This window comes from Halegenticoccus soli (assembly GCF_002844195.1).
Classification (GTDB): domain Archaea; phylum Halobacteriota; class Halobacteria; order Halobacteriales; family Haloferacaceae; genus Halegenticoccus; species Halegenticoccus soli.
This window is the reverse complement of record NZ_PEND01000001.1, coordinates 110,726-165,711: the sequence shown is the minus strand read 5'-3', so window position 1 is coordinate 165,711 and position 54,986 is coordinate 110,726. Positions and strand designations below refer to the sequence as shown.

The 54,986-nt window shown below is 66.7% G+C and carries 58 protein-coding genes (2 of these 58 running past the window's edge); 24 read left to right on the top strand and 34 right to left on the bottom strand.

Annotated features, from left to right (window positions below; all coding sequences use genetic code 11):
• From CNO20_RS00860 to CNO20_RS24010, 4 genes are all read right to left on the bottom strand, one after another.
• On the bottom strand, positions 1-920 hold the 5' portion of the coding sequence (locus CNO20_RS00860; protein ID WP_101294152.1) for a hypothetical protein. 79 nt of this gene lie to the left of the window's left edge; 920 of the gene's 999 nt are visible here — the first part of the coding sequence; its start codon is at positions 918-920; its stop codon lies off the left edge, out of view.
• A gap of 78 nt (positions 921-998) precedes the next feature.
• Complete coding sequence (locus tag CNO20_RS00855; protein WP_101294151.1) at positions 999-1,793, bottom strand: hypothetical protein; 795 nt, start codon at positions 1,791-1,793, stop codon at positions 999-1,001.
• Positions 1,794-2,672, bottom strand: coding sequence for a hypothetical protein (locus CNO20_RS00850; protein ID WP_101294150.1), 879 nt, complete (start codon positions 2,670-2,672; stop codon positions 1,794-1,796).
• A gap of 99 nt (positions 2,673-2,771) precedes the next feature.
• The gene (locus CNO20_RS24010; protein WP_269844110.1) at positions 2,772-2,897 is read right to left on the bottom strand and encodes a hypothetical protein; all 126 of its coding nucleotides are present in this window, start codon (positions 2,895-2,897) and stop codon (positions 2,772-2,774) included.
• A gap of 464 nt (positions 2,898-3,361) precedes the next feature.
• Between CNO20_RS24010 and CNO20_RS24240 the strand changes: the two genes are divergently transcribed.
• The 3 genes from CNO20_RS24240 to CNO20_RS00835 all read left to right on the top strand — a co-directional run bounded on the left by CNO20_RS24240 (position 3,362) and on the right by CNO20_RS00835 (position 4,822).
• Positions 3,362-3,607 (top strand): HalOD1 output domain-containing protein, encoded by a 246-nt coding sequence (locus CNO20_RS24240; protein WP_158237346.1) that lies wholly within the window; start codon positions 3,362-3,364, stop codon positions 3,605-3,607.
• Entirely contained in the window at positions 3,594-3,917 is a 324-nt protein-coding gene (locus tag CNO20_RS22475) for a hypothetical protein (protein ID WP_143423120.1), read from the top strand. The genes CNO20_RS24240 and CNO20_RS22475 overlap by 14 nt, the downstream gene beginning before the upstream one ends.
• 698 nt (positions 3,918-4,615) lie before the next feature.
• Positions 4,616-4,822: a hypothetical protein gene (locus CNO20_RS00835; protein WP_101294147.1), complete on the top strand. Its 207-nt coding sequence runs from the start codon at positions 4,616-4,618 to the stop codon at positions 4,820-4,822.
• Positions 4,823-4,857: 35 nt separating this feature from the next.
• Here the strand turns inward: CNO20_RS00835 and CNO20_RS00830 are convergent, their stop codons facing one another.
• Positions 4,858-6,099 (bottom strand): tyrosine-type recombinase/integrase, encoded by a 1,242-nt coding sequence (locus CNO20_RS00830; protein ID WP_101294146.1) that lies wholly within the window; start codon positions 6,097-6,099, stop codon positions 4,858-4,860.
• A 143-nt stretch (positions 6,100-6,242) separates the two neighbouring features.
• Between CNO20_RS00830 and CNO20_RS00825 the strand changes: the two genes are divergently transcribed.
• From CNO20_RS00825 to CNO20_RS00805, 5 genes are all read left to right on the top strand, one after another.
• Positions 6,243-9,467 carry a hypothetical protein gene (locus tag CNO20_RS00825; RefSeq protein WP_101294145.1) on the top strand — a complete coding sequence of 1,075 codons (3,225 nt, stop codon included), beginning with the start codon at positions 6,243-6,245 and terminating at the stop codon, positions 9,465-9,467.
• 775 nt (positions 9,468-10,242) lie between these two features.
• Complete coding sequence (locus tag CNO20_RS00820) at positions 10,243-11,574, top strand: hemolysin family protein (RefSeq protein ID WP_101294144.1); 1,332 nt, start codon at positions 10,243-10,245, stop codon at positions 11,572-11,574.
• Positions 11,575-11,806: 232 nt separating this feature from the next.
• Positions 11,807-12,526, top strand: coding sequence for a DUF2270 domain-containing protein (locus CNO20_RS00815; RefSeq protein ID WP_101294143.1), 720 nt, complete (start codon positions 11,807-11,809; stop codon positions 12,524-12,526).
• Positions 12,527-12,599: 73 nt separating this feature from the next.
• Entirely contained in the window at positions 12,600-12,806 is a 207-nt protein-coding gene (locus tag CNO20_RS00810; RefSeq protein ID WP_101294142.1) for a Sp36 family protein, read from the top strand.
• Positions 12,803-13,819 (top strand): DUF7972 family membrane protein, encoded by a 1,017-nt coding sequence (locus tag CNO20_RS00805; RefSeq protein WP_101294141.1) that lies wholly within the window; start codon positions 12,803-12,805, stop codon positions 13,817-13,819. Before CNO20_RS00810 ends, CNO20_RS00805 begins: the two co-directional genes overlap by 4 nt.
• Before the next feature lie 262 nt (positions 13,820-14,081).
• On the opposite strand, the gene CNO20_RS00800 is transcribed toward CNO20_RS00805, so the two are convergent.
• The 6 genes from CNO20_RS00800 to CNO20_RS00775 all read right to left on the bottom strand — a co-directional run bounded on the left by CNO20_RS00800 (position 14,082) and on the right by CNO20_RS00775 (position 19,784).
• Complete coding sequence (locus CNO20_RS00800) at positions 14,082-15,380, bottom strand: tyrosine-type recombinase/integrase (RefSeq protein ID WP_101294140.1); 1,299 nt, start codon at positions 15,378-15,380, stop codon at positions 14,082-14,084.
• Between the two features lie 175 nt (positions 15,381-15,555).
• Positions 15,556-15,936, bottom strand: coding sequence for a DUF8154 family protein (locus CNO20_RS00795; RefSeq protein WP_101294139.1), 381 nt, complete (start codon positions 15,934-15,936; stop codon positions 15,556-15,558).
• Positions 15,926-16,693: a nucleotidyltransferase domain-containing protein gene (locus CNO20_RS00790; protein WP_233203851.1), complete on the bottom strand. Its 768-nt coding sequence runs from the start codon at positions 16,691-16,693 to the stop codon at positions 15,926-15,928. Before CNO20_RS00790 ends, CNO20_RS00795 begins: the two co-directional genes overlap by 11 nt.
• Positions 16,694-16,733: 40 nt before the next feature.
• Positions 16,734-17,717 (bottom strand): DUF7551 domain-containing protein, encoded by a 984-nt coding sequence (locus tag CNO20_RS00785; RefSeq protein WP_101294138.1) that lies wholly within the window; start codon positions 17,715-17,717, stop codon positions 16,734-16,736.
• 12 nt (positions 17,718-17,729) lie between these two features.
• The gene (locus tag CNO20_RS00780) at positions 17,730-18,533 is read right to left on the bottom strand and encodes a class I SAM-dependent methyltransferase (RefSeq protein ID WP_199174693.1); all 804 of its coding nucleotides are present in this window, start codon (positions 18,531-18,533) and stop codon (positions 17,730-17,732) included.
• Between the two features lie 72 nt (positions 18,534-18,605).
• Positions 18,606-19,784 (bottom strand): ABC transporter substrate-binding protein, encoded by a 1,179-nt coding sequence (locus tag CNO20_RS00775; protein WP_101294137.1) that lies wholly within the window; start codon positions 19,782-19,784, stop codon positions 18,606-18,608.
• A 236-nt stretch (positions 19,785-20,020) separates the two neighbouring features.
• Between CNO20_RS00775 and dpsA (CNO20_RS00770) the strand changes: the two genes are divergently transcribed.
• The 4 genes from dpsA (CNO20_RS00770) (at position 20,021) to CNO20_RS00755 (ending at position 22,875) form a co-directional block, all read left to right on the top strand.
• Positions 20,021-20,596: a DNA starvation/stationary phase protection protein DpsA gene (gene dpsA, locus CNO20_RS00770; RefSeq protein WP_101294136.1), complete on the top strand. Its 576-nt coding sequence runs from the start codon at positions 20,021-20,023 to the stop codon at positions 20,594-20,596.
• A 2-nt stretch (positions 20,597-20,598) separates the two neighbouring features.
• Positions 20,599-21,168, top strand: coding sequence for a DNA starvation/stationary phase protection protein DpsA (gene dpsA / locus CNO20_RS00765; protein WP_101294135.1), 570 nt, complete (start codon positions 20,599-20,601; stop codon positions 21,166-21,168).
• A 900-nt stretch (positions 21,169-22,068) separates the two neighbouring features.
• A complete protein-coding gene (locus tag CNO20_RS00760; RefSeq protein WP_143423119.1) occupies positions 22,069-22,419 on the top strand; it encodes a hypothetical protein in 351 nt (116 codons plus the stop codon).
• Positions 22,420-22,578: 159 nt separating this feature from the next.
• Positions 22,579-22,875: a hypothetical protein gene (locus CNO20_RS00755; protein ID WP_143423118.1), complete on the top strand. Its 297-nt coding sequence runs from the start codon at positions 22,579-22,581 to the stop codon at positions 22,873-22,875.
• A 33-nt stretch (positions 22,876-22,908) separates the two neighbouring features.
• Here the strand turns inward: CNO20_RS00755 and CNO20_RS00750 are convergent, their stop codons facing one another.
• The 4 genes from CNO20_RS00750 to CNO20_RS00735 form a co-directional block, all read right to left on the bottom strand.
• Complete coding sequence (locus tag CNO20_RS00750; protein WP_101294132.1) at positions 22,909-23,151, bottom strand: MarR family transcriptional regulator; 243 nt, start codon at positions 23,149-23,151, stop codon at positions 22,909-22,911.
• Positions 23,141-23,617, bottom strand: a complete 477-nt coding sequence (locus tag CNO20_RS00745; protein ID WP_101294131.1) for an arsenate-mycothiol transferase ArsC — start codon at positions 23,615-23,617, stop codon at positions 23,141-23,143. Before CNO20_RS00745 ends, CNO20_RS00750 begins: the two co-directional genes overlap by 11 nt.
• A 1-nt stretch (position 23,618) precedes the next feature.
• The gene (locus CNO20_RS00740) at positions 23,619-24,011 is read right to left on the bottom strand and encodes an ArsR/SmtB family transcription factor (RefSeq protein ID WP_101294130.1); all 393 of its coding nucleotides are present in this window, start codon (positions 24,009-24,011) and stop codon (positions 23,619-23,621) included.
• 288 nt (positions 24,012-24,299) lie between these two features.
• Positions 24,300-24,911 (bottom strand): metal-dependent hydrolase, encoded by a 612-nt coding sequence (locus CNO20_RS00735; RefSeq protein ID WP_199174692.1) that lies wholly within the window; start codon positions 24,909-24,911, stop codon positions 24,300-24,302.
• 126 nt (positions 24,912-25,037) lie between these two features.
• On the opposite strand from CNO20_RS00735, the gene CNO20_RS00730 reads away from it, so the two are divergent.
• Both CNO20_RS00730 and CNO20_RS00725 read left to right on the top strand, forming a co-directional pair.
• The gene (locus tag CNO20_RS00730) at positions 25,038-25,700 is read left to right on the top strand and encodes a DUF2238 domain-containing protein (protein ID WP_233203848.1); all 663 of its coding nucleotides are present in this window, start codon (positions 25,038-25,040) and stop codon (positions 25,698-25,700) included.
• A 3-nt stretch (positions 25,701-25,703) separates the two neighbouring features.
• A complete protein-coding gene (locus tag CNO20_RS00725; RefSeq protein ID WP_332888995.1) occupies positions 25,704-26,489 on the top strand; it encodes a potassium channel family protein in 786 nt (261 codons plus the stop codon).
• A gap of 270 nt (positions 26,490-26,759) precedes the next feature.
• Here the strand turns inward: CNO20_RS00725 and CNO20_RS00720 are convergent, their stop codons facing one another.
• From CNO20_RS00720 to CNO20_RS00705, 4 genes are read right to left on the bottom strand one after another with little or no spacing between them, the layout of a single operon-like run.
• On the bottom strand, positions 26,760-27,473 hold the full coding sequence (locus tag CNO20_RS00720) for a TOBE domain-containing protein (RefSeq protein WP_101294128.1): 714 nt from the start codon (positions 27,471-27,473) through the stop codon (positions 26,760-26,762).
• Between the two features lie 38 nt (positions 27,474-27,511).
• Positions 27,512-28,279 (bottom strand): ABC transporter ATP-binding protein, encoded by a 768-nt coding sequence (locus tag CNO20_RS00715; RefSeq protein ID WP_101294127.1) that lies wholly within the window; start codon positions 28,277-28,279, stop codon positions 27,512-27,514.
• Entirely contained in the window at positions 28,276-28,968 is a 693-nt protein-coding gene (locus CNO20_RS00710; protein ID WP_101294971.1) for an ABC transporter permease, read from the bottom strand. The genes CNO20_RS00715 and CNO20_RS00710 overlap by 4 nt, the downstream gene beginning before the upstream one ends.
• A gap of 35 nt (positions 28,969-29,003) precedes the next feature.
• Entirely contained in the window at positions 29,004-30,038 is a 1,035-nt protein-coding gene (locus CNO20_RS00705; protein WP_101294126.1) for an ABC transporter substrate-binding protein, read from the bottom strand.
• A gap of 136 nt (positions 30,039-30,174) precedes the next feature.
• Here CNO20_RS00705 and CNO20_RS00700 point away from each other — a divergent pair, with 136 nt between their 5' ends.
• Positions 30,175-31,269 (top strand): putative sulfate/molybdate transporter, encoded by a 1,095-nt coding sequence (locus CNO20_RS00700; RefSeq protein WP_101294125.1) that lies wholly within the window; start codon positions 30,175-30,177, stop codon positions 31,267-31,269.
• Between the two features lie 112 nt (positions 31,270-31,381).
• Positions 31,382-31,858 (top strand): PIN domain-containing protein, encoded by a 477-nt coding sequence (locus tag CNO20_RS00695; RefSeq protein WP_101294124.1) that lies wholly within the window; start codon positions 31,382-31,384, stop codon positions 31,856-31,858.
• A 20-nt stretch (positions 31,859-31,878) separates the two neighbouring features.
• Here CNO20_RS00695 and CNO20_RS00690 read toward each other — a convergent pair whose 3' ends face one another.
• From CNO20_RS00690 to CNO20_RS00645, 10 genes are all read right to left on the bottom strand, one after another.
• Positions 31,879-32,511, bottom strand: coding sequence for a non-canonical purine NTP pyrophosphatase (locus tag CNO20_RS00690; protein WP_101294123.1), 633 nt, complete (start codon positions 32,509-32,511; stop codon positions 31,879-31,881).
• Between the two features lie 397 nt (positions 32,512-32,908).
• Complete coding sequence (locus CNO20_RS00685; protein ID WP_101294970.1) at positions 32,909-33,184, bottom strand: DUF5808 domain-containing protein; 276 nt, start codon at positions 33,182-33,184, stop codon at positions 32,909-32,911.
• Between the two features lie 131 nt (positions 33,185-33,315).
• Positions 33,316-34,974: a bifunctional N(6)-L-threonylcarbamoyladenine synthase/serine/threonine protein kinase gene (locus CNO20_RS00680; protein ID WP_101294122.1), complete on the bottom strand. Its 1,659-nt coding sequence runs from the start codon at positions 34,972-34,974 to the stop codon at positions 33,316-33,318.
• 8 nt (positions 34,975-34,982) lie between these two features.
• Positions 34,983-35,300 carry a 30S ribosomal protein S24e gene (locus tag CNO20_RS00675; protein ID WP_101294121.1) on the bottom strand — a complete coding sequence of 106 codons (318 nt, stop codon included), beginning with the start codon at positions 35,298-35,300 and terminating at the stop codon, positions 34,983-34,985.
• Between the two features lie 171 nt (positions 35,301-35,471).
• Positions 35,472-36,029, bottom strand: a complete 558-nt coding sequence (locus CNO20_RS00670) for a GTP-dependent dephospho-CoA kinase family protein (RefSeq protein ID WP_101294120.1) — start codon at positions 36,027-36,029, stop codon at positions 35,472-35,474.
• Between the two features lie 3 nt (positions 36,030-36,032).
• Positions 36,033-36,230, bottom strand: coding sequence for a transcription elongation factor subunit Spt4 (gene spt4 / locus CNO20_RS00665; RefSeq protein ID WP_101294119.1), 198 nt, complete (start codon positions 36,228-36,230; stop codon positions 36,033-36,035).
• Complete coding sequence (locus CNO20_RS00660; protein ID WP_101294118.1) at positions 36,230-36,802, bottom strand: DNA-directed RNA polymerase; 573 nt, start codon at positions 36,800-36,802, stop codon at positions 36,230-36,232. Before CNO20_RS00660 ends, spt4 begins: the two co-directional genes overlap by 1 nt.
• Position 36,803: 1 nt before the next feature.
• Positions 36,804-37,187: a PIN domain-containing protein gene (locus CNO20_RS00655; protein ID WP_101294969.1), complete on the bottom strand. Its 384-nt coding sequence runs from the start codon at positions 37,185-37,187 to the stop codon at positions 36,804-36,806.
• A 19-nt stretch (positions 37,188-37,206) separates the two neighbouring features.
• Positions 37,207-38,436 (bottom strand): translation initiation factor IF-2 subunit gamma, encoded by a 1,230-nt coding sequence (locus CNO20_RS00650; protein ID WP_101294968.1) that lies wholly within the window; start codon positions 38,434-38,436, stop codon positions 37,207-37,209.
• Positions 38,437-38,739: 303 nt separating this feature from the next.
• Positions 38,740-38,976, bottom strand: coding sequence for a hypothetical protein (locus tag CNO20_RS00645; protein ID WP_101294117.1), 237 nt, complete (start codon positions 38,974-38,976; stop codon positions 38,740-38,742).
• A 172-nt stretch (positions 38,977-39,148) separates the two neighbouring features.
• Here CNO20_RS00645 and CNO20_RS00640 point away from each other — a divergent pair, with 172 nt between their 5' ends.
• Positions 39,149-40,105: a DUF5787 family protein gene (locus CNO20_RS00640; protein ID WP_101294116.1), complete on the top strand. Its 957-nt coding sequence runs from the start codon at positions 39,149-39,151 to the stop codon at positions 40,103-40,105.
• A gap of 55 nt (positions 40,106-40,160) precedes the next feature.
• Here CNO20_RS00640 and CNO20_RS00635 read toward each other — a convergent pair whose 3' ends face one another.
• Together CNO20_RS00635 and CNO20_RS00630 are read right to left on the bottom strand one after the other, a co-directional pair.
• Positions 40,161-40,985 (bottom strand): MBL fold metallo-hydrolase, encoded by an 825-nt coding sequence (locus tag CNO20_RS00635; protein ID WP_101294115.1) that lies wholly within the window; start codon positions 40,983-40,985, stop codon positions 40,161-40,163.
• A gap of 4 nt (positions 40,986-40,989) precedes the next feature.
• Positions 40,990-42,381: an ATP-binding protein gene (locus CNO20_RS00630; protein ID WP_101294114.1), complete on the bottom strand. Its 1,392-nt coding sequence runs from the start codon at positions 42,379-42,381 to the stop codon at positions 40,990-40,992.
• A 388-nt stretch (positions 42,382-42,769) separates the two neighbouring features.
• Between CNO20_RS00630 and nasA the strand changes: the two genes are divergently transcribed.
• From nasA to CNO20_RS00595, 7 genes are all read left to right on the top strand, one after another.
• Positions 42,770-44,974, top strand: coding sequence for an assimilatory nitrate reductase NasA (nasA, locus tag CNO20_RS00620; protein WP_269844109.1), 2,205 nt, complete (start codon positions 42,770-42,772; stop codon positions 44,972-44,974).
• A complete protein-coding gene (locus CNO20_RS00615; RefSeq protein WP_101294112.1) occupies positions 44,971-46,275 on the top strand; it encodes an MFS transporter in 1,305 nt (434 codons plus the stop codon). The genes nasA and CNO20_RS00615 overlap by 4 nt, the downstream gene beginning before the upstream one ends.
• Positions 46,268-46,978, top strand: a complete 711-nt coding sequence (mobA, locus tag CNO20_RS00610; RefSeq protein WP_101294111.1) for a molybdenum cofactor guanylyltransferase — start codon at positions 46,268-46,270, stop codon at positions 46,976-46,978. The genes CNO20_RS00615 and mobA overlap by 8 nt, the downstream gene beginning before the upstream one ends.
• Positions 46,979-47,211: 233 nt before the next feature.
• Positions 47,212-48,981: a nitrite/sulfite reductase gene (locus CNO20_RS00605; RefSeq protein WP_101294110.1), complete on the top strand. Its 1,770-nt coding sequence runs from the start codon at positions 47,212-47,214 to the stop codon at positions 48,979-48,981.
• Positions 48,974-49,117 (top strand): hypothetical protein, encoded by a 144-nt coding sequence (locus CNO20_RS22840; RefSeq protein WP_158237345.1) that lies wholly within the window; start codon positions 48,974-48,976, stop codon positions 49,115-49,117. The genes CNO20_RS00605 and CNO20_RS22840 overlap by 8 nt, the downstream gene beginning before the upstream one ends.
• A gap of 62 nt (positions 49,118-49,179) precedes the next feature.
• The gene (locus CNO20_RS00600; RefSeq protein WP_101294109.1) at positions 49,180-50,313 is read left to right on the top strand and encodes a thiolase family protein; all 1,134 of its coding nucleotides are present in this window, start codon (positions 49,180-49,182) and stop codon (positions 50,311-50,313) included.
• Positions 50,314-50,367: 54 nt separating this feature from the next.
• Positions 50,368-51,087, top strand: coding sequence for a PGF-CTERM sorting domain-containing protein (locus tag CNO20_RS00595; RefSeq protein WP_101294108.1), 720 nt, complete (start codon positions 50,368-50,370; stop codon positions 51,085-51,087).
• An 89-nt stretch (positions 51,088-51,176) separates the two neighbouring features.
• Here the strand turns inward: CNO20_RS00595 and CNO20_RS00590 are convergent, their stop codons facing one another.
• The 3 genes from CNO20_RS00590 to CNO20_RS00580 all read right to left on the bottom strand — a co-directional run.
• Complete coding sequence (locus tag CNO20_RS00590) at positions 51,177-52,856, bottom strand: aldehyde ferredoxin oxidoreductase family protein (protein ID WP_101294107.1); 1,680 nt, start codon at positions 52,854-52,856, stop codon at positions 51,177-51,179.
• A 165-nt stretch (positions 52,857-53,021) separates the two neighbouring features.
• The gene (locus CNO20_RS00585) at positions 53,022-53,633 is read right to left on the bottom strand and encodes a cyclase family protein (protein WP_101294106.1); all 612 of its coding nucleotides are present in this window, start codon (positions 53,631-53,633) and stop codon (positions 53,022-53,024) included.
• Between the two features lie 188 nt (positions 53,634-53,821).
• A protein-coding gene (locus CNO20_RS00580; RefSeq protein ID WP_101294105.1) for a cation:proton antiporter domain-containing protein crosses the window boundary here: on the bottom strand, positions 53,822-54,986 show its 3' portion. 734 nt of this gene lie beyond the right edge of the window; 1,165 of the gene's 1,899 nt are visible here — the last part of the coding sequence; its start codon lies off the right edge, out of view; it ends in the stop codon at positions 53,822-53,824.

Sequence of the window (54,986 nt, the reverse complement as noted above, 5' to 3'; positions counted from 1 at the left end):
TCCATCAGGTCGTTCAGCTGGCCGAGTTCGTACTTCGCCTCCCGCTCCGAGGCCTTTTTCTCGCTCAACCGATCGGGGATGCCGAGGCGGTTTCGGCCGATGTCCTCGATGATGCCGGATTGACGGCTCCCATACTTGTCCGTGGCCCACTGCCGGATGTTCGCGTAGCTGGCTTCGATCGCGACACGTTCGACGGGCGGGTTGCTGTCGATGCCATCGACGGCCGGCGAAACCGACGCGTACTGGCCGGATCCGTCCGCAGCATACTGGCATAACTCGCCGGTTTCGGTGAAGCCGTCGAACTCACCGATCAGGCCGGCGTGTCCGTGGAACGTGCAGTCTTCGTGTGGGCAGTCGGCTGGGCAGTTCATCTTCAGCCAGTAGTCCTGGTTGTGGACGCCGTCAAGCACGTCGTCGAGTGGTTCGGTGAAGATGTTCGTGGTCGTGTACGCGAAGTTGATGCCGACGAACGGCCCTTGATCCGGAAGGTTCCAGAACCGGGAGCGGACCTTAAGTCCCTGACGGATCTCGAGACCGTCCACCGGTTCGGCCACGGGGTCCGTCCGGTAGACCTGGTTCACCCGGTGGATCTTGGCCTCGGCTTGGTCGACTTGTAGCGGGGTGAACTCGTGGTTCTTGATGAGGTGACGGATGACGCTGTATTGAACCAGGTTCGAGTAGATCCAGAGGTAGTCCTTCCAAGGGACGGTGTTTGGCTCGTATCCGGTCTCCTCCTCAAGCACTCGTCGGCCCTCCTCGTTGGTCGGAACGGCGACCGCGGGAGAGGCCTTGGTGTCGGTCGTGATGGAGTCGTACCGTTCGTCGATGGATTGGGGGATGTCCTTGTTTTTGGAGGGATGTCGCCAGATCCGGAGGTCCTCGTTCGGGAGCTGGCATTCGTACACGTTCAGATGTGCCATTCGTCCGAACGTTCCGATACGAGGTGCTTATAATTTGCCGAACGCTCGGCTTACCGATGATACTGCAGGCGTTGGTCCCTACGCGAACTCGTCTTTCAGGTACAGGACGCGGAGCCCGGTGACGTTGTTTATGACCTCACGGCTGTTGTAGATCCCGACCTTCCCAGACACGGGTCTTCCGTTCTCGTACCGGACGACTTTCCCATCACCGTCGCGGAGGGCGTTCCCCTTGTCACCGGTGACCATCCGCTCCAGGAGACCGGTGTCGCACATATACGAGGCGTCGCACACGACCTCGATGTCCATATCATCGGACAGAGTGCGCTCAAGGGTTGACACTCGCGCGTCCGGGATTTCCCCGCGTTCCGGTCCGAGGTTCACCCGCCTCCGCAGTTCATCCTTCCGCTCCCATGCATAGTCCTGCAAGTCTTCGACCAGCAGCTTCTGGATCTTCCGAACGTTCTCAACGGTCACGTCGAGGTCCAGCTGATCCAATTTCTCCTCAAAGTACCGGCGAATCGCCGGTTCCGATGAGGGCTTGATGTGGTACGCGTCAACGAACAGCTCCACGGCAGTGTTGAGATCAAGGTCGTCCCGGTCGAAGATCGCGTCCTCGAACAGGAACCGGCTGTCTCGGAGTTCCGCCATCTTCGATTTGAAGTTACCCTTGTCCTCGTTCCAGGATAGCTCGGATCGGTCCCACTTGTATTCGACGTAGTCGTCGGTGACCGGCCGATTGCAGTACTCGAAGAGAACGGTGTCCCCGATGTAGAGCTCGTTGTCCGATTCGAACAGACGCTTGGCGTCGCTATGCCACCAGTCTTGGAAGAAGGTGTAGCCGGTCAGGCAATTCGTGTCCAGATAGTACCGCATCTATTGGCTGGGCGCAAATCCGACAAGTGCCTCGGCAACAGCGTCCTGTGCATCACGTACGACATCATCCCGTTCGAGCTGCGCCCCGAACTTGGTTTGCTCACGCTCCTTGTTCTCAAGACGGGCTCGCATCTGTTTCTGGTAGCTGTCCACGTCGTCCGAGATCGCGTCCCGGACCTCTTCGACGGAGAGGTCACTGTGTTCCTGCTGGGCGACCTCGATCATAAACACCGTCCAGAAGGCATTGCAGAGGCTAAGCATCTCATTGACGCTGTAGAACTGGTCGATCTGGTCGAGTTCGGTGCTCATCACCGTGTACCAGAGATAGAGGTCGGACTCCAGGTGTGGGAACTCGTCAGTGGGGAAGCTCTTGACGACGCGCGAGAGAGAACGGCGGATGTCATCCTTTTCGTAGCCGTCATCGAGCAGGTCTGGGTGGTTGTCGGCGGCTGTCCGGAGTTGTTTGTCCAGCTGCCGAAACTCGCGCTGGACTTCGTACGGCGCATCCTCGTACATGCGGTCGGTAAGCGGTTGCAGCCCGCCGATCTGATAGTACCGGAGAAGCACCTCCTTCACGACGCTCCTGGTCTCCTCGACTTGGTCTACTGGGGCGTCAATCGAATCTGGCTCGACAGGGCAGACAACTTCTGAACCGCCATCGTCGGCTTTTCCGATGGACACCAAGGAGCCGGATAGCGGTGTTACCGTCCCGTACCGGTACCAGTAGTACGGGATATTGGCGTTGATACCTTGCTCGTCCAGCTCCTGCTTGATGAAGTACAGAAGCTTGTGAAGCTCTTTCTCCCGGAGAGGGCTGTCGTATTTCCGCTCATCAAGGAGGAGCGTAGTTATTTCGTCAACCCCGAGATCGGGAGTCATAGGTGTATTATCTTCGACCACCGTTCTTAAAGTTGACCACGTTGTTACATCATCTGATACTAAGAAACGAGACGGAGAAGCTCGTCACTCATTAATTGGTCAGCGGCCAGCGCCATCCTGGGCGAGCTTATCAAACAGTCTACGGTGCTTTTCGATGAACCGTTCGGCGAATTCGCGAGCGTCGGATTTTCCCGAGACATCGGGTTTCGCTTGGTCCTTGGTCATACTCATCGAATATTCTTTCAACGTAATGGCTGTTGTGGGCCCACATAAGCCTGCGTCGGCTACTTAATCAGACGGTTGTGTTGCGTCAGATTGGACGGTCCGTGAACATGGCCGCCAGTAAACTCGTGCGCCGCCGCCGACTCTTTTGGTTCTGAGCTCCCCCATCGCAACCAGGTCCTGCAGGTAGTTTCGTGCCGTGTTCCGATGGCACTGATACTTCACCCGTTCGGCGATCTCGGGGGCATTGAAAGGCTCACAAGCGTCGTCGTTTTGCTCGAAAATCTCCCGGACGGCGTCGATAGTAACCTTCGGATGCGGTCCAGCCATACATTGTGTGCGGCGACAAACCAAAATCCGCGTTGGCGAGGCAGTAATTCGATTGTGTGCGCCGAAAGAGTCCTTTGAATAGGACATATACGAGGCTTGTGAAGGCTATTTAGGGATTCAGATCCACGAGGAGGATAATGACGTGCCACGTGCCAAATCATCGGAATTTGAGTGAGACGATCATCAGGATGCTGGCTGAGGGGAATTCGCCTCCGGAAGCACTTCCGCCGCTATACGAGTCCATCGACCCGGACGCGTTAGACTCCTTATTCAGTCGCCGAGGCGTCGACGGGACGATAGAGTTTGAGCATGCGGGATGCCGAATTGTCGTTCACGGCAACAGAGAGATACAAATCGAGGAGTCGCCAGATGAGTCAGTGTGATCGACGTCTCCCGGGAGATGATCCCGAGGATCCTGACTCACCGAAGGACCCGAAGCTGAAGTTCCCTACGGGGCGTTTCGAAGAACCCATCATAAACCTCATTTTTGCCGCACAGATTTCCCTCGGAGCGATGGCCATTTTCACGTTCCTGTTCTGGGCCTGGCTCGTCCTCGGTTCCTGGTATCACCCGTGGATGCTCAAGCCAGGGATGTTCTGGGAGTACTTCGACATCGACTGGTACCCCGATGTCCTCGGGCTCGCATTGCTTATGGTGATCCCGGTGATTTTTCTCCATTACCTGTATGAATGACGGCGACTGTCGGGTCCAGTCCATTGACGGTGCTGCTGCGTGGGTCTCAGGACGGTTAATCACGACTACCTTTAGGAGACTGTAGCCGCGTAACAGTAGGACTGCAGCAGTCAACTGACTGAGAAGAGGCTGACAAACCACCCTCACTCTTATCCATTTTCTATTATATTGCTTGCATCGGTTACCTCTCGTGTTTAACCGATACAGGTGCTTAAAACCAAATTTCGGTTAAACACGTAACAGAACCCTCGCTTATTAGATAGGATTGCATAGTAAATACCGGACAGAAGATATGCCCGCTGAAACCGCAATCCCGTGCTCGAGAGATGTTCGGGATCTCGTAAAGGCACAGAAACGAGGCGGAGAGTCATACGACCGTCTTCTGAAGAAGATGGTCTCTCAGTACGACCCCGCTGCGTCGACGGACAAGTGAGGAGCGGAGCATCCGGCCGGGGCCGGTCTAACTCCACGTGTCAGTTCGTCACGTGGGTAGTTAGGCTTTGTGAGACTTGTGGGCCTCGTGGATGGCTCCGGGGACGGCTGGACCCGAACCCAGCACCCCAGTGAAATGCAATCGACAGGATCGGAAGACAACACGAGTACAGTACGGCGAACGAGAGATGAAATTGACACAGATGCCTTTGAGACGAGTCCCAGTACGGGATACCGCGAACTCTATTCGATAATGGGGGTCGACAATGTCTAAGGCCGAACTCACTGATGCTCCAGAGACCTACGTCAGGGAGCATCGTGAGACGCTAATCGAGATAATAAAACATAGTGACGATGACTTCGTCCGGGCGCTCTGTCTCGCAGCCCTCGTGAAGTACGGGGCAGACCCGGACGTCGAGCAGCTCCAAGAGGAGATCGCCCGCCTGGACGAGTTGCAGGAAAAGGTAAGATGACCGCGATTAGTTCCTTCTCGATCAGCGAACCCGTCTCATTCCCCCACCGCTTCGGTGAATTGCTGCGCAGCCTGGATGAGGTCGGCGTCTCCCCCGAAGGCCTCGATCACCGGTTCGATGTCCTCGAGTTTGTCGAGAAGATCCGGGTTTCGCTTCGCAATCCGGAGGAGGGCGCGTCGCTGCTCATCCTGGTCTTTCCGGAGGTCCTCGACGGCACGGTGGTCAAGAGCCTGATTGCACCACATACAGACTGGCTCCTCACGGGGAGTGTCGCGTCCGCAGCGGGGGCATTCGACTGGACCGGTCGGCCCATCGTCCTCTTCTTCGACCTCAAGGCCGTGGAGCTTGGCATACTGCGAGTCCGATTCGCCCCCAAACCGGGCTACGTAGTGAGCTGTCGCTTTGCTCCCGCGAGCCCGCCCCTGACGGTCCTCGATGAAAGCCTGCGGCATCCCCTGGCGGGCCAGCCAGGTGGCATTCGATTTTCTGAAGTTCGTCGGGGTGACGGGCTTCGTGACGCCCGCTCGCTTGCCGGCATCTTTGAAGGCGTTGTTGAACATACGGTACGAGATTTCTTCGGGCTTCGAGAGTTTCGACCACAGAGGGGCGTCTGGGTCATCTGGGGCCGGATGTTCAGAGAGCCAGCGGTTCAGATACGGGACAGAGGGAATGAGCGTGACCGAGCGCTGGCCCTTCTTCCCATCAACCATAATCTGAAGGCCGTATTCGTGGTCATTGACGTCGTTGACCGTGAGCTCTTGGAGTTCACCGCTCCGGGCTCCAGAGTCAAACGCGACCGCGATGAGAGCCTTGTCACGGGGATTCCGGGCGGCGTCGATCATAGACTTGACGTCGGCCTCCCACTCAAGCATATCCGCGGGGTTCGGGACTGGATCGTGACTGTTGCTCGTCCCGGAAGGGACCCATTCGACGCTCGCGGGGACACCCTCTTCGTCGGTCACACGTTTGGCGAACACCCGGAGCGCCGTCCGGTAGTCGTGGTTCGTGTATTCGTTGTCGTACTTGCGATTAATCCAGCGGACGATCTCCTTCGACGCCTCTCTGTCCTCGAGGGCGTCGGCCAGCCGACCGACGTTCTCCGCGATGCGAGTGACGTGACGAAGCAGTTTGATGTGGCGGTGATCGGTGTACTTGGACTTCAGAAGGTCCATCTCATCGCTGAATTGGAGAAGGAGCTCAGCATCCTCATCGTCGATTTCGTCCGACTCCTGAATTCGGTCGCGCAGGTTCCTGATTTGGGTTCGCTGGCCGGTCATTCCACAATCACTATATCATACTCTATTATACGTGGGATTATGAAGTCTCGGTTCAAATCCCGGCCTAGGCTTACTGTACTTTGGTTAAATCCTGCTTGTAAAAAGCCCTACAGTGGCGATACCGTCGGTTTGGGGGTGGTCGCGTGAGGCGCACCGTCCCCGCGGACCAGCAGTGCTCGATGCCGTCGTGCGAGCAGGAAGCCACGACCACCGTCGGCGCTGGTTCGCTCTGCGACCACCACGTCAAGCGACTGGGCGTGGACACCGGAGGCTCGGACTCCGACGAGACGGAAACCGCTGAGGACCCGTCGTCCGCGGCGTCTTCGACGTCGCAAGCGAAGGAACTCACGCGCCCAGACCGGACCACCGACGGCCGGCAAGACGATGCGAAGGTCGACCTCCATGGCGTCGAGCCCAACACCTTCCCCACCGATCTCGCCGAACATGGCGCCCGCTGGTTGCTCTGGCAGTACAGCGACGACCGAAAGGTGCCCCGAAACCCCAGCTGGGGCTACTCCAACCAAGACGTCGGCTACGCGTTCGTCGGCGCGAAGGACCCCAACGCCTGGTTCGATTTCGAGACTGCCAGCAATTGGGTCGATCACGACGACGACCTCGGATTCGCGTACTACCTCACCGGTCCCGACCGTGACGACTGGGACGACGACGAGAAGTACGCCTGGGTTGATCCCGGGGAAGACGTGCCCAGTGAACCGCACGTTGGCCTCCTCGACTTCGACGACATCCGCGATCCAAAGACCGGCGACGTCGCCCCGGGCGCTGTCAATCTCCTAGAGCAGCTGGCCGGGACGTTCTGCGAGTGGTCTCCGTCGGGAACAGGCGCGCACGCACTCGGTGGCTTCCGCCTCCCGGAGGGCGTGACGACGCTCACGATCGACCTTTCGTCCCCGGAATGGCCGGATGCCGAGCTCGAGATGTACCCCGGTCATCGGTACACCACAGTCACTGGTGACCACATCCCCGGTACCGAAATGTCCACGAGAGACGTCCAAGGGATCGTCGACGACATCGTCGCCACCCATCCAGGTGCCCTCGACGCAGCGCGTGCCACCACCCCCAGTGGTCGGCCGGACGAACTCGACCGCACGCCCGACCTGTCGAAGGCCGAACTCGCCGACATCGAGACTACGTCCGATATCCAGGACGTGTTCGACGCTATCCAGCACACCGGACCGGCCGACATCCACCTCCGGTCGACCGTCACCCGCGAGCGGAGCGACGGGAGCCTCGATCTCGACCCGAGTTGGGCGCAGTCGAAGAGCGGTACGCGCCTCGCGCAGGTTGACAGTGGTTGGGTCTACCGCAAGGGAATGCACGGCCTCGATGCGCTCCAGGTCGTCGCGCTCGAGGAGAGGATCATCTCCTCGGAAACCGAGTATCCGAGCGACGAGGACTTCTGGGCCGCCGTCGACGCACTCCGCGATCGCGGTGCTCACATCCCGGAGTACGAACCCGACGGTGCCGACCCAGTGAGTGCGCTCCCACTCGCGAAACTGGACGCCCTCGATGATGACGAACGGCAGCGTGCTGCTGCGGCTCAAGATATCGAGTGGCCGTCGACCGACGAGGCCCGCGAGCGCCTCTGGAACCGTCTGCTCGATGCTGTTCGCCAGCAGGAGGAGGTCGTCATCGACGCCCCGACGGGACTCGGCAAGAGCTACACCGTCGCGACCGAACCCTGGCTTCGCCATGCGGACTGTACCGGCGAACAGCCGGTCGTTCACTTCAGTCCGACGCGAGATGCTCGTGATGCTGCCATCGAACACAGTCGAGAAGCCAGCGGTGTGACGCACGCAGTCCTTCGCGGACGAAAGGAAGCGTGCCCCGTGGCCCACGGGATCCACGATCCGTCGGATGAGGACGAGGAGGATGAGACCGTCGAGATCACGATGAATCGGACGCCCGCCTCCCAGTGGTTCGACGCCGTCTGTGACGGTCGCGGTGTCCCCTTCTCGACGGCCCACGCCTATCTCGCCGAGCACAACGACCAAGGCATCGAACTGCCGTGCTCGCGTGGAGACGATCCGTGTCCCGCGATCGGACAGTGGGACGGCCTACCGCGAACGGAGGAGGGTGATCCCGCCGTCGACGTCATCCACGCCACGCACCAGTTCGCGTACGTCCCCGGGCTCACGCAGTCGTGTAACGTCATCTTCGACGAGCGGCCGGACTTCGCCGTCGACGGCGAACACCTCACGAACGACCGCATCCAGCGCGCCGTTACGGCGTTCCTCGAAGCGGCGGGTGCACCGGTGACTACGTGGGAGTCGTTCGTCCAATTAGCACGGACTGCGTACGGACAGGGCGTCCACGGGGACGTCCTTCGAGAAGCGAACGCGACGGCGGCCGTGTTCAATTACGAACCGGACCGGGAGTGGTATCTCGAACATCCCGACGCCCACACGCTTGCACCCGCGTTGGCGGATGCTATCTGGTCCGCGTTGGCGCAGGGCTTCGATGAGAACGGGCGCAGCGTGGGTACCGTCACACACGACCCGCCCCGACTCGATGCTAACGCTCGCGACGACGACGGCTGGTCGCGGACGTGGGTCTCTGTCGTCGTCGACGACAACAACCGCGTGCGTACCGTTCGGAACGTTCCTGACCTCTCGACGGCGCGGTGCGTAGTCGGCCTTGACGCACACCCCAGCGTCCCGCTGTGGCAACGCAACACCACCACCGACATCGTCCCCGATCGCGTGCTGGACGTCGACGAGCGCCGACTCTGGCGGCGATACGAGCGCGGCCTCAAGGTCGTCCAAGTTGGCGACGCCGTCCGACCGCTCGCTAGTGGTGAGTACTTCAACCCCGATGCGACGCGCGTGCTCTTGGATCATCTCAACCACCACTTTGACGATGCGTTCGACACCTGCATCACCGCTGCGAGCGTCGAGCGCGAGGTCGAACAGCTGATGCGAGAGGTCGGTGTCGACGACCCCGAAACGATGCACTTCGGGGAGGAGCGATCCCGCGACGAGTTCGGCGATCATGACGTGGGACTCGTCCACGGATCGATCGACCCGGGCGACGACTACGTGCTGAACCTCCTCGCCGAGTGCGACCTCCACGCTGAGCCAGAAACCGTGGAATCAGCAGATGGGGAACAGCAACGCGCGCACATGGACGTGGCTTCGTCGGTCCCGATGCCGACACGGCCAGCGAGATCCTCGCTTCCGTTCGCGAGAATCACGTCGCACAATCCGCTGGTCGATACGCACGAGACGCCGACGACCCCGACAACACAGCCACCGTCTTCGTCCATACCAGTGCCGTGCCGGCTGGGTTCGCGGACTGCCGAGTGCCTGGCGTCGAATGGGTTGCGACCGACGTGCAGCAGACCATCATAGAAGCTCTCCGGTCGCGGCAGTCTGCCACTGCCCGCAAGCTTGCCGAGGCGACGGACGTGTCGAAGCGGCACGTCGCTAAGACGCTCTCTCGGCTCCTCGATGACGACCTTGTCAGCTGCCGTGAGGGCGAAGGAGTACACGGCGCGGACGTGTTCCGCGCTGAAGACGCTCCGACGAGTGGTGTAGTTGACCTGGGTGCGGAGGAGATCGCTAACAGTGCCGTATGGGGCTCCAATACGTGGTCGTTCGTGATCGAAGCCGTTGAGGCACCACGAGAAGAGCCCACTAGACCGAGCGACACTCCAACCACGACCCGGGCCGTGTCATTAGCAGCGTTCCAAGACGGCCCACCGCCGAAGTAGGCGGCTGCTCTCCGGCCTGTTCGCCCCTTTTGTGAGCGACAGCACTACGATTCCCTGCTCGTCGTCCTCAGTCAGGCGAAGCCAACAAAGCAGAAAGTCAGGACTCGTCGGCCGGTATTTCAGAAAGCTGGGCTTTGTTGAAACCCTAAGATGATGACAGGAATCACGTGCTGTATATAGAGCTTCTCTTCAGCAGAACCCGATGCTGATGCGCCTACTAAATGTCGGAGCCCATGTTCGCAGGCAGTCGGCAGAACGAGGAGGACAGTCGATGGCCTCTAGATCCACAGAACCAGTTCACTACTGACAGCAGTCAGTCACCCGCGAATTCATTAGATGGTTTTAGTCGATGGAACGAGATGCATGAATATGGACACGCTACAATCGAACGGCAGTACGTTCCGGGGGTACCGATGGTAAACGTCGCGCTCTCAGCTGCACAAATCGTCTTAGCGCTGTTTCTCGTGGTGCTCAACGGCTTTTTTGTCGCAGCAGAGTTCGCCTTCGTTCGGATTCGGGGAACGTCGGTTGATCAACTCGTCGAGGAGGGGCGGCCCGGCTCCGGAACGCTCCAAGAAGTGATGACGAACCTCGACAACTACCTCGCCACAACGCAACTCGGTATCACCATCGCATCCCTCGGGTTGGGATGGGTCGGCGAACCAGCCGTGGCAGCGCTCATCGAACCCGTACTGGAACCGGTTCTCCCCGCGAATCTCATCCATCTCGTCGCGTTCGCAATCGGCTTTAGTATCATCACGTTTCTCCACGTCGTCTTCGGTGAACTCGCGCCGAAGACGCTCGCAATCGCCCAGACCGAGCGACTCTCGCTGTTCCTCGCCCCGCCAATGAAGTTCTTCTATTACGTACTTTATCCGGGAATTGTCGTCTTCAACGGAGCAGCCAATGCGTTCACGCGGTCGCTTGGTGTGCCGCCCGCGTCCGAAACGGATGAGACACTCGGCGAGCGGGAGCTCCTTCGGGTACTAACACGATCGGGCGAGGGCGGGGACATCGACATGGCAGAAGTGACGATGATCGAGCGCGTCTTCGATCTTGACGACACCGTGGTGCGGGAGGTCATGGTCCCACGACCGGACGTGGTGAGCGTTCCGGCGGATGCCACGCTCTCCGAACTACATTCGATCGTCTTCGAGTCCGGTCACACGCGCTATCCGGCTCTTGACGCCAACGACGGTGACCAAGTGGTTGGATTCGTCGACGTCAAGGACGTATTGCGAGCAGAGGTGGACGATGGGGATGCCGAGGTAGTCGGTGACATCGCCCGCGGAATTCTCATCGTCCCGGAGACCATGTCAATTAGCGATCTCCTGATACAATTCAGGGAGGATCGCCAGCAGATGGCCGCAGTCATCGACGAGTGGGGGGCGTTCGAGGGGATTGCGACGGTCGAAGACATCGTTGAGGCCCTCGTCGGAGACCTTCGAGACGGGTTCGACCTCGATGAGCGCGAACATTCGATACGCCCGCGTGACGATGAAGGGTACGACATCGACGGCGGAGTCCCATTGTCGAAAGTTTCCGACGCCCTCGGTGGCGACTTCGATAGCGAAGCGGTCGAAACGATCGGTGGGCTGGTGCTGGGACGACTCAATCGCGTGCCAGAACCTGGTGACCGCGTCGAGATCGACGGTCACGTCGTTGAGGTAACGAGCGTCGAGGGGACCCGAATTTCGACGGTATGGGTCCACGAAAGAGATATCGACGATCCAGCAGTGGACTGACAGGGATTTGCGTGGATCCTCATACTTTCCAGTGTAGCAGATCACAAATCTGTTGAAATCGGCGTGCAGGACTTAGAGGATAAGTTCAGCACAACGACTCCGTTTGTTTCACGCCGAAACTAGTGAACTACTCGCTCACTACACCTGCGTACTGTTCGATGTTCTCCAGTACTAACACTCAGATTACGCCGTCACCAACACTGCTTATGGAGCGAGGAGGTGTCTCTCCTTTATGACCGATTCGGGTAGCGACGAGTTCGACCCAACAGCACCAGATCAACGGGAGATCGGCCGCGAAATGGTTGACGACAGTACGGGACTCGGTTCGGTGATGGCCCACGCCTATCGCGGAGAGGTAGACCGAGTGGGAACGTGGCGGCAGCGCCTCGACGAGACGACGACGTGGGCGGTGACGCTGATGGCAGCAATTCTGACGTGGGCGTTTTCGAGTGCTGATAACCCACACTATATTTTGCTGATCGGGATCGTTGTCGTCACCATCTTTCTGGGCATCGAAGCACGGCGGTACCGGGACTACGACGTCTTTCGCTCTCGTGTTCGAGTCATCCAAGAGAACTTATTCGCAAACGCCCTCGATCCATCGCAAGGTACTGAAAGTCACGACTGGCGAGCTGAACTGAGCGGGGACTATCGCAGGCCGACGCTGAAAGTCTCGTTCTACGAAGCACTCGCAAACCGGCTCCGGCGTGTCTACCTCGCGCTGCTCAGTGTCCTCTTGGTCGCGTGGGTCTTTAGGATTACAGCGTTCGCGCCGCGCCAAGACTGGCTGACAACCGCTGGAATCGCCCGTCTCCCCGGGATTGTTGTGGTTGCCGTTGTGGGTGTGTTCTACGTCGTACTGCTGGGCGTCACTTTTTGGCCCCGCGAGCGCCATGCCAAGGGTGAATTCCGTGAGGGTGATCCGGACGACTGGAAAGAGACGGACCGATAAATCCGTTCTCCGTATAATGTACCATCTCGGTAGTGGAACGGGATATAGAGGGCTGCAGTACCTACTAGGAGTGATGTCTGAATCAGAAGTGACCCGCTGGGAGTACGAGACGCTTCGCCCACCGCGCGATGAGACCCAAAAAGAAGCAGAGGATCCGAAAGCAGAGTTGAATCAACTCGGTGCAGAGGGTTGGGAGTTTGTGGAGACGATTGACTACGAAGGAGGCGGCACCAAGTACCTCGTTTTCAAGCGACCTACCCAATCGGATGAGCCAGTATGACTGACGAGACCGACATCAGCACGGCCAACACGATGCGTGAGCGCTCGGGCGAGAGTCGGATTAAAATCTGGTTGCTGCTGCGCGCGAACCGCCTTCTCGTCTCCAGCGTCCTGACCAGTACCGTGTTCGTCGCATTCGTCATCGCCGTCGCTGTCCTCGATCCACCGTTTTCACGGCAAATCGAGTCCGGCGACATGATCGACACGATGTTCTCGACGATGATCACGGTCATCGTGACTGGGACGACACTCGTCGTCACGATCGGTCAGCTCGTCCTCTCCCAAGAGAACGGCCCGCTCGGCGATCAACGCGAGCGTATGTCCAGTTCGATGGATTTCCGGGATTATACTGAAGAATTAATCGGATCTCCGAGTCCTGCCGATCCATCCGAATTCCTCCGGCAGATCATCGGAATCACGGCACAACGGACGATAGCTCTTCGAGAGTCTATTGACAAGAATGATGACGAGAACCTCCGAGAAGAGGTCGATGAATTCACTGAAAGCGTCACTGGGAACGCTGACATGGTCCGTGACCAACTTGAGGGTGCGCAGTTCGGCTCGTTCGATGTGCTATTCGCTGCACTAAACTTCAACTATAGTTGGAAAATATTCCAAGTTGAACGTATTACGAACGAATACGAAGAGAGCCTCACTGAGGAAGAACGCGGCTTGCTTGACGATCTCAAATCAGCCCTGTCTCTGTTTGGTCCGGCGCGCGAACACATCAAGACACTGTACTTCCAGTGGGCACTCATCGACTTGTCTCAGATGATTCTCTATGCTGCGGTCCCGGCATTGGCCGTTGCGGGTATCATGGTTGGAATCGTCGATGCGGGGACGTTCCCGGGAAGCACACTCGGTCTCGATCACATCATCCTCGTCGTGGGCGGTGCGTTTGCGGTGACGCTCGTTCCCTTCATGCTGTTCGTCTCGTACGTCCTTCGCATCGTCACCATAGCAAAACGGACACTTGCCATCGAGCCGCTGATCCTCCGCGAATCGCAACGCTAAGATCCGACGCAGTATCTTGTTCCTCTGCACTGGGCGATCGCCACTTTCGTAAATCGGTCACGATCTCATGTCACATTCGCGCTCTCTATTCAGCACAGCTTCTGGAATCTATCACCGACTGAGAGTTTCGACGAGGCAATCACTGATAATTCGCTCTCTGTAGTGAACCTATCCAACCGGGTTCTAACTGCTCTCTCTCTCTGTTGGAACGACAGGGTAACCATCGACAAGGCGTTCTAGAGGACCAACCGAACGCTTCCAATCACTCGGTCGCTTCGACGGATTTCCGAGCGGTGTCGATGACTTTCGCGTCACCGCCCAGGGTTTCGATCAGGGGTTCGATCTCCTCGACGGCGTCCAGCAGTTCTGGGTTATCCTTCGCCAACCGGAGTAGCTCTCGGCGTTGCTTGGATTCCTCCTTTTCGAGTTCGTCGACGGCGTCAGGTTCCATCGCCTGGTGACACCAGACGCAGAACGGTTCATCGCGCGGTGTCTCTTTGTCACAACGAGGGCACGTGAGCGGGGTTCTGTTCTCCGTTTTTTCTGTTTCGACTTCTAGTCCCTGCAGTTGAGCGTACTGGTTGTTCTCGTTTTCTGGTCCGAATGCGGCGATGTATCGACGAGCGTGGTCTGAAGTCGGCGTCCGACCCTGTCGGTCGTTAATGAACGCCTCGTTCGCTCCCTGTTTCGATAGCCAGTACGTGTTCGATTTGCGAAAGTTGGTTGGCGTGACTGGCTTGTCTATTCCCGCTCTCTCCCCTGCGTCTTTGAACCGTCCGAGGAAACTATGGTACGTGCCATTGTTGTACGGGTCGTCGAGTTTACACCACAGGAATGCCTCGTCGTCATCCGGAGCAGGGTGTTCTGCAAGCCATTTCTGCAGGAAGGGCGTGCTATTAATCAGCGTGACCGAGTGTTCGCCCTGCTTTCCGTCGAGTTTGATTTGGATTCCGTGGTCAGCATCGCCTACTTGTCCCATGCGAATGTTGTGGTTTTCTTCCCCTCTCGGTCCGAGTTCGTGTGAAACGGGAAACAGGGCCTTGTCTCGCGGGTTCAGCGCACCGTCTTCGGCCATTCGTTTCGCCTCCTTCCAATCAAGCATGTCGGATCGGCTCGGAGACGGGTTGTAACTATTACTCGTTCCCGTAGGGATCCATGCTAGTGATTTCGGGACTTCCGAATCGGGAAGTTTGAGTGTCCGCTTCCCGAAGATTCGCAGTGCGACGCGGTAGTCGTGGTTCGTCTCTTCGGCGTAGTCGGGAGTACCCCGCTCCGTGTTGATCCACCGTACGATGTCCTCCGCGGCGTCCCGGCTTTCGAGCGCGTCTGCGAGCCCGCCGACCTGCTCTGCCATAATGACACAGTGTCGAAGCAGTTTCTCGTGCCGGTAGTCGCTGTAGACGGAACTCAGTAGATCGAGTTGTTTGCTGAATTCGAGGAGCGCTTCGGCATCGTTCTGGGAGATGCTCGGCGCTTCGTCATCGTCAGGGGGCTCTTCGGAGAGTCCTGACCGCTTTTTTACCCTTTCTTGGAGGTTCTCAATTCGGTCGCGGGTTCCCATGTGTCATTCATATATTTTATCCGTTGGGATTTAATGTTTAGCCCAATAGCCCGGCCTAGGCTCTTTTCACGAGCGTTTCGGCGTGGAGTTGTTGCTCCGCACCCTGTACGAGTGAAAGAGCCCGGTCCGAGTCTACTAACGCGACGCTCTCGGATTACCGAGCGAACTACCGCAATCAGACCTCACAGACGCATTCGTGCTTCACCCGGCTCGTCGAGACGAGATGTCGGTGGAAGTTGGTGGCGAATTGGTGCATCGCCTCGGCTTGCTCTTCGGTCGCGATCCCGAGTCGGTAGTACGTCTTCGTCCGGTTCTGGTTCCACAAGTCGGCGAGTTCCTCACCGAACCGATCGTCGTAGAGCCCGGCCCGGGAACCTCGCTGGTAGAGCCGCCGATGGCTACTGATGATCTCTTCGGCTGCCATCGCCCCGTCGTGGATGAGCCGAAATTGGATCGACCGCTCGATTGCGACGAAGGACGACTCGATCGTCACGGGCGACTCCTCGAACGTCCGTTCGGCGGCCGCTAGGTCGTCTCGGATGCCGTCATTCACCATCGGCGTACACCTCCGTTCTGACCTCGGCGAGTTGCACCGAGTCAACGAGGGTGATCCCGCCGTCGAACTGTTCCCGGAGTCGTTCACCGATTCTGCGGGCGCTCTCGACAGATTCGACCAGCGGTTGGAACGTGTACCGGTTCCCGTCGAACTTCGTCTCTTGGAGTTCGCGAACGATCGACTGGACGGATCGTCGGGCAGATGTCTTGTCCTCCTCGACGATGACGAGCAGATCGACGTCACTGGCCCGGTCCGCATCGCCCCGTGCGACGCTTCCGAAGAGAACGACACCGACCAGATCGTCGATCGCTTCGCGCGCTCGGTCGACGAATGCACGGACCGGTTTTTGGAACTCGGATTGCGGGATAGACAGTACCGGATCGGGCTTGGTGAGCCGATCACGGTTGACGCTCACGTACCGATTGCGTCCGTCTCGTCGCGTCTCGACGGCACCGACGCTCGAAAGCAGTTTGACGGCCTTCGAAACGGTCGCCTGATTCCCGTCGATTCGCGTCGCAAGGTCGCTGACTGTGAACTCGTCGTACGGCTGATCGATGAGAAAGGAGAGAACGTCTTGCATCGCTTGGTACCGAAAGACGCGTTCGTCGGGAAACGGGTACTCTATGGCGATCGTCACCCTCTCACTCCCGTTAGGCATACGATTCCTATTAGGAATTCGTATTGCAAAACGCTGTCTTAAACTCGAATCCCGAATTGCCACTTTCACGGCCGTGGATACGGACCAGAAGAGGGTCACACCCGGACGTTTTCGATAGCCGCGTCTCGCCGCCCGTCACTCAGATCGCTTCGAACTCGATCGGCACACTCGCCAACCCGTGGGAGTCGGCTTCGACCCCGGAACGAGAGAGCACGAGCCGAAGCCGCCAGCCGTCCTCGACGGCGGCAACTCGAACCGCCGCGGGCGGCCACGCCGGATTTCGACGGAGGAGGTCGACGACGATCGGGAGCGTCGGGAGCCGCCCGTCCCGGGGCGACAGCGCGTACCCGGAGAGGCGGATCGCGACCGACCGCGTCCCGTCTTCGAGGTCGACCGACCACGGCGAACGGGCGTAACCCCCGAGGATGCCGAGCTCCCGGAGGCGGGCGAGCGTCGCGTCGACGGACGTCTCGGCGGGCGCTCGCGCGTTCGTCTCCAGCCGGGACGCGGCGCGAGACAGGACCCTCGCCTGTTCGGCGGGGGAGAGCCGCGTCGCGAGCTCCCCGGCCATGCTTTCGAGCAGGCACAGACAGAGGTCGTCCGGGTCGGACAGGGTCTCCGCGAGCTTGAAGTACGCGTCCATGACGGCCGACTCGACGGCGTCGTCGTCGTTCTCGGAGAGCGTCTCGAAGACGGCGGCCGCGACGCGGTGGCAGAACTCGACGAGGTCCCGTCGCCCCGAGGGCGTTTCTCCGACGGCGGGTTCGGAGGGCAGACGGTCGTTCCGATCGATCTCGGCGTCCGAAGAGTCGGCCTCGGCGTCCGAACGTCGCCCGGACCCGGTCCCTTCCTTCGCGCCCTCGTTCGCGTCGTCGCCCGATCCCGCGTCCTGGCAGACGATCACGTCGTAGTGCGGCAGCCGGGGATCGTACCGCCGGAGCGCGGCGCGGTACTGCTCGGTCGCTCGGGCGGCCGCGCGCGCCGTCGACCGACTCTCGAACCGCAGGCCCGCGGCCGGAGCCGGCCGATCGCCGTACCGGGCGCAGACGAGGTAGTACTCGCCGGTCTCGGCGGCGAGCGCTTCGACGTGTTCGCGGATTTCGACGAGCGTCGTTCCGACCATGGCCTCCTCCGCTCACCCGGATTTCCGCTCGGTGACGACGTGCCACGGGACGCGTTCCCGCCAGGGGCCGAGCGTCCGCCACTGGTCGAACGCCTCGGCCGCGTCGAGCACGCGGGTGTCCTCGAAGCCGGCGGCGGCGAACAGCGCCCGGATCTTCGACGGCGGCGCGTGGTGGAACGGCAGGTCGGTCTTTGCCTCGTTCCACTCTCGCCGGGTTCGACCGTCGAGTCCCGTCGCGGATCCGCCCCGCCGGACGCGGAGGGCGAGGCCGTACAGCCTGCGGACGACCCGCTCGGAAACGCCGCGCGCGGGGTCCTCCGGGTGATTGCCGAACAGGACCACCCGCCCGCCGGGTCGGAGCACCCGGTACCACTCCCAAACGGCGAGTCCGGGGTTCGGCAGCGACCAGATCACCGCGCGGTTCGTCACGACGTCGAAACTCGCGTCGTCGAAGGGGAGCGCCTCCGCGTCACCGGTCGTGAATCGCGCCTCGAAGCCGTCGCGGGCGGCTCGCTCGCGCGCCCGTTCGAGCATCGGCTCGGAGACGTCGCAGCCGACGACGTCGTGGCCTACTTCCGCGTACAGACCGGCGAGAAAGCCCGCGCCGGTCCCCACGTCGAGAACCCGCTGTGGCTCCTCGCCGACCGCGTCGCGGATGGCGTTCTCCCACGCGCGGCGGTCGCCGTGCCGGGTGATTTCGTCGGCGTACTGGCCCCACATCTCGGCGCTTCGTTCGTCGTTCCAACGGGCGCTCGCGGTCGATTTGAGCCGCTCTCTCGTCAGATCACCAGTTGCTGTCGTGTTTCTCTCGGTCATTCGGGGCTCACCGTCGCTGCCGCGGTACCGGTGTCGGTCGATCGGCTCGGGTCAGCGGTTCGATCCCGTCGTTCATGCTCGGAACTCCCCGTTGACGATGTCGGCGACGCGCTGACGGTCGAACAACCGTTCGTCGCCGAACTCGTCGGGATAGAGGCCCCGAGCCGCGCGTTCGAGCTGGAAGAGGTGGATGATCGGGCCCTGGTAGGTCAGGCCGCCGTAAACGACGCGATCGTTCCGCACCGCCCGGAGTTCGCCCGCGACCTCGTGGTTCCGGAGGTGCGAGACGATCGCTTCTTCGAAGTACTCCGGGGTGATCTCACCCTGGAGCCGGATGGCGAGGGCGTCCGGATCGATCTCCAGCAGGGTTTCGTAGTCGATCGTGCCGCCGCTCGCCTGCGCGTCCGTGACGCCGTGTTCGGCGAGCGCGTCCCCGACGTTCAGGTCGTTCCAGTGTTTGGATTGGGTGCCGCCCCCGATGAGGTACGGGTAGAACGACTCCGGAGGGACCCCCGCGGGATACAGCACCGCGACGTCGGGCGTCTCGTCCGGGAGACGCGCCCGCACGTCCGCGAGTACTTCGTCGTGGTATCGCGCGAACGCCTCGTAGCGCGCCCGCTGCCGGAACACCCGTGCGAGCTTCTCGAAGGCCTCGTACATCGAGTAGTACCGGTAGTCGTGCCAGTCGTAGACCCTCGTGAAGCCCGTGTTCCCGAAGAACGGCGCGACGTTCTCGTCGATCTCCCGGACGTCGTCCCGGCTCCATCCGAGGCGGTTCACCGCGAAGTTCGGGTCGACGACGTGGACGTCGGCGTCCAGTTCGTAGAAGACCTCTTTCCCGGTGCCATCCTGCCACAACTGCGTCAGGTCGTCCTTGGTAACGGAGACGCCCGGCAGTTCCTCGTACAGGTGCGTTCCGAACCGGGCGCGGACGCCGATTGCCAGTAGCCCGTCGGCCTGCCCGAGCGCGACGCCCATGTCGGCGTAGTCGCCCGTGTAGGGGACCCAGGTCTCGGGGGGGCGGTCGAACTCGACGGTTCCGACCGGCTCCATCGTCACCGAGTACGGGGTATCGGTAGCCGTCTCGCTCTCGGCGGAGGCGTCCGTCGCCGCTTCCGTCCCGGTCGACGACGGCTCCGGTCCGCCGTCACCGGTACAGCCCGCGAGCAACCCGCCGCCGACGAGCGCGCCGCCGTACTTCACGTACTCGCGCCGCGTCGGGCGTTCGCGCCGCGTGGCATCGTCAGCCATGCGATTTAGGCTAGCCTAAAGCGATAAAGCGTTTTCGGAAATTAGGCGAGCCTAAACGCGTGTCGGGTCGGCGCATCGCAGGACACGACGACAGCCCGTGCTCCGGGGACGGCCACCCGGTGCGGACACTCATTTTCACCGTCGGGAACCGCATTGGATTTTGGCACGCCTAAATTATAGAGAATTTGATAAAAATTTATGGCGCTGGTCGTCCAACCGCACGAGAAGTGAGATCCATGGCGAAGAGACAGATCGGTCTGGTCCGCGAGCCCGACACCGGAGAGTTGCGGCAGGAGTGGGGCACCGTCGTCGAGAACGAGCTCGGGATCGACCGCGACGTGGCGGAGGTGGTCGTCGGTGCTCTCCGCGTCGACCACGCGGGGACGTTCAACCTGTTCTACCTCCTTCGCAAGCACTACTGGACGGCAGAGGGGGCCGAGTTCCACCAGGTCGCCGAGTTCCTCGGGGACGCCTACAAGCGCGCCCGCGCGATCAACGACGACCTCGCGGTCCGCATCGTCGAACTCGGCGGCGTTCCGCCGAACACGCCGCCGACGATCCAGGAGAACGCCCGCGTCCACCTCGAAGCCGAAGACGTCTACGACCTGCGCGCGTCGCTGGAGGGCGACCTGGAGGGGTACGCGACGCTCGTCGCGGAGATGCGCGACCACGTCGGCCTCGCCGAGGAGCTGGGCGACTGGGCCACCGCGAAACGCCTGCACGACCACCTCCGCGACCTCGAAGACGACGCCCGCGCCGTCGAACAGCTCCTCGAAGGCGACGCGCTCGTCCGGGAGGGCGCGACCGACTGACGATGACGAGTACGCCACACCTTCGGAAACCCGACTCGGCCCGCGTTCGTCGGAAGTGGGGGACGGTCGACGAGAACGACCTTCGGCTCGAACGGGAGGTCACAGAACGGATGGTCGCGGCCCTGAACGCGGAACTGTCGGGGCTGTACATCCTGTTCAATCAGGTGCGCAAGCACTACTGGATCGCCGAGGGCGCGGAGTCGAACCGGGTCGCCGGGTTCCTCGAGGACGCGGCCGATCGACTCGCGGAGATGACCGACGACTTCGCCGTCCGAGTGCACGCCCTCGGCGGCGTTCCGGTCTGCGGTCCGATGGGCATCCGCCAACACGCGCCGATGCACATCGAGGCCGCGAACCTCTACGACGCGCGGTCGTCGCTGGAGCGCGACCTCGACGGGTACGCGACGCTCGCGGTGCTGATGCGCGAGCACGTCGAACTGGCGAGCGAACTGGGCGACGAGGCGACCGGCGAACTCCTGCGCGAGCACCTCAAGACGCTCGAAGGAGACGCACAGACGCTCGACAGGAATCTCGCCGACGATACGCTGGTACGAAACGGCGCATCGGACTGACCGCCCCCGCGCACGAATCCGCCAGCGCGGGGACGAGCAGCGACAGTCGCGGGAAGGGAGCTCCCGCGGAGTCGGCCCGAGCGCGCCGCGCTCTCGTGAGGACGTCACGCGCGTTTCCGGCCTTCACCGTCCGAACGTCGAGCTCCCCGGCGTTTCTCCCGGTGGTCGCGTTTTGACGCGATCGCGATAAAAAAGAAAGCGGAGAGAGCTGCTCGCAGATTACCCATGTGAGGCGTCTCGGCACTAGCGTTCGGATCCTGGTAGCCTCGCTCGTTACGGACCGACGCTCGTTAGCGAGCAGAGGCGCACGCCCGCGGCCGTCGCACCGAACGTTTCGGCCGTCGAGGACGTGCGCCTCTGCTCGTTTACAGAGATCGACGGAGCGCTATTCAAATCTCGTCATCGTTCCACCGCGATCGAAAGCGTCGCTCGCTCTAACGTTCGACCTCCGACAGCTTCTATCGCTCCGTTGAGACCGTCAATCGGACGTTTTTTCGGAGTTCGTCTCCCCGTCGAACGACATTCGATAGCGGCCCGCTCCTGCGGCCCCCCGCGCGGTCGGCACCCTCGGACTCTCAGCGCTCTCGGTCGCCGAAATCGGTCGTCGCGGGGGAAGTCGAAAGACGGCGACTGCGTAGCGCCCGAGCGAGCCGACTCGTTCGGCGCCGGTCGTGATCTCAGTCCCCCAAACATTCCTTAGTGAACAATAATAAAATACTAGCTATTCCCCTTAATATAGAGTTTTAATAGCTAGTTTTAGTGAAATAGCGGGTAACAGTAACAGGGCTTGAATACGAACATCGACGACAGCATCGACCGAGCAGCGAGCGCGCGGTCGGGGTCAGCCGAAGCGCAGGGCACTACGGCCTCCGACCGCGCGTTTCTGCTCGGAGATCAACCATGAAGAAAGCACTACGCATCCTGATGGCCCTCGTGGTCGTCGGCACCGTCTTCACGGCCGGCTTCGCGGGCTCGGCCGCCGCGCTCGACTTCGACTTCGACTACGAGGAAGGCGACACGACCGAGATCGACCAGAACCAGGAGAGCGATCAGAACGCCGAAGCGACCGTCGAGCAGGACCAGGACGTAGACCAGTCCAACGATAACCTGCAGGCCGGCGCTTCCGTGGGCATCATCAACGACGGTGACCAGTCGGTCGAGCAGAGCAGCGAACAGGTGAACTACAACGACCAGGAAGGCGCTGCGGCCGCCGGTAACTTCGCCGAACAGACCCAGGAAGCCGACGCGTAAGCCGGTGAGCGACCGCCGCTAACCGAGCGCGTCCGTACGCTCATTTTTCGTCCGAGAAGCCGAGTGACGAGGATCCGCGACCGAGTCACGTCGCCGAACCGGACATGGCGATTCGTCGTGAATAGGGATATATACGAACGAACGACGTTAGCGACTAGCATGGATGGGGGGATGAAAGCGGACAAGAAGCGGAAGGCGGCGAAGCGGGACCCCGGACCGAAACGAACCGCGTCGCTGGCCGAGCGGATGAGCTGGTCGGCGACGCACCGCCGGCGCACGGAGCGGCAGATCGAGGCGCTGGAGGCGGAGGTGGCGTGGCTGTACGGCGCGCTCAAGGCGGCGAACCCGGGCGGCGCGGAACTCGTCGGCGCGTGCGCGCGGTGCGGGGAAGGCGTCGTCACGCGAAACTCGGACACGCTGCGCTGCGACGCGTGCGGCTACGTGCGGTACCTGTGACGGAGGGGTGACGGGCCGTCGCCCCTCCGGCGGTCACCGGAGTCGGTACACCTTCCGCCGCGCGTCGGTCGGGTGATACCGCTCCTCGACGGCGTCACAGCGCTTGAGAGATTTCACGCCGGCTTCGACGCCGCTGCGCGACAGGCCCGACGACTCGATCAGCGCCGAGAGCGGCTGCTCGCCCTCGTACTCCAGCAACTTGTAGACGAGTTTCGCGCTCGTCGAGCCGCCCGCGACGCAGGCGCGCGTTCCGTCCGGGTCGCGGTCAGTCTGCATCCTCGGTTCCGCTCGCGTGCGCCCCTTCGGCGGTCGATTCGTCGAGCTCGTCGAAGAGGTCGTCGACGCGGCGCTCGATCTCGTCGCGGATGTCGCGGACGGCGTCGAGGCCCTTGCCGTCGGGATCGTCGAGCCCCCAGTCGCGGTTCTCCCCGCTCCAGGTCGCCGGACAGACGTCCTGCGCCGAACAGCCCATCGTGATCACGTAGTCCGTCGCCTGGATCTCCTCGAACGTGATCTCCCTGGGCGTTCGGTCGGCGAGGTCGAACCCCTTCTCGCGCATGACCTTGACGACCTCGTCGTGGACGTGGTCGGCCGGCTGAGTCCCGCCAGTCAGCACCTCGACGCGATCGGCCAGACCCCGCCGCTCGACCTCCCGCCGCGCGAACGCGTTCGCCATCTGGCTCCGGCCGGCGTTCTGCACGCAGACGAACGCCACGCGCAGCGAGTCGGCGTCGTCGGCCATCTCAGTTCGCCCCCCGCGAGGCGTCGAGCGCCTCGACGAGCGCGCGACCGCGCTCGGTCGACCGGTAGTAGCGCCACCGGCCCTCCTTCCGACGCTCGACCGCGCCCGCGTCCCGGAGTTCGGCGAGCGCGTGGCTGATCGCGCTCTCGCTCACGTCGAGAAGGGGCGTCAGCTCGCAGACGCAGAGGGGGTCGTCGGAGGCCGCGAGGAGCCGCAGGATGCGATAGCGCGTCCCGTTCGCGACGGCCGAGAGGAACCGAACGTCGCCGTCGGCGTCGGCGTTCTCGGCCGCGAGGCGGCTCAGCGTCTCTATCCGGCGTTCGACGTCCGATTCGCAACACTCGCCGATCTCGTCGGCGATGAGGCGGCGAAGCCGGGCCGTGGTCTCGGGCATCGCGAGACGATTGAGCAGGAGCTCAAATAACTGTTTGGATGCTCGAAGCCGCTGTTTTCGAGGGAAAATCGCGTGATCCGTGGACGGGAGGGAGCGAGGAAGAGACGAGAAGAGGGGAGAAGGAGAGGAGAAAAGAAAGGGGAAGGAGACGAGAAAAGAAGGGAGAAGGAGACGAGAAGAAAGGGGAGAAAGGAGAAAAGAAGGAGGAGAAGAAGGGAGGGAAGGAGAGGAGAAAGAGGGGCCAGAGGGGACGCGGACGCGGGGACGGTGGACGGGGGACGGCGCGTCTCAGCGGAAGTCGTCGAGGAACCGCTCCGGGATGTAGCCGAGTACCGGGGCCGGGAGCGCTTCGACGAGCCACTCGGCGGCCGCGACGAGCGGTTTTCGGAGCAGCGCGTAGACGGCCGAAACGGCGAGCGCGGCGTAGACGCCGGCCTCGACCGGGCCGTCGAAGACGACGAGCGCCGGGAGCGCGAACAGTCCCGCGAGCGCCAGATCCTCCGGCGCGCCGTCGTAGCGGACCCAGCGGCGGGGTGCCACCCACCGGCCTCGGAAGTGGTCGTACACGGCGCGGTCCGAGGTCCCCTCCCACGGTTTCAGCTCGAGCCCGCCGCCGAGGGCGTCCATCGCGGAGTGGAGCGCCGCGGCGGCGAGAAACAGCGCGAACGAGAGCGTCGCCGTCGTCGGAACGACCGCGGCCAGCGCTATCGCCGGCGCCGCCGCCGCGGCGTAGTAGACGGGAAAGTGCAGCGTCTTCCGGTGGCCCGCGTAGAGGTCGAAGTCGGGAAACAGCCCGCCGAGCGCGGCCGCCACGACCGGCAGGGGGCCGGCGTCGGGAGCGAAGAACAGCGCGAAAACGGCGAGCACGACCCCGGCGAGGGCGTGCGTCGTGGCCATCATCTGCCGCGGTTACGGCGTCGGAGGACAAAGGACTGTCGTGCGGATTGGTACCACAGGGAGAGCCGACGCTCGGCGACGGGGGAAGGACGGCCACTCGTTTTTGCCGTCGCCGTCGTACGCCGAGGTATGGGGGACGCCGAATCGGAGGCGGACGCGTCGACGCCGAGGCGGTACCAGCGCTCGGCGATCGTCCTCCTGCAGGCCGCGATCGGAGGGATCCTCGTCGCGGGGGTTCTCGCGCGGAACCTGAGCGTCGTCATCAACGCGGCGCTGGGACTCGGGGTCACGTTTCTGCCCGCACTCCTCGCGAGGGACTGGAACCTGCGGCTCCGCGCCGGTCTGACGCTGTGGATCACGACGGCGGTGTTCCTCCACGCGCTCGGGATGATCGGCCTGTACGTCGCCGTCCCCTGGTGGGACCACCTCACGCACACCCTGTCGGCGACGGTCGTCGCCGCCGTCGGCTACGCGACCGCCCGGGCGTTCGACGAGCACAGCGACGCGGTCTCCTTCCCCCCGCGGTTCATGTTCGTCTACGTCCTGCTCTTCACGCTCGCGTTCGGCGTGCTCTGGGAGGTGCTGGAGTTCGGCGTCCGCCACGTGACCGACGCGCTGGGCATGGAAGCCGTGCTGATCCAGTACGGTCCCCGTGACACGATCGTCGACCTGCTGTTCGACCTGGTCGGCGCGGTTCTCGTCGCCCTGTTCGGCACGCGGACGCTCTCGTCGGTCGTCGACGCCCTCCGCGCGCAGCTCGACGGGTCGCGGAGCGGCGAACGTCCCGAGTGAGCGCTGCAGAGCCGTCGACCGGGCGCTCGCGGGAGCCGGATCCGAGCGACGGGACGGTGCGCCGTCGCCTTCGCGGGCGGTCGAACCTCCCGCCGGGACGTACTTTTTTATCCCGCCCGCCGTATAGCTGGTATGCGATTCGTTATCGTTGGCTACGGACGCGTCGGCGCGCGGACCGCGCGCATCCTGAGCGAGGAGGGACACGAGGTCGTCATCGTCGAGCGTAACCACGACAAGGTCGAGCGGGCGCGCGATCTCGGGTTCGAGGTCGTCGAGGGCGACGGAAGCAACGAGGCCGTGCTGACGAAGGCGGACGTCGAAGCCGCCGACGCGATCGGCGGGCTGACGGGCGATCTGAACGTCAACTTCGCCGCCTGCATGATCGGGAAGGAGTACGGCTGCCGGACCGTCCTCCGCATCGACGAGGACTACAGAAAGGAGATCTACGAGCGGTACGCCGAGGACGTGGACGAGATCATCTACCCCGAACGCCTCGGCGCGGCGGGCGCGAAGACCGCGCTGCTCGGCGGTAACTTCAACGCTATCGGTGACCTCACCGAGCGCCTCCAGCTGTCGACGGTGACGGTGCCGGAGGAGTCGCCGGTCGTCGGCGCGCGCGTGAGCGAGATCGAGCTCCCCTCGACCGCCCGCATCTACGCGCACGGGAAGGGCCGCGAACCGATGACGATCCCGCTCCCGGGAACCACGGTCTCCGCCGGCGACCACCTCGCGCTCATCGCGGAGCGCGACGCGCTCGACGAGGTCAAGGCGGCCCTGCTCGGGGCGTGAGCCTCGACGCCGAACGAAGGAGTGAAGGGGCGAAGGGACGGTCGTGCTCCGCCGGTCGCCGCGGGGGAACGGCGGCGCGGAGCGCGTCCGGGGTGCAAAAGGGTGTGGGGTGTGCCGGGCGCGCGCGGGTGGGAGGATGGGAACTGAGGCCGTCAGTGCGCGCCCGGGTGGGGGATAGCCGTCGGTCGACTTAAATCCGCGTCAGACGCGCGACAGACTAAGACCGGGCGGCGGGCGTCCGTCGGAGGTTCGACGTCGGCGGGCGCCCGACTACTCCTCGACGGCCGTCGCCCGCGTCGCCGTCGCCTTGAACGACGCGACGACGCTCCGCCCCGGTTCGATCGCCAACCCGTCGGCGCTGTCCGCGGTCACGAGCGCGACGAGGGGCCCGTCTCCGCCGACGTCGACGGCCACGCGGACGATCGCCTCCCCGCGGTCGACGCCCGCGACGGTCCCCGGGAAGCGGTTCCGCGCGCTCGTCCCGCCGGCCGGCGGCGCGTCGTCGGGCGCGTGAAGGGTGACGGCGTCGGCGCGGACGCTCACCTGTACCCGAGACCCGCGGGCGACGGGGGGCGATTCCGGCTCGGGCGCGACGAGGAGCGCGCGAACCGTCCCGGCCGCGGTGTCGACGTACCCGAGTTCGCCCGTCGCGGTCGCGACCGTCCCGTACAGCACCGTCTCCTCGGCGCCGGCGGTCCCCGAGAGGGCCGCCCGCAGGCGCTCGAAGCGCGCGAGCAGGGCCTCCGCGTCGCCCGTGAGGCTGCTACCGCCGCCGCCGCTGCCGCCGCGGCGGCGCTCGACGAGCGGGCCGAACGCCGCTTCGAGGGCGTCGAGGCGGGCGAGCGCCCGGGCCCGCGAGCGTCCGAGCGCGGCCGCCGCGGCGTTGACCGACCCGCGCTCCGCGATCGCGCGGAGCAGCGACGCGTCCGCCGCGCCGAAGTCGACCCCGTCGGCCGAGAGGTACGCCTCGAACTCGCCGTCCATGCCCCCGAGAGGGGGCGGCGGATAAAAAGCGTGAGCGATCAGTACACGAGTTCGCCGTCGATGAACTTCCGCGCCCGCTCGTCGCCGGGCGAGTCGAACACCCGCTCCGTCGGCCCGTACTCGATGCACTCGCCGTCGAGCAGCACCGCCGTCCGGTCCGAGACCCGCTCGGCCTGGTGCATGTCGTGGGTCGCGAGCGCGACGGCGATCCCGCGGTCGCGGGCCTCGCGCACCGCGCCTTCGATGACCGCCGTGTTCCGCGGGTCGAGGTTCGAGGTCGGCTCGTCGAACAGGAGCGCGTCCGGGTCGAACGCGAGCGCCCGCGCGACGCCGACGCGCTGTGCCTCGCCGGCCGAGAGCGACGACGCGTTCCGGTCGGCTTTGTCGGCCAGGCCGACGCTCGCGAGGGCGTCGCTGACGCGGTCGGGGACGCGGTCGCGGCCGAGGGCGCGCGAGGCCGACGCGCGGACGCGCTCCCCCCACGACCGGCGGACGTGCAGGCCGTAACTGACGTTGCGGGCGACGGACGCGGAGAAGAGGTCGCGGTGCTGGGAGACGAGGCCGATCCGCCGCCGGACGGCGAGCCGCTCGTCCGCGGACAGCGCCCACGCGTCCCCGGCGTCGGTCGCCACCGTTCCGGCGTCGGGCGGCGAAAACAGCGCGAGGAGGCGCAGGAGCGTCGTCTTCCCCGTCCCCGACGGGCCGACGACCGCGAGCACCTCGCCGGGTTCGACGGCGAGCGAGACGCCGTCGAGGACGGCGACGCCGTCGAACCCGTGGGAGAGACCGTCGGCGACGAGCCTCACGCCGCCCCCCTCCCGCCGTCGCGGAACCGCGCCCCCAGGACGTTCACGGCGAGCGCGAGCGCCACGAGGACGACGCCGAGCGCGATTCCCGTCTCGAAGTTCCCCTTGCGCGCCTCGATCGTGATCGCCGTCGTGAGCGTCTGCGTGAAGGAGACCCTCCCGCCGTCCGGCGCGGTGAGCGCGATGTTTCCCCCGACGATGAGCACCGATCCGACCTCGCTTATGGCGCGCCCGTAGCCGGCGAGGATCGCGGTCACGATGCCGTACCGCGCCTCCCGGAGGACGAGGAGGCTCACGTCGGTCGCGGTGCCGCCGGCCGCGAAGGCGGCGTCGCGGAGCTCCTGCCCGACGCCCTCGACCGCCGACAGCGAGACGCTCAGGATCACCGGGGTCGCGAGCACCGTCTGGGAGGCGATCATCGCCTCGGGCGTAAAGAGCAGGTCGAACGACCCGAGCGGCCCCGAGTTCGACAGCAGGAGCAGCACGACCAGCCCGACGACGACGCTCGGAAAGCCCATTCCCGTCGAGATGACGGAAGTCACGAGCCCCTTGCCGGGGAAGTCCGTGAACCCGAGGACGACCGCGGTCGGCAACGAGATCGCCGTGCTGATCGCGACGGCGGCGGTGCTCACGTACAGCGAGACGAGCACGATGCTCACGATGTACGCGGCGTCCAGGTCCGCGAAGATACCGTCGAGCACGGTTCGCAGTGGGCGAGAGCGGACTAAAAGTCCGCCGGGACGCGCTGGTCGACCCAGTACTGAAAGCGCACGTCCTCTTTGTTTTCGGTCCGTGCGTCCCCCCCGTTTCCGGCCCCGTCGTACCCCTCGGGAACGTACTGTTCGAAGTTCGGCTCCGGCGACAGCGCGTTCGGGAAGAACAGCTGCGACCCGTTCGCCCGGTAGCCGTCGATGATCCCCTGTCCCTGGGGGCCGGTGAGGAAGCCGACGTACGCCATCGCCAGGTCGTAGTTCGCGTCCCCGTGTTTCGCCGGGTTGACCGGAATGACGCCGTAAGGGTTCTTCAGGAGCTTCGGGCCGCCCTTCAGCGGCCCCTGGACGAGAGTCACGAGATCGAGTTTATCCTTCGTCGCGAGGTACGTCCCGCGGTCCGCGAGGGTGTACGCGCCCGACTGGTCGGCCTGCACGAGCGTGTCACCCATCCCCTTGCCGACTTCCTGGTACCACTGGCCGCTGGGCCGGACACCCGCCTCCTCCCAGATCAGGCGCTCTTTCTTGTGCGTCCCCGAATCGTCGCCGCGGGAGACGAACGTCGCTTCGGCCCGCGCGATGGTCGAAAACGCCTCGGTCGCGCTGTCCATCCCTTCGACGCCGGCGGGGTCGTCCTTCGGCCCGACGATCACGAAGTCGTTGAACATCACGTCCCGGCGGTTGACGCCGAAGCCGTCGCGGAGGAACTCGTCCTCGGCGCCGCGGGCGTGGACGAGGATCACGTCCGCGTCGCCGTTTCGAGCGGTTCGGATCGCCGCGCCGGTCCCCTGGGCGACCGTCTTGACCGTCGCGTCGAACCGGGCCTCGAACGCCGGGTTCAGCTCGTCGAGCAGCCCCGTGTCGTAGGTGCTCGTCGTCGTCGCGAGCGTGAGCTCTCGGTCGCCCGGAGGCGACCCGCCGCCGCTGCCGTCCTGACCGGTTTCGTTCCCGCCGCCCTGAGCGGGAATTCCGTCGCTCGCGCACCCGCTCACCGCGACGGCGGCCCCAACGCCCGCCGCCTGAAGGAACCGTCGGCGTTGTATCGGCATGGATACAACGATGGAGAGGTGGGTGTTAAACGTTCCCCTATTGACGTAACCAGTGTTGGTTACGTCGCAGCCGAACGGTTACCGCGTCTGATTACCGAAAAGCGTCAAGGTCGTCCACGAGAATCACCGTACGACGATGGCATTCGCCGACACGCGGCGCGGGAGGGAGCTCCGAATCGACGCCGGAGAGGTGACCGGCGCGCTCGGAGATTCGGTTACGGTGCTGCCGATCGTCGTCGCGCTCGGCGCGCTGACGCCAGCGTCGCTCCCGCACGTGCTCCTGCTGTTCGGCGTCTTTCAGGTCATCTGGGGCGTCGTCTACGGACTCCCCCTGTCGGTCGAGCCGATGAAGGCGCTCGCCGGGCTCGCCATCGCGGGGAGTCTCGGCTACAGCGAGCTCGTCGCCGCGGGCCTTCTCGCCGGCGCGGCGCTGCTCGTCGCGGGGAGAACGGGGGCGATCGGTCGCGTCGAGCGGTTCGTCGGCGAACCGGTCGTCCGGGGCGTCCAGCTCGCCGTCGCGCTGCTGCTCGCGGCGTCCGGGGTCGAGCTCGCGCTCTCGGCTCCCGCGCTGGCCGGCGGGGCGCTCGCCCTCGCGGTCGCGGCCGTCGCCGTCGGGTTCGCCAGGGCGAGCGCGCTCGCCATCCTCGGACTGGGCGGCGTTCTCGCGGCGTCCGCGACGGGCGTTCCGACGCCGACGGTCCCGGCGGCGACGCTCTTTCCCTCGGGCGCGCCCGAACTCACCGTCGGTGCCGCCGAGGGGGCCGTCGCGCAGCTCGCGATGACGGTCGGCAACGCCGCGGTCGCGACCGCGCTGCTGTGTTCGGACCTGTTCGACGCCGACGTCCGGGCGGACGACCTCGCCGCGAGCATGGGCGCGATGTGCCTCGCGGCCGTCCCCCTCGGCGGCTTGCCGATGTGCCACGGGAGCGGCGGCCTCGCCGGCAAGTACGCCTTCGGCGCGCGGACCGGCGGCGCGAACCTCGTGCTCGGCGCGCTGTACGTCCTCGCCGCGCTCGTCGCCGGCCTCGTGCTGGCCTTCCCGGCGGCGGTGCTCGGCGTCCTCCTCGGGATCGTGGCGCTCCAGCTCGGCCGGAGCGCCGCGCGGACGAAATCGCCCGCGCTGACCGTCGGGATCGGCGTCGTCGGGTTCCTCTCGAACGTCGGGGCGGCGTTCGCGCTCGGCGTCGCCGCCTCGTGGCTGCTCCGGCGGCGACGGGACAGCGATTTGTAGCCCGCGACCCGAGATAGCCGTATGACCGCGACCTGGGCCGAGCTCTTCGCCCGCGCCGCCGAGTTCGACGCGACCGAATCGGACGTGAAAGCCGTCCTCGAAGCCCGCCGCGATGAGCGCGCCTGAGCCCGGCCCCGAGCGGGTCGTCGCCGACGCGGACGTGCTCGCGGCGGACCTCCTCGTCGGCGGGGACGCCCGGCGCGCCCTCGACGCCGTCAGGGAGCACTCCTGGACGACGCTCGTCGCGAGCGACCCGCTGCTCGACGACGCGGAGGCCGTGATCGCCGACCTCGCGGACGCCGACCTCGCGGGCGACTGGCGCGAGAAGATCGAGACGCTCCGGACGCCCGTCGACCACCCGCCGGGCGATCACCCGGCGCTCGCGTCGGCGTACCGCGGCGGCGCGATGCACCTCCTGACGCTCGACCCGCGGCTCCAGACGGCGCAGGCGGGCGCGACGCTCGGCAGGCGGCTCGACCTGAGCGTCCGCCACCCGAAGGCGTTCGCGACGCTGTTCGACGCGGCGAGCCTGTACGCGGCCGCGGTCGGCGGGGAGTACCCCGGCCCGGACCGCGACCCGCGGAAGTAAGCGAGTGGGTTGTCGAGCGATCACCCGCTCCGCTCGTGATACCACTCGCCGAACTTCGCGAGCGCCCGCCCCCGGTGTGAGATGGCGTTCTTCCGCTCCGTGCTCATCTCGGCCATCGTCGTCCCGTCGTGCTCGAAGATCGGATCGTAGCCGAAGCCGCCCTCGCCGCGGGGGGCCACGAGCGTCCCCTTGACCGCGCCCTCGAACAGCTTCACCGGCAGCGGGTCCCCCTCCTCCGCGCTCTCGTCCGCGCCGGCCGCGGCGGCGGCGACGCGGTCGTCCCGATCGATCGGATCGGGGCTCGCGCGGAACCCCTCGCCGTCGCAGTACGCGAGGACGCAGCGGAACGACGCCCGGCGGTTCTCCTCGGCCTCGGCGAGCCGCCAGACGCGCTCGACGCCGACGGTGTCCTCGACGTACGAGGAGTACGGCCCGGGGAATCCCCCGAGCGCCTCGACGAACAGCCCCGCGTCGTCGACGAGCACCGGCTCCCGCGCGTGGCGGTACGCCTCCCGCGCGCCGTGGGCGGCGATCGCGCCGAGGTCGTCGCTCTGGATCTCCGTGTAGTCGAAATCGAGCTGTGCGACCTCGCTCCCGAGGTACTCGGTCGCCTCGCGGACCTTCCCCGGGTTCGTCGTGACGTAGCGGAGCATACCCGGCCGTCCGCGTCGTCGGCGGAAAGAGGCGTCGGTCCCGCGCCGTCGGCGGGAAGACGCGTCGAGCCCGCGCCGGCCGCGCAGCGGAGCGACGATTCTACGCCGTCCGTCGCCGCCGCTCGCGGGGGCGACGGAGAGGGGAATGGGAGGGGCGACAGACGGAGCGCGGTGTGTCAAAGCGGAAAGCGGTTCCGCCTGCGCGGGCGGAGATAGCGGCTCGGAGATAAAAGACGTGAGCCATGCGCGGGGTGAAAGTAAAAGTAAAAGTGAAAGTGAAAGTGAAAGTGAAAGTGAAAGTGAAAGTGAAAGTGAAAGTGAAAGAGATCGGTGCGTGCGCTGGCGGCGGTGCGGCCGGCGCGACGGCGAAAGCGGAGAGAAACGGCGACGCGACGGCTCAGTCGTCGTCGACGACGACCTCGACCGGGCCTTCGTCCTCGACGGTCGTCGCCTCCCGGCTCTTGCGCTCGTGCCAGAGCAGTCCGCCAGCGACGAGGAGGACGATCCACGCGCGCCAGTTCGCCAGGTTCAGCGTGTACCCGATGCCGAACGGCTTCTCGACGAGCATGCCCTTGCCGGGCTGCCAGTACGCCGACAGCATGCGGCCGACGCTCGGTCGCTCGAAGTTGTACGGGACGCCGAAGAGTTCGCCTGACTGTGGTTTGTCTACCATGTCCGACTGGTACACCCGCATGGGATAAATTGTTTTGGCTGCTGACTGTCCGTCCCGAATCCGGAGACGGGTCCGCGGCCGGCACCCGCGGTTTCGGCGTTCCGCGACCGGCGTTTACGCCGGGGAGGATGTCACTGGTACCGGCCCCGCCCTTCGATCTCGCGCAGGCGGTCGAGCACCGCCGCCGGGTCGGCGTCCGCGTAGGCGTCCTCGAACGCCTCGACGAGGGGATCGGGGTCGTCCGCCGTCCCCTCGACGCTCTGCTCGAAGACGTGCAGGTCCATCGCGTGATCCTCGACGTGACCCGTGTGGTACCCGAGGCCGAAGTCGATGAGGAACGTCCGCGCCTCCCCCACGCGCGCGTTCCGGGTCGTCGGGTCGCCGTGGACGATCCCCGCGCGGTGCAGCGCCGCCAGGTGCCGCCCGACGGCCGCGGCCCGATCGTCGGTGAGCGCCTCCGCGAGGTCCGCGTCGCCGACGCGCTGGAACGCGATCGTCGCCTCCCGCAGATCGACGTCCCGGACGAGCGGCGTCGGCACGCCGGCCCGGCGCGCCTCGCTCGTCAGGCGCGCCTCGGCGACCGTCCGCTCGCGGCGCAGGCGCGCGTCGAGTTCGGGGTGGCGGTACGACTTCGGGAGGCGGCGCTTGAGCACGCGGTCGCCCGCGAACTCGACGGTCGCCTCCGCGCCCCTGAGCGCGCCGTCGTTCGGGCCCGTCCGGGCGACCGACTCCGCGTCGCCGCGCCACGTGACGGGAACCTGGTCCGGCCGGAAGTTCGGGTCCACCGCGGAGTCCTCGACGGCGATCGCGTCGCCGGCCTCGAACATCCGCGCGCCGAGGACGGCGATCATCCCGGCGTTGTCGCGGAGCAGGCGCGGTTCGGGAGCGTAAAACGCCGCCCCCCGCTCCTCGCACATCTCGGCGAGCATCTCCCGGAGGCGCGCGTTCTGCCCGACGCCGCCGCCGAGGACGAGTTCGTCGGTGCCGGTGAGCGACAGCGCCCGCTCCGACACCTCGGTCAGCATCCCGAAGACGTGCTCCTGGAGGGAGAAGCAGACGTCCTCGATCGCTTCGCCCTCGTCGTAGGCCTCCTTCGCGGCGCTCATGATCCCCGAGAACGAGAAGTCCATCCCCTTCACGACGTACGGGAGGTCGATGTACCCGCCGCCCGTCGCCGCCTCCTCGACCTTCGGGCCGCCGGGGTGGGTCCAGCCGACGTGGCGCGTGAACTTGTCGATGGCGTTGCCGACGCCCGTGTCCATCGTCTCGCCGAGGACGCGGTACCGACCGTTGTGGTAGCCGAGCAGGTGGGCGTTCGCCCCCGAGGCGTTGAGGCAGACGGGCGATTCGAACCCCGATCGGTACCGGCCGATCTCCAGGTGGGCGACCATGTGGTTGACGCCGACGAGCGGCACGTCGAGCGACAGGGCGAGCGCCCGCGCGGCCGTGGCGACGATGCGCAGGCAGGGGCCGAGCCCGGGGCCGCGGGAGAAGGCGACTGCGTCCACGGGCGGCCCGTCGCCGTCGCGGGCTGCCGCGGCGTGTTCCATCGCCTCCGAGACGACGCGGGGGACGGCCTCGGCCATGTGCTCTGCGGCCTCGCGGGGGTGAATGCCGCCGCTGTCCGGCTGGTACGGGTCTGAGACGATGAAGAGATCGTCGGACTCGGTCTCGGAGGCGGCGTCCGGGCGCGACGCGAGCCGGCCCGCGTTCGAGCGCTCGTCGCGCTCGCGTTCGAACACGGCCGCGCTCGCAGCCCACGCTGTGCCCTCGATACCGAGAACGCGCATTCGGCGGGTTACGCCTCTTCGGCTTCGGCGTCGGCGTCCGCGTCGTCCGCGTTGATCTTGTTGCGCTCGAGCATGTACTCCTGTTCGACGTCGCGGGCGAACTCGGAGCTCTCGTACACCTTCGCGTAGCCGACCGTCTTTCGCATGCCGAACTTGGTGTCGAGTTCGTGGACGACGACCTCGTCGGACGCCTTGTTCAGCTTCGCCGCGAGGCTGTCGCGGACCTGCAGGCGCGACGGCGTCGCGTCGTCGTGGACGATCTCGAAGCGGACGTCCGACCTGTGCAACATGGGGTTCTCCTCTTCCTCGATGATCTCGATGTCCATGGTTCAGTTACACCTAACTCCCGCCGAAGCAAGTAAAAGGATTTCGAAGGGGCGAGACGCGGGCGAAGGCCGGCGGAGCGCCGTCCCGTCCGAGGCGACGGGCGGCCGTCCGCGGCCCGGTCGACCGACCGTCGACTCGGTCGACGGAGCCGTTCGCGCAGCTGGGTCGCGTCAGGCCAGGAGGTCGAGCGCGGCGTCGGCGTCACCGTCCATCCGCGAGAGGAGCTCGCGCGCCTCCGCGACCGTCTCGTCGGTGACGGGCACGTGCACCATCCCCTCGTCGGGCTGGCCGTAGACGACGCTCGCGCCGCGCGGGGCGGCGACGATCGCGGGCAGCGTTGCGAGGTCCTCCTCCCCCTCGACGAGGATCACGGTGGGTTCGCCCGAATCGAGCGCCTCCCGGAGCGCGCGCAGCAGTTCGGCGGAGAGCGTCGCGGGCGGGTTTTCGACCTCGATCCGGGGGTTGTCGCCTTCGAGCGTCGCGCGCACCTCGTCCGTCACCTCGCGACGCTTCGTCTTCCCGTCGATGACGGCCACGTCCGGGTCGCGGTCGGCCCGCCTGAGGTGGTACGTGACCACGTCGCCGACGGCGACGAGCGGGCCGCCCGCGCCGTCGCCGTGCTCGTCGCTCGCCGACTCGACGGCGCGGAGCAGCGTCGCCGGGTCCTCGTAGACGCGCCCGAGCGGCTCCCTGAAGGCGGCCCGGAGGTCCTCGGGCAGGCGAAGCATCGGTTACCTGACCTTGAGCGCGTAGCCGCCGGGTTCGTCGACCTTCATCTCGACCGCGATCTCGCTCGTCTCCGGGTGCGTGATGATCACGTAGCCGGCCCAGTCCTCGGTCAGGCTGGAGGAGCCGCAGTTCGTACAGGTCGTGGCGTCGAGTTCGTTGACGTAGTGGCACTCACGGCAGGCGAGCCGTTTCTTCGCCATCAGTCGCCCTCCGTGGTCGCCTGGCGCTCCTCGCGCTCGGCGCGGAGCCAGCCGTGCTTGCCGAGTCCGGGCTGTTTCGCCGTGAGCCCGATCTTGCTGTCGCGCGGGTTGCGCTCGTCGATGCTCTTCGTGACGATCCGCACCCGGACGGGGTCGTCGACGCCGAGCGTCTGGTTCGACTCCGTCGACGCGAGCTGCTGGTTCTCCCCGTCGTACGCGAGGTACTCGTCGGAGATCTGCGAGACGTGGAGCAGGCCGTCCACGGGCCCGATGCCGACGAACGCGCCGAACTCGACCACCTCGACGACGGTGCCGTCGACGACCTCCTGCATCTGCGGGTCGAACGTGATGGCGTCGAACTCCGCCTCGTAGTAGACGCCGGGGCGGTTCGGGAGCACGGACCCCTCCCCGATGTCGTGAACCTCGATCACGCTCACGACGCTGCCGACTTCCTCGTCCATGCGACCCTCCAGCTTGTCCTGGAGCAGGTGCTTGACCCGCTCGTTGGTCACGTCCGCCAGGTGCCGCGGCGGAACTTCGACCGTGTCCTTGAGTCGTACCCTCTTGTACATGCTATGGTTCTGTGATGTGCAATCTGTTCCGGCCCCTTATACCGATTACTCGAACGCCGCGTTCGAGCACGCGGTCCCGAAGGGGCCGGTCGTTCGTGACGACGTAGTCGCACTCGCCCCGTTCCGCGAGTTCGACGACGGCGTCGTCCGCGTACGATGCCTCCGTCTCGACGGTTCGACAGCGCTCCGCCCCCAGGTCCGCCCCGACGCGCGCGGCGACGCCCTCCTCCCCGCGGCTCCCCGCCGCGAGCGCCTCCAGTTCCTCGACGACCGCGCGCGGCGCGACGAGCTCGTACCCGTCCGCCGGGAGGCCGAGGACCCTGTCGAGCTCCTCGAACACGCGCACGCCGAGTTCGACCGGCATCATCAGCGCGTTGGTGTCCATGACGACGACGACCATCCGCTCAGTCCTTGAGCGTCCCGATGCCGATGAGCCGCCAGCGCGCGCCGACCCGGCGGTTGATCGCGATCTTCGCGCCCGGCTCGGCGCAGACGGGGCGCTTCAGTCGGACCTCGCACTCGCCGCTTCGAGCGCTCGTCACCGCGCCGACGGTCGTCGCCGTGCCGACGGTCAGCATCAGCGGCTCGCCGGTCGAAATGTCCTCGATTTCGCTGTCGCCCCCGACGACGCGGTCGAGGAGGTCGACCTCCATCTCGAACGCGTTCCACGTCGGCGGGAGCGTCCCCGGCTCGCCCGCGACCTGCCCGGCGAGGGCGTCGCCCTTCGTCAGGCTCGGGTCGAGTCCGGTGCCGACGCCGAGCAGCCCGCCGGGGCTGACCTCGTCGACCTGCCGGCCGCCCGCCTGCAGCGACCGCACCGAGGTCCGGATCGGCTGCCACTCCGACTGGCCGCCCTCCTCCACCTCGCGTCCGGGGCGGAGTTCGAGTTCGTCGCCGACGGTCAGCTTCCCCTCGACCAGGCTGCCGCCGATGACGCCGCCGGTGAGATCCTCCCAGGTCGTCCCCGGGCGGTTGATGTCGAAGCTCCGGGCGACGAACATGCGGGGGACGTCAGCCTCGGCGCGGTCGGGCGTCGGGATCTCCGCTTCGATCGCCTGGATGAGGAGATCCATGTTGACGTTCTGGCCCGCGCTGACCGGGACGATCGGCGCGCCCTCGGCGACCGTTCCCTCGACGAACTCCTGGATCTGCCGGTAGTTCTCGACCGCTCGATCGCGGTCGACCAGGTCGATCTTGTTCTGCGCGACGACGATGTTCTCGATCCCGATGATGTCGAGCGCCATCAGGTGCTCTTCCGTCTGCGCCTGCGGCACGTCCTCGGTGGCGCTCACGACGAGCACCGCGCCGTCCATCAGCGCCGCGCCCGACAGCATCGTCGCCATCAGCGTCTCGTGTCCCGGCGCGTCGACGAACGACACCGTTCGCAGCGGTTCGCTCTCCGATCCGTCCGGACAGGTCTCCTCCACGGTGTAACACTTGGGCTCGTCGAGCCCCGGACACTTCCGGAACGTCGCGTCGGCGTATCCCAGGCGGATGGAGATGCCGCGCTTCATCTCCTCCGAGTGCTGGTCGGTCCACGACCCGCTCAGGGCCTGGACCAGCGTCGTCTTCCCGTGGTCGACGTGGCCGACGAGTCCGATGTTCACCTCCGGTTGTTGTGGGTTTTCCGTCACCATTGACCTCCTGAGAGTAATCTTGTGGTGGGTTCGCCCCGAGCGCGTGATAAAGTTGCTGCTTTGGCGAGCAGACGGAGAGAGAAGTCCCCTGAAGCGTTCATGGATGAATCAGTGTACCCTATTAAACGGTCCCCGGTGATAAACCACACCCAACGCGACGCGCCCTGAGGGGTCATACCGTACCACCCGGTGGACGCGCCAGCGTCGCCTCGGCGGAACTGCCGCACGTCCCGGCGAGACGTGTGGAGCCCAGGCGACGGCGGGAACCGAATCGACGGGAGGCGTCGGAGAAGACCGGCGTCACCACTCCACGTCTACCCGGACGATCGGAGATCCGAAGAGCGAGATGGCGGTCCGATTGACGGCCCCCCGGCCGTCGAGAGCGCAGTCGCGCCCCCTGCGGTCGCCGAGCGCCGTTTCTACCTCGTCGAGGCGGTCCGCGATCTCGTCCTCCCACTCCCCCTCGTAGCCCTCGATCGTCAGATCGGCGCCGACGCGACCGTCCTCCCCGTTTTCATCGACGATCGTGAGTATCACAACTGCACTAACTGCCAGTCGTCGATAACCGGGCTGCCTGTATATTCCGACACTACACGACCGTCCTCCCGAACCTTCCCGTCGACCCCAGCGGCGGCGGCGTCAGCGGCATCGGCGGCAACCGCGTCGACCGCGCCGCTTTTGCCCGTGCGATCCCTCGCATCCGTCGCCCATGGAGTTCGCGTTCGAGCTGGCGCTCTGTGCGCACCTGGAGGAGGCGACCGACGGCGTCGTCGCCCGTCAGCTCGGCGCCGCCGTGGCCGCGCCCGGCGGCCGAATCGTCGACGTGTGCCTCGTCGAACCCGGCCCCGAGTTCGACGAGCGGACCGCCATCGCGGCGGAGACGATCCCCCCGCTCGCCGTCGAGAGCGACGTCGGCGTCGGCTCCGCCGTCTACTGGAAGGACGCCTTCGACTGCCACCCCGACACGGCCCGCCGGGTCACCGATCGGGCGCTCGAACTTGGCTTCTTCGAGGCGGAGCGCCGGAGCGGCCGCGAGTACGTCCGGCGGGCGGTCCGCTACCCCGACTGGTTCTCGCGGCTCGTCGGGATCGAGAACAAGCCCGACCTCGGTTCGCCGGGCGACCTCGAACGGCAACTGCGGACGGACGTGAGCCTCGCCCTCTTCGACGAGGTGTACCTGGCCACCGAGAGCTACGTCACCCGCGCCCACCTCAACCGCCTCCCCGAGGAGGTTGGCGTCTGGCGGTTCGACCCCGCGTCGGGCGAGCGCGAGGTGATCCGCGAGGCGACGGCGCTGCCGGTCGGGGAAACCGGCATCGAGCCGATCGAGGCGCGCCCGCTGGAGACGGAGATCGCCGCCGTGAGCGCCGGGGAGAAGGCGCGAAAGCGCCGCCGGATCGCCGAGCGCGCGTACGGGAAGGGCTGGCGCACCGACGAGCTTCCGGCGTGCGCCAGGGCGCGGGCGACGGCGGACGGCCGGCCGCGCTGCGACCACTTCGGCCGGGTCGTCGACCCCGGGACCGAGTGCGGCCCCTCGTGTCCGGCGTTCGAGCCGGCCGACCCGCCCGACGTCGACCTCGACGCGATCCGCGAGGAGCGCTCGCCGTGGGTCGCCGACCCCGCGGGCGTGGCGCGACGGCAGGCGGGGCTGGATCGGTTCACGTAGCGCTCGACGCGGCGGCGGAACGGCGACCCGCCGGCGCTCCCGGTGCCCCCTCGCGCTAGAGCGCGAACGTCTCCCCGTCCACCGCCAGCGGCTCCGCGAACGCCTCCTCGACCGGGTAGAAGTGGGCGGTGTGGACCAGCCGAACCTCGGCCGCGCGGAGCTCGTCCGCGAGCGAGAGCGCGCCCTCGCGGGTCATGTGCTTCGAGCCGAACGTCCGCGGCACGCCGTCCTCGTCGCGGTGCTTCCCGCCCGCTGGGTGGTACTCGCAGAGCGACGCCGGGACGATCGCGTCCGCGAGCAGGAGGTCGGGATCGCGCAGGGCGTCGCGGGACTCGCGGGGGATCCCGTAGCTCGTGTCGCCCGACAGCGACAGCTTCGCGCCCGTCTCGGGGTCCTCGACGGCGAGCCCGTAGCACAGGAGCGGCGGGTGGTCCACGGGGACGAGCGTGAGGTCGAACCCGCAGGCGCGGAACGGCTCTAGCGGCGTTCGGTCCCGGACGGTGATTCGGTCGAGGTAGTCGTACTTCCGGCGGATCGTGTCGGCGACGCTCTCGCCGGTCGCCGGATCGACCTCGTCCGCCGCGTAGACGGGCAGCTCGTCGAACACGCGGTAGGCGTTGCCCAGCCCGTCGAGGTGGTCGAAGTGGACGTGGGTGACGAGGGCGGCGTCCGGCAGGGGGACGTCGCGGGTCAGAAACTGGTACCGGAAGTCGGGGCTCGCGTCGATCAGGAGCGACTCGCCCGTCCGCTCGTTCTCGACGTGGACCGAAAAGCGCGTGCGCTCGACGCCGCGCTCGCGGGCCGCCGCGCAGGTGTCGCAGTCGCAGCCGACGGTCGGCGTCCCGGTCGTGTCCCCCGTCCCGAGGAGCGTGACGCGCATCGGCTCAGTGGTCGTGGTCGTGATCGTGTCCGTCGTCGTGCGAGTGCGAACCGCCGTCGCCCGCGACGGCCGCGCCCTCGCCGTCGATCATGTCCATGTTCTTCAGGTTGTCCCGCTCCTCGAAGTCGGCGACCGCGTCGAGGATGTCCTCCTGCGTCAGGGTCATCCGACCCTCGGTGAGCGCTTCGAGGACCGCCTCCCGCAGCACGAGGCGGAGGTCGCTGCCGGTGAGCCCCTCGGTCAGGTCCGCCACCGACTCGGGATCGAAGTCCGCGATGTCCATCTCCCGCGTGATGACGCGCAGGATGTCCGCGCGCATCCCCCGGTCGGGCTTCGGGAAGTTGACGATCTCGTCGAAGCGCCGCCAGGCCGCCGCGTCGAGCTGGTCCGGGTGGTTGGTCGCGCCGATGAGGAGCACGTCGTCGCGGATGAGGCTGATGTCGTCGATGCTCTTCAGCAGGGTGTTGACGGCCCGCTTCAGCGCGGCGTGCTCGTCGCTCCGGCGCGTCTTCGCGACGGAGTCGAACTCGTCGATGAAGAGGATGCACGGCGACAGCCGCTTCGCCACCTCGAAGGTCTTCTCGACGTTCTTCGCCGTCTCGCCGAGGTACTGGCTCGTGATCATCGACAGCTTCACCTCGACGAACGGGAGGCCGAGTTCGTGCGCCAGCGCCCGCGAAACCGTCGTCTTCCCGGTCCCCGGCGGGCCGACGAAGAGGAGCTTGCCGATCTCGCGGAGGCCGATCTCCGCGAGGTAGTCGCGGTGCTCGATGGCCGTGACGATCTTCCTGATCTCGCCCTCCTGGTCCTCCGTGAGGACGAGGTCGTCCAGGGTCATCTCGATCTCCTCGGGCGCGCGGACGTGCACGAGGTCGAGCATCTCGGCGTCGCCTTCCTCGCCGGTGTCGAAATACTCCTCCAGGAGGCTGTCGATCCACACCCGGTCGGCCTGGATCGGCCGGTTCGCCTCCCGCGCCTCCTCGTGTGTCACGTCGACGTCGTCGCGGTCCTCGACGGCGGCGGCGATCGTCGGGTTCGTCGCGATGCGCTCGCGGTCCGCCCGGTCGACGAACCAGTCGAGCGCCATGTCCGGCTGCGTGAGCGAGAGCTTCCCCGAGAACTCCGCGCGCTGGGTGAACAGCAGGTCCGAAACCGCCTCCCAGGGGCGCTCGACGCCGGTGGCCGTCCGGGCCGTGCTGTCCGTCGCGGTCAGCGGGCGCTCGATGCCTCCGGGGGAAGGGGTTTCGCCCGACTCCGAGCCTCGCGCGGACGGTTCGTCGGTCCAGAACACCTGCCGGTAGCGCGGGGGCAGATCGTTCTCGTCCAGGTCCCGGTTTTCGGTGTAGAGATGGGCCGTCAGAAGGAATTCGACTACCTCGAGGGCCGGGTCGTTCATCCGCGAGAACTTGCAGCTACAGGTGCTTAAGGCCGTCGAATCGGCCATATCGCTGCCATGTCGGCGTCGAGCGAGAGCCCGGGGCGAGCGACCGGCGCGCGGCGCGGAGGAAACGGAACTCGGTTTCGGAAAATCCGAACTTCGTTCGCCGATCGTCCAGAAAATACGCCCAGATATGGGCGATATACGGAAACATATTCCTTAAAGACGATTCGATATCAAACGAACATCCACTCGAACGCCTGAAATCGTGCGTTTGTCAACGATTAGCGTTTTGTTCCCTCATTCAGTCCCGTAAAGACGTGAGACTGAGAACTATCGTAGGGTATCCGAGCGATTTAATGAACGATCGTAAACAAACTACCTGTCACTTCGCGGGGGGCCGCGCGTGAGCGGCCCCGTCCCGACGACCTGCATGCGGTGTGCGGTGGGGTGCGGCCACGTCCACCACGGCGCGGACCGGGGATACGGTCTCGACGCCGTCCGGGGCGATCCGGCCCACCCCGTCAACCGGGGATTGGCGTGCGGACGCGGGATCCGCGAGTCGGTCGACCCGGACGGCGAGTGGTTGACGCGGCCGCTCGTCAGGAAGGGCGGAGCGCTCGTCCGGTCGACGTGGGAGGACGCGCTGGCGAGGGTCGCAGACGGGCTGGGCGGCGCGATCGCCGACTCGGCCGCCGACCTCGCCGACGGCCGCCCGCCGTCGAGCCCCGACGACCTCGCGATCCTCGGCAGCGGCCAGCAGACCAACGAGGCGGCCTACGCGCTGGGAAAGCTCGCCCGCGGCGGCGTCGGCACGCGCAACTACGACGCGAACACGACGCTGTGCATGGCGAGCGCGGTGCGGGCGTACTACGACGCCTTCGGGAGCGACGCGCCGCCGCCGACCTACGACGACGTCCCCGACGCCGAGTCCCACGTCGTCTGGGGCGCGAACCCCGCCGTCGCGCACCCGGTGCTGTTCCGCTGGATCGCCGACTCGGCGGACGACGACGGCTGCCGGCTGGTCGTCGTCGACCCGGTGCGCAGCGAAACCGCCGACGCGGCGGACCTGCACGTCCGGCCGCGCCCCGGCGGCGACCTCGCGCTCGCCCGCGCCGTCCTCGCGCGGCTGATCGAAACCGATCGCGTCGACCGCGCGTTCGTCGGGCGGCACACCGAGGGGTTCGACGCGCTCGCCGCGTCGCTCCCGACCGTCGACGCGGCGGCGGAGGCGGCCGGCGTCGACCGGGCGACGGTCGAGGCGCTCGCGGCGGCGTTCGAGCGTCCGACGCTCGTCTACTGGGGGATGGGGGTGAACCAGAGCGTCCGCGGCACCGCGACCGCGGGCGCGCTCGTCGACCTCTGTCTGGCCACCGGGAACCTCGGTCCCGGTTCCGGACCGTTCTCCCTGACCGGACAGGCCAACTCGATGGGCACCCGCGTTTGCTCGTCCAAGGGAACCTGGCCGGGCCACCGCCCGTTCGACGATCCAGACCACAGGCGGGCAGTCGCCGACGCGTGGGGCGTCCCCGCCTCCCGGCTCCCGGACGATCCCGGCCCCGGGCCGGTGGGAATCATCGATTCGGAGCCGACGGCGGTGTGGACCGTCGCGACGAACCCCGTCGCCGGCATGCCCGACGCCGATCGGGTCCGCGACGTTCTCGACGACGCGTTCCTCGTCGCGCAGGACGCCTTCCGGACCGAGACGGTCGAACTGGCGGACGTCGTCCTCCCGGCGGCGACGTGGGGCGAGTCCGAGGGGACCGTCACGAACATGGAACGGACGGTCTCGCGGGTCCGCCCCGCGACGGACACGCCCGCCGGCGTCCGGTCGGACCTGGACGTCGTCGCGTCCGTCGGGTCGCGGCTCGCGCCCGACCTGTTCCCCGAACCGCGACTCGACCCCGAGGCGGTCTTCGACGAGTTCCGGGCGCTCACGGCGGGGACGAACGCCGACTGCTCCGGGATCAGCTACGCCCGCCTCGACGCGGAGCGCGCGGTCCGCTGGCCCGCTCCCGACGCGTCGTCGAGCGGCGGCTACCGGTACTACCGCGGCGGCGGGAGCGGCGCGGACTGGTCGTTCCCGACGCCGACCGGCCGCGCCCGCTTCTCCGCCGGCGACGCGGAGCGCCTGCCCGAGCCGGCGGACGATCGGTACCCGCTCGTGCTCACGACCGCGCGGGAGCCGGACGGGTACAACACCGGCGTCAGATCCCGACCTCCGGACGATCCCGGCCCCGTCCGGGCGCGGATGAACCCCGAGACGGCGGAGCGGTTCGACGGCGAGATCGACGAGGAGCGGACCGTCGTCGTCTCGCGCCGCGGCGGCGTCGCGGCGGCGGTCGAGCGCGACGGGGCCGTGCCGACGGGGATGGTGTGGCTCCCGATCCACCACCCCGCGACGAACCGGCTCACGATCGCGGCGACGGATCCGCGCTCGGCGGAGCCGAACTACAAGCAGTGCGCGGTGCGCCTCGCCGCGCCGTCGGCGGAGGCGGCGGACGCGAAGGGGAGGGAGGCGGCCGAGGAAACGGACGCAGCGGCGGCGAACGCGGCGGACGCGAAGGCGAAGGGCGGCCGCCACGTCGCGGCCCCGGAGGGCGGACAGTGAGGGCGACGAAGTGGCGGACGCTCGCCCTCGCGACGGCGGCGTTCAACCTGTCGTTTCTCATCTGGTTCTCCTTCGCGCCCTTCACGGGCCCCATCGCCGACGAGTTCGGGCTCTCCCTGACCGATCTCGGCGTCCTGGCGAGCGCGGCCATCTGGAGCGCCCCGCCCGGCCGGGTGCTCGTGGGGTGGCTGTCGGACCGGTACGGCGCGCCGACGGTGTTCTCGGTCGTGCTCGGGTACGTCGGCGTCTTCAGCGCGGCGAGCGCCTTCGCGACCACGTACGAGACGTTCTTCGCCCTGCGGCTGGTCGTCGCCTCCGCCGGGATCACGTTCGTCATCGGCGTCCAGCACGTCGCCCAGTGGTTCCCCGAGGAGCAACTGGGGACCGCGGAGGGCGTCTACGCCGGGATCGGCAACGCCGGGGCGGCCGCCGGCGCGCTCGTCCTGCCGCGACTGTTCGGCTCGTGGAACGGCCCGCTGTTCTCGACGGGGTGGCGCGCGGCGTTCTTCTACACCGGCGTGGCCGCGCTCGTCATGGCGGTTCTCTACCGGCTGCTCGGCGAGGACGCCGCCACCGACGAACGCGCCGAGCGCGCCAGCGAGTCCGCGACGCTGTCGTCGTGGCTGCACACCGCGACCCGGTACGGCGTCGTCGCGCTGGCGCTCGGCTACGTGATGAGCTTCGGGCTCGAAATCTCGATGAACGGGTGGCTCCCGACGTACTTCCGCGAGGGGTTCGGCTCCGACCTCGTCGTCGCGAGCACCTTCGCCGCGACGTTCTCGCTGGCCGCCGGCCTCCTGCGTCCGATCGGCGGGTACGTGAGCGACCGGATCGCCCGACGCGAGCGGAACGTCCTGCCCGTCTTCCCCGGCCGGTACCGCGAGCAGTGGACGGTCGTCTGCCTGTGCGGCATCGTCGTCTCGCTTGTCGGCCTGACGCTCGCCGGGCAGACGGGGAGCGTCGCGCTCACGGTCGCGGCGGGCTTCCTCGTGGGGACGGCCTGCGCGTTCTCCGAGGGGGCGATCTTCGCGCAGGTGCCCGCGATGTTCCCGAACCGGTCCGGGGCGGCCGCCGGGGTGGTCGGCGGCATCGGGACGTTCGGCGGCATCGGCTTCCCGCTCGTCTACGCGGCCGCGGCCGACGCGGGCGCCGTCCACGACGGGTACCTCGTCGTCGCTGCGCTCGTGGTTCCGATCGTCCTCCTGAACGCCTTCGTCGCCCGGCCGGCCGTCGCCGAGCGCGCCCACGTCGACGGCTTTCTCGCGGCCGGCCGGGACGACTACGCCGGGGGCGATGACTGATACCGAGCGCGGCCGTCCGGGGGCGGTGAAACCCGACACGGGACGGGCGGGCGTCATCGTCGCCGGCGGGCGATCGACGCGCTTTCGGGGCGTCGACAAGGCCACGGCGCTCGTGGACGGGGTGCCGATGATCCGCCGCGTGGCCGAGGCGGTCGCGCCCGCGGTGGACGAACTCGTCGTCAACTGCCGGCGGGACCAGCGCGAGGCGTTCGAGGCGGCGCTCTCCGGCCTCGACGCCCGCTTCGCGGAGGATCCGATCCTCGACCGCGGCCCGGCGGCCGGCGTCCGAACCGGCCTGCGGGCGGCCGACGCGGAGTACGCGGCGGTCGTGCCGTGCGACGCGCCGCTCGTGCCGTCGGCGTTCCTCGCGTTCCTGCTCGACCGCGCGCGCCACCGAACGGGCGCGGTGCCGACGGTCGGCGGCGAGGTGCGTCCCCTTCCCGCCGCGGTTCACGTCCGGGCGGCGACGGCCGCCTGCGACGACGCGCTCAGGCTGTTCGACGGCCGACTCCGGGACGTCGTGCGCGTGTTGGAGCCGGATGTCGTCCGCGAGCGGACGGTGCGCGCGTTCGCCGACCCGGGCGACTTCCTGAACGTCGACGCGCCGGGCGATCTGCGGACCGCCGAAAGGCGCCTCCGCGGCGCGCGGCCCGCGGACGAGCGCGGGGACGATCGCGAGGTACTCGATTCCGGAAATACGTGAATCGAGTGGCCGAACGTGCAATCGAACGTCCGGTTTTCTTCCGAACAACGCCCTTAAACACCCTATATCCGATAGTAAACTGACCGTTTGCCCTCGTTGATACCCAATTATTTGATTATTTCAACGATTAACGTTATATAGATTCGTACCGGACGGATTCAACGTGATATTCGCCATGTTCGTGTGCAGAAATGGGATAAAAATAGACGAACGTCATCCGGAGGTCGCTTGAAATGTCGAGGAAGAAAGAGGAGTGGAAAGCGGAGCTGTACGGCGACGCGGTGCGCGAACGGATCCTCGAGTTCGCCGAGGAGGGGTGGGACGCGATCCCCGAGGAGGAGCGCGAGAAGTGGTTCACCCGATTCAAGTTCTGGGGGCTCTTCCACCAGCGGAGCGGCCAGGAGAGCTACTTCATGATGCGTCTCACGAACGCGAACGGCCGTCTCGCGCCCGGACAGCTCCGCGCGATCGGCGAGGTCGCCCGCGACTACGCGACCGGTCCGGAGCCCAATCCCGAGTTCGGCAACGGGTGGATCGACCTGACGACCCGCCAGTCGATCCAGCTGCACTGGATCAAGCTGGAGGACGTGCCGGCGATCTGGGAGAAGCTGGAGTCCGTCGGCGTTTCGAGCCGCTCTTCGGGCGGGGACACGATGCGCAACATCTCCGGGTGTCCCGTGGCCGGCAGGGACAACCGCGAGCTGATCGACACCCGCCCCCTGCTGGAGCGCTTCCAGAGGGAGCTCCGCGGCGACGACGCGCTGTCGAACATGCCCCGGAAGTTCAACATCAGCGTCACCGGCTGCCGCGAGGGCTGCGCCCAGGATTCGATCAACGACGTCGGCCTCGAACCCGCGAGAAAGGAGATCGACGGCGAGGAGGTGACGGGTTTCAACGTCCGCGTCGGCGGCGGCCTCGGGGGGCGAAAGCCCCGGAAGGCGCGGAGCCTCGACGCGTTCGTCACGCCCGAGGAGGCGTACGAGGTCGTCGCGGGGTTCGTGCGGCTGTACCGCGATCACGGCGACCGCGAGGTACGCTCGAAGAACCGGAGCCGCTTTTTCGTCGACGAGTGGGGGACCGAGCGGATCCGCGACCTGCTCGAAGCGGAGTACGTCGACTTCGAACTCCGCGCCGCGGGCGATGACGTCCGCGAGGAGTACACCTACAACGCGGGGCGGCCCCCGGCCGAGGGGAAAGCCGACCACGTCGGCGTCCACGAGCAGAAGGACGGCCGCTACTACGTCGGCCTGAGCGTCGCCGTCGGCCGGCTGACCGCGGACGACGCGATCGAACTCGCCGACCTGGCCGACGAGTACGGCTCCGGCGAGGTTCGGCTCACCCGCCGGCAGAACCCGATCGTCGTGGACGTGCCGGAGTCGCGGCTCGACGACCTGCTGGCCGAGCCGCTGCTGGAGAAGCACACCCCCGAGCCGAACCCGTTCCAGCGCGGCGCGGTCGCCTGCACCGGCACGGAGTTCTGTCCGCTCGCCCTGACGGAGACGAAGGCGCGCACGGCGCGGCTGCTGCGGTGGCTCCGCGACAACGTCGACCTCCCGGACGACGTGGAGAACCTCCACGTCCACTACTCCGGATGTACGGCCGACTGCGGCCAGTCGAACACGGCCGACGTCGGCCTGATGGGCATGCGGGCCAGGAAGGACGGGCGGATGGTCGAGGCGATGGACGTCGGCGTCGGCGGGGGGATCGGCGAGGAGCCGACGTTCGTCGAGTGGATCCGCCAGCGCGTTCCCGTCGACGAGGTCCCCGGGGCCCTCCGAAACCTGTTCGAGGCGTTCGCCGCGCACCGCGCCGAGGGACAGACGTTCCGCGAGTGGGTCGAGGCCACGGGGACCGAGGCGCTGGTCGAGCTGTGCGAACCGGAGGAGACGACGTACGAGGACCCGTGGATGTACGACGCCAAGCAGTCGTGGTACCCGTTCGCCGAGGGGGAGAGCCCCGCCCCGACCGCCGCGGACGGGACGCCGCTGTCGGCCGATGACTGAGCGACCGTTCGCAGGCGGAGCGCGACGATCGGCGGGCGGCCGGAGAGCGTCCGAGAGGGTTCGAGAGGTCCGACAGCACGTCTCCGCCGACGCCGCGCCGGAGCTGTTCGACGGCGGCGCGCCCGACGGTCCGTAAACTCGCGGCGCGGGACGCCGCGTTCTCCCGGATTTATCAGTCTGGGCCGCCGATGGTGAGACATGCCAACGCCAGTCATCGCGAAAGCGTACCGGACCCCGCAGGGGAAGGGCGGCGGCGTCTTCGCCGACGTCCGCAGCGAGGACCTCTCGATCGCCCTCATAAACGAGATCCTGGCGGAGACGGGCCTCGGCAGCGACGACGTCGAGGACCTGATGTGGGGCGTCGCCCAGCAGCGCGGCGAGCAGGACAACAACGTCGCACGCGTCATCTCCCTCCTCTCGGACCTCGGCGAGTCGGTGCCGGCGACGACGATCAACCGCTGGTGCGCCTCGTCGATGCAGGCGCTCATGAGCGCGAGCGACGCGATCGCCGCGGGCAACCGCGAGTGCGTCATCGCGGGCGGCGTCGAGAACATGTCCCGCGTGCCGATGGACGGCGACTCCTACCAGCACCTCCACCCGCGGCTCTCCGAGGAGTACAACGTCTTCCAGCTCCAGATGGGGATGACCGCCGAGAAGGTCGCAGAGGAGTACGACGTCCCCCGCGAGGAGATGGACGAGTACGCGCTCCGGAGCCACCGCCGCGCCGCCGAGGCGACCGACGAGGGGCGGTTCGAAGACCAGATCGTCCCGATCGAGACCGAGGACGGAACGGTGACGGAGGACGAGGGCATCCGCCGCGACACGTCCCTCGAAGCGCTCGCCGGGCTCCCGCCGGCGTTCACCGGCGACGGTTCCGTCACGGCCGGCAACTCGTCGCAGATCTCCGACGGGGCCGCGGCGCTCCTCGTCACGAGCCGCGAGTTCGCCGAGGAGCGCGGGTTCGACGTCATGGCCGAGGTCGGGATGAACGCCGTCGCGGGCGTCGATCCGACGGTCATGGGCATCGGCCCGGTGCCGGCGACCCGGAACCTGCTTTCGAAGAACGGCCGATCGATCGACGAGTACGACCTCGTCGAGCTGAACGAGGCGTTCGCGAGCCAGGCGCTGTACAGCCAGCGGGAGCTCGGCGTGGCGGACGACCGGTTCAACGTCAACGGCGGCGCGATCGCCCTCGGCCACCCGCTCGGGGCAAGCGGCGCGCGTCTGCCGGTGACGCTCGTCCACGAGATGATCGAACGCGACGCCCGCCGCGGGCTGGCCACGCTCTGCGTCGGGTTCGGGCAGGGGGCGGCGATCGAGCTCTCGCGGTGACGGACCGCGTCGGCCGCGACGTATTAGTGACAGCCAGCCGTCTGTTTTCACGGGATGTGGAGGGACCAGACGACCGCCGACGAGACGGACGCAACGACGCCGAACCGACGGATCTCGCGCCGCCGTCTCCTGCGGGCCGGCGCGGCGATCCCCGCGGCGGGCGTGGTCGCGCGCGCCGGTCGCGCACAGGAGGGTAACGGGACCAGCGGCGGAAACGAGACCGACGGCGGGAATCAGACCGGAGGAAACGAGAGCGGCGGAAACGAGGGCGGGGTCGGAAGCGAGGACGACGAGGTGACGACAACCGCCGGCTTGCTGGGGGCCGCGCCGAAGTTCAACAACCGTAACTACACCGGCCTGTTCGTCAAGATCCTCGGCGACGAGAGCGACGTGCCCGGCGACGAGGTGAAACCCTGCCCGTTCGTCGGCCCCGGCGAGGACGTCGTCACGACGGAGGCGGTGCTCATCGACCGGATCGAAGCCGCTCGCAACTCCAAGAGAACGTCGCTGTACGCCGACAAGGAGGACGAGAACATCGAGCCGGGCAACCTGTTCGTCATCAACGAGCAGAACCGGTGCGGGACGGACGCCTTCGCCGTCACGCTGGAGCTGATACGGGAGGACGTCCCCACGACGACCCCGACGGAGACCGAGTCCGGAGGGCAAGGCGGGGACGAAACCGGGATTCAGATGCCGGGGTTCGGCGTCCCGGCGGCGCTCGCCGGGATCGGCGCGGCCGCCTACGCCGCGCTCCGCGGGTCGGAATCGGAGTAACGGGCGAGAGGCGGATCGCGGCTCAGTCGTCCTCCCTTCGCGGCGACGGACCGCTCAGTCTTCCGCGCACCTTCGCGGCGAAATGCCGCTCAGTCGCCCGCACTCGCCGCGCCGCTCGCGCCCGCGTCCGGGACCGTTCCGTCCGCGTTCCAGCCGCGGGTCTCGTAGTACTCGTCGAGCGCCTCGTCGAACCCGGGGAGGTCGTAGGGGACGGCGTCGTCCTCGCGGTCGAAGCCCCGCCGGTTGTTGAACCCGCGTTCGAGGTCGACGATCCGCGCGCCGACCGCGAGGAGGTCGTCGTAGTCCGCGCCGAGCAGCGTCGACAGGCGGTCGTCGTCGACGAAGTCCCGGGAGAACTTGCAGACGACGGCGCTGTCGAGCACGGCGTTGCGGTTCTCCTTTTCGACGACCATCGGCGCCTTCCCTTCCAGGCCCTCGGGGTCGACCGCCTCGTCCTTGCTCACCAGCGGGTACTCCTTCGAGTAGAACTCGGCGTACATGTGGTCCGCGCCGCGGTTCGACGTGGCGAACGACAGGCCCTGGCCGTTGAGCTTCCGCCCGTCGTGGGCCGGGAACTCCATCCCCTTCGCCGTCCAGTTTTCGACCCCCAGCTCCCCGTGGCAGCGGTCGATCCCCTCCGCGAGCAGGTCGCCGATCCCCTCGCGGCGGGCGATCTTCTCGACCGTCTCGTGGATCAGCTCGGAGTCGCCGAAGGCGTCCTCGCTCGCCAGGTAGGCGGCGACGACGTCCCCGCAGGAGATGGTGTCCATCCCGAACTCGTCGCAGAGGTCGTTCGACTTCATCACGGAGACGATGTCGTCCACCCCCGAATTCGAGCCGAACGACATCACCGTCTCGTACTCCGGCCCCTCGGTCTCCAGGCCGCTTTCCTCGTCTTTCGTCGGGAGCTTGCAGGCGAACGCGCAGGACGAGCACGTCCCCTTCTTGAACTTCTTCTCCGCGACGCGGTCGCCGCTGATCCCCTCGACGCCCTCGAACTCCAGCTCGGAGAAGTACCGCGTCGGAAGCGCCCCGACGTGGTTCGCGTACTCGGTGACGCTCGTCGTCCCCGCCTTCTTCATCGGGTGGTCGCGCGTCGCCGCCTCCCGGTGAATCTCCATCGTGACGTCGGGGAGTTCCACCTCGGGTTGGGCGTCCCCGTCGAAGGTGATCGCCTTGACGTTCTTCGAGCCGAGCACCGCGCCGAGCCCCCCGCGTCCGAACGCCCGGTGTTCCGTGGTCATGATCGAGGCGAACCGGACCCGGTTCTCCCCCGCCGGGCCGACGCAGGCGATCTGGTCCTCCCCGAGACCGTGCTCGGCCTTCACGTACTCGGTGACCTCCGAGACCGTCGCCCCCGCGAGGTCCGGCACCTCCTCGAACTCGACGCCCTCGTCGGTGACGTGAACCGCGAGCAGTTCGTCGCTCGCGCCCGTCACCTCGACGGCGGCGTACCCCGCGCCCGTGAAGTTCCGCGAGAGAAATCCGCCGGCGTTCGCGGACAGGAGCCCGTTCGTGAGCGGCGAGAGGCCGGTCGCGCTCATCCGCCCCGTGAAGCTCATCTGCGAGAACTGCATCGGGCCGGTGGCGAACACGACGCGGTTCTCGGGGCTGAACGGGTCGGCGTCGAACGGGATCCGGTCGTGCGCCAGCTTCGTTCCGACGCCGCGGCCGCCGATGAACGCTTCGAGCACGTCGTCCGCGTCCTCCGTCTCGGCGGTCCGCTCGGAGACGTCGACCGAGAGCAGGGGTCCGACTGCGTGGTGCATACTGGCGCTTTCGCCCTCACCCGAATAAACGTTGGTGAAAGACCCCCGGCCCTACCGGAGAACCGCCTTCGGCCCTACCGCAGAGCCACCCTCGGCGCTACCGGAGAACCGCGGCCCGACCCTACCGGAGAACCACTCCCGGCCTACCGGAGAATCACTCCCAGCCTACCGGAGAACCGCCACCGCCCGAACGGGCGAGGCGTCGGCGCCGACGAGCGCGAGCGGGTAGGCGCGGATCCGGAAGCGCTCGGGCAGCCCGTCGAGGTTCGTCAGGTTCTCCAGGAGGAGGCACCCGGCGCCGAGGAGCGCCCGGTGGGCCGGGAGGTCGACGGCGTCGACGGGGTCGGGACCGACGGTGTCGAAGCCGAGATCGTACCCGCGGTCGGCGCACCACCGCGCCGCGTCCGGCGCGAGTGCGGGGTGGTCGTAGTAGCGGTCGGTGCCCCAGTGGTCGTCCCAGCCGGTCCGGAGGACGAGCATGTCGCAGTCCGGTTCAGGGAGGTCGGCCGCCCGGACGACCTCGCCGGCGTCGAGCCCGCGCAGGTCGACCAGCCGCGCGTCGAAGTCGAACCGCCGGAGCGGGAGCGCGTCGACCGGCTTGCCCTCGGGTTCGGTGTGCGCGGGGGCGTCGACGTGCGTCCCCGCGTGGCTGCCGAGGCCGATCTCGGTGACGCGGTACCCGTCCGCCCCGCGGGTCGCGTGTGGGTCGAGGCGGACCGGCGGGTCCCCGGGGTAGACGGGCGTTCCGGCGGAGAGGGGGTGACTGAGGTCCTGCATGGGGCGCAGTTCGCGCCCGGCGGACAAGTATCGGCCGGATCGGCCGACCGATCGATCACGTCGGCGTCGGGCGCAACGCCGGCCGCTTCCGTCGCGTCGATCCGACCGCCTCGTCGATCCGACCGCCGCGCCGGGCGGCGACGCGGCGACCGTCCGTCGTCACAGCGGCCGGCGCGTCGGCGCCGCCGTCACTGCCTCTGCCCGGGGTGACAGAGGTTCATCGCCTTCCGGACGGCGTCCCGGCGGCCGAGGAGGGTGATTCGGTCGCCGCGCTGGAGCGTGAAGTCGGCCTCGGGGACCTCGATTTCGCCGTCGCGGGCGACGAGCGCGACGAGACAGCCGTCGGGGAGTTCGGGGCCGATGTCCCGTATCGTTCGGCCGACGAGCCCGTCGGCCGTGATCTCGATCTCCTGGACGTCGCCGTTGCGCCCGAGCTCGCCCATCCAGTTCGCCAGCGCGGGCCGCTCGATGTAGTTGTCGATGGCGACGGCCGTCGCGTCGGCCGCGGAGATGGTCCGGACGCCCAGCTCCTCGAACGCGTCGACGTTGTCCGGGTTGTTCGCCCGCGCGATGATCGTCTCGGGCCCGAACTTGGAGCTCGCGAGCTGCGCGACGAGGAGGTTCGCGTCGTCGTTGCCGGTGGCGGCGACGACGATCTTCGCGTTCTCCGCGCCGGCGGATCGGAGGACGTCCGTGTCCGTGCCGTCGCCGTGGTGGACGGTGAACCCGCCATCGCGGGCGAGTTCGAGCATCTCGCGGTCCTTTTCGATCAGTACGACGTTCTCTCCGCGGTCTTCGAGGCGTTCGGCGAGCGCGCGGCCCACCTGGCCGCCTCCGATGACGAGTACACGCATGGGTATCACGTTCAGGCGTTCCGCGATCCGTCGGGCGAGCCCGCCCTCGAACACCACCGTCACCAGGATGACGAGGAAGACGGTGCCGACGAGGACGTCTGCGGGCCCCGACAGGCCCTGCGCCCGGAGCTGGATCGCAAAGAGCGTCGCGACCGACGCGGGGATGATCCCGCGCGGCCCGACGAAGCTCATGAAGAGGCGCTCCTCGCGGGTGAACCGGTCGCCGATCGTCGAGAGCCACACGAGCGCCGGCCGGATGACGAGCGCCACGGCGACCACGATGACGAGCCCCGGGAGGCCGATACGCCGGAGGTTCTCGAACTCCAACAGCGCGGCGAGCGCGATGAAGACGAACGAGAGGACGACGAGCGTCACGTCGCCCTTGAACGCCGAGATCTCCCCCTCGTAGGGGAGATCGACGTTCCCGAGGAGCACCCCGGCGGTGGCGACGGCCGCGATGCCCGACTCGATGGCGAGCACGTCCGCCGCGCCGTAGGCG

Excerpts from the sequence above, each read along its gene's own strand:
- dpsA (WP_101294135.1), top strand. The coding sequence starts at position 20,599 with ATGACGAGTACGCCACACCTTCGGAAACCCGACTCGGCCCGCGTTCGT.
- CNO20_RS00780 (WP_199174693.1), bottom strand. The coding sequence starts at position 18,533 with ATGACCGAGAGAAACACGACAGCAACTGGTGATCTGACGAGAGAGCGG.
- CNO20_RS00635 (WP_101294115.1), bottom strand. The coding sequence starts at position 40,985 with ATGCGCGTCACGCTCCTCGGGACGGGGGACACGACCGGGACGCCGACC.
- CNO20_RS00850 (WP_101294150.1), bottom strand. The coding sequence starts at position 2,672 with ATGACTCCCGATCTCGGGGTTGACGAAATAACTACGCTCCTCCTTGAT.
- CNO20_RS00690 (WP_101294123.1), bottom strand. The coding sequence starts at position 32,511 with ATGCTCCGCTACGTCACGACGAACCCGGGGAAGGTCCGCGAGGCGACC.
- CNO20_RS00730 (WP_233203848.1), top strand. The coding sequence starts at position 25,038 with ATGGGGGACGCCGAATCGGAGGCGGACGCGTCGACGCCGAGGCGGTAC.
- CNO20_RS00685 (WP_101294970.1), bottom strand. The coding sequence starts at position 33,184 with ATGGTAGACAAACCACAGTCAGGCGAACTCTTCGGCGTCCCGTACAAC.
- spt4 (WP_101294119.1), bottom strand. The coding sequence starts at position 36,230 with ATGGCGAAGAAACGGCTCGCCTGCCGTGAGTGCCACTACGTCAACGAA.
- CNO20_RS00755 (WP_143423118.1), top strand. The coding sequence starts at position 22,579 with ATGGATGGGGGGATGAAAGCGGACAAGAAGCGGAAGGCGGCGAAGCGG.
- CNO20_RS00805 (WP_101294141.1), top strand. The coding sequence starts at position 12,803 with ATGACTGACGAGACCGACATCAGCACGGCCAACACGATGCGTGAGCGC.
- CNO20_RS00820 (WP_101294144.1), top strand. The coding sequence starts at position 10,243 with ATGGTAAACGTCGCGCTCTCAGCTGCACAAATCGTCTTAGCGCTGTTT.
- CNO20_RS00705 (WP_101294126.1), bottom strand. The coding sequence starts at position 30,038 with ATGCCGATACAACGCCGACGGTTCCTTCAGGCGGCGGGCGTTGGGGCC.
- CNO20_RS00695 (WP_101294124.1), top strand. The coding sequence starts at position 31,382 with ATGAGCGCGCCTGAGCCCGGCCCCGAGCGGGTCGTCGCCGACGCGGAC.
- CNO20_RS00655 (WP_101294969.1), bottom strand. The coding sequence starts at position 37,187 with ATGGACACCAACGCGCTGATGATGCCGGTCGAACTCGGCGTGCGCGTG.
- CNO20_RS24010 (WP_269844110.1), bottom strand. The coding sequence starts at position 2,897 with ATGACCAAGGACCAAGCGAAACCCGATGTCTCGGGAAAATCCGACGCT.
- CNO20_RS22840 (WP_158237345.1), top strand. The coding sequence starts at position 48,974 with ATGACTGAGCGACCGTTCGCAGGCGGAGCGCGACGATCGGCGGGCGGC.
- CNO20_RS00670 (WP_101294120.1), bottom strand. The coding sequence starts at position 36,029 with ATGCTTCGCCTGCCCGAGGACCTCCGGGCCGCCTTCAGGGAGCCGCTC.
- CNO20_RS00735 (WP_199174692.1), bottom strand. The coding sequence starts at position 24,911 with ATGATGGCCACGACGCACGCCCTCGCCGGGGTCGTGCTCGCCGTTTTC.
- CNO20_RS00830 (WP_101294146.1), bottom strand. The coding sequence starts at position 6,099 with ATGACCGGCCAGCGAACCCAAATCAGGAACCTGCGCGACCGAATTCAG.
- CNO20_RS00800 (WP_101294140.1), bottom strand. The coding sequence starts at position 15,380 with ATGGGAACCCGCGACCGAATTGAGAACCTCCAAGAAAGGGTAAAAAAG.
- CNO20_RS00585 (WP_101294106.1), bottom strand. The coding sequence starts at position 53,633 with ATGCAGGACCTCAGTCACCCCCTCTCCGCCGGAACGCCCGTCTACCCC.
- CNO20_RS24240 (WP_158237346.1), top strand. The coding sequence starts at position 3,362 with ATGACGTGCCACGTGCCAAATCATCGGAATTTGAGTGAGACGATCATC.
- CNO20_RS00810 (WP_101294142.1), top strand. The coding sequence starts at position 12,600 with ATGTCTGAATCAGAAGTGACCCGCTGGGAGTACGAGACGCTTCGCCCA.
- CNO20_RS00660 (WP_101294118.1), bottom strand. The coding sequence starts at position 36,802 with ATGTACAAGAGGGTACGACTCAAGGACACGGTCGAAGTTCCGCCGCGG.
- CNO20_RS00745 (WP_101294131.1), bottom strand. The coding sequence starts at position 23,617 with ATGGCCGACGACGCCGACTCGCTGCGCGTGGCGTTCGTCTGCGTGCAG.
- CNO20_RS00675 (WP_101294121.1), bottom strand. The coding sequence starts at position 35,300 with ATGGACATCGAGATCATCGAGGAAGAGGAGAACCCCATGTTGCACAGG.
- CNO20_RS00785 (WP_101294138.1), bottom strand. The coding sequence starts at position 17,717 with ATGGTCGGAACGACGCTCGTCGAAATCCGCGAACACGTCGAAGCGCTC.
- CNO20_RS00680 (WP_101294122.1), bottom strand. The coding sequence starts at position 34,974 with ATGCGCGTTCTCGGTATCGAGGGCACAGCGTGGGCTGCGAGCGCGGCC.
- CNO20_RS00720 (WP_101294128.1), bottom strand. The coding sequence starts at position 27,473 with ATGGACGGCGAGTTCGAGGCGTACCTCTCGGCCGACGGGGTCGACTTC.
- mobA (WP_101294111.1), top strand. The coding sequence starts at position 46,268 with ATGACTGATACCGAGCGCGGCCGTCCGGGGGCGGTGAAACCCGACACG.
- CNO20_RS00775 (WP_101294137.1), bottom strand. The coding sequence starts at position 19,784 with ATGGCTGACGATGCCACGCGGCGCGAACGCCCGACGCGGCGCGAGTAC.
- CNO20_RS00595 (WP_101294108.1), top strand. The coding sequence starts at position 50,368 with ATGTGGAGGGACCAGACGACCGCCGACGAGACGGACGCAACGACGCCG.
- CNO20_RS00600 (WP_101294109.1), top strand. The coding sequence starts at position 49,180 with ATGCCAACGCCAGTCATCGCGAAAGCGTACCGGACCCCGCAGGGGAAG.
- dpsA (WP_101294136.1), top strand. The coding sequence starts at position 20,021 with ATGGCGAAGAGACAGATCGGTCTGGTCCGCGAGCCCGACACCGGAGAG.
- CNO20_RS00855 (WP_101294151.1), bottom strand. The coding sequence starts at position 1,793 with ATGCGGTACTATCTGGACACGAATTGCCTGACCGGCTACACCTTCTTC.
- CNO20_RS00750 (WP_101294132.1), bottom strand. The coding sequence starts at position 23,151 with ATGCAGACTGACCGCGACCCGGACGGAACGCGCGCCTGCGTCGCGGGC.
- CNO20_RS00835 (WP_101294147.1), top strand. The coding sequence starts at position 4,616 with ATGTCTAAGGCCGAACTCACTGATGCTCCAGAGACCTACGTCAGGGAG.
- CNO20_RS22475 (WP_143423120.1), top strand. The coding sequence starts at position 3,594 with ATGAGTCAGTGTGATCGACGTCTCCCGGGAGATGATCCCGAGGATCCT.
- CNO20_RS00700 (WP_101294125.1), top strand. The coding sequence starts at position 30,175 with ATGGCATTCGCCGACACGCGGCGCGGGAGGGAGCTCCGAATCGACGCC.
- CNO20_RS00815 (WP_101294143.1), top strand. The coding sequence starts at position 11,807 with ATGACCGATTCGGGTAGCGACGAGTTCGACCCAACAGCACCAGATCAA.
- CNO20_RS00605 (WP_101294110.1), top strand. The coding sequence starts at position 47,212 with ATGTCGAGGAAGAAAGAGGAGTGGAAAGCGGAGCTGTACGGCGACGCG.
- CNO20_RS00760 (WP_143423119.1), top strand. The coding sequence starts at position 22,069 with ATGAAGAAAGCACTACGCATCCTGATGGCCCTCGTGGTCGTCGGCACC.
- CNO20_RS00630 (WP_101294114.1), bottom strand. The coding sequence starts at position 42,381 with ATGAACGACCCGGCCCTCGAGGTAGTCGAATTCCTTCTGACGGCCCAT.
- CNO20_RS00590 (WP_101294107.1), bottom strand. The coding sequence starts at position 52,856 with ATGCACCACGCAGTCGGACCCCTGCTCTCGGTCGACGTCTCCGAGCGG.
- CNO20_RS00740 (WP_101294130.1), bottom strand. The coding sequence starts at position 24,011 with ATGCCCGAGACCACGGCCCGGCTTCGCCGCCTCATCGCCGACGAGATC.
- CNO20_RS00795 (WP_101294139.1), bottom strand. The coding sequence starts at position 15,936 with ATGGTGAATGACGGCATCCGAGACGACCTAGCGGCCGCCGAACGGACG.
- CNO20_RS00640 (WP_101294116.1), top strand. The coding sequence starts at position 39,149 with ATGGAGTTCGCGTTCGAGCTGGCGCTCTGTGCGCACCTGGAGGAGGCG.